Here is a 57153-nt window from a genome sequence, read left to right on the forward strand (position 1 = left end):
ATGTCGCCATGTCGTGCGTTAGGACGGGTTTGTGCTTCATGCACTGGCTTTTAGCACACTGTTGAGTTCTCAAGAAACGGACGCGTTCACCGTCCCCCCCGAACCGTTTTACCGGCCGGAATTCCGGGGCGTTTCGTTTCGTTCATTTCGTTGTGTCTTTATTCTTTCAGACCCGCTTTTTCGTGTCAAACCGATCCGACCGGATCGCATTTTCTTCGATAAAGCCTGTCCGAGGAATTTCAGACCGCCCCGTCTCCGGAGCAACCCTTCCAACTTACTCCAACATCCGGGCCTTGTCGAACCGGCACCCTGCGCGACGCATGCGTCATGCAGGGAAAGTGGATCATTGGAAGGGGTCCCGAGGCCTTGGCGATCTTCGCCGACCCCCTCGGGCCTGTGAACTCTATGTAAGGCCTCCGTCGCCGTCAAATCGACGATCACCCGGCGGTCGAAGAGGTGATCGGCGCGGTGATCAAAACAGGGAACGCATCAAAGACCACCCCACAAGGCCGCTTCTCTTCCCATATGGGTAGAGATCCAATATGACGGAGCAAAGACGGATTCCCCGGGCTCTCGTCGTGCTGCTCTGCGCGGCGGGCGCGGTGGTCACACTTGCCGGAGTACGGGAAGCCGGGTCGATCATCGGGCCCGTTCTGCTCGCACTGGTGCTCGTTCTGGCGGTCGCCCCTGTCAGGGCAAGACTGGAAAGGCGGGGCGCGCCCGGCTGGACGCTCGTCGCGGCTCCCCTGGCTCTCGTACTGCTCCTGCTGTTGAGCATGGTCGCGGTCCTCGCTCTCTCCGCCGCGCAGCTGACGACCCTCGCCTCCACCTACGGGCAGCAGTTCGACCAGTTCGTCGTCCAGGTACAGCAGTTCGCGGCGCGACTGGGCATCGGCAACCAGCAGGTGAACCAAGTGATCAGAACCCTCGACCCGGGAAAGGTCTTCGGGATCATCAGCGGCTTCGCCTCCGGACTGCTGGGGGTCTTCTCCAGCCTGGTGATCATCGTCATCGTGGTGCTGGCGATGTGCCTGGACGCCCGGGCCATCTCCTCCGTCCTGTCGTCCCGCCTGGCTCGGGAACACTCCGAACTCGTCACGGCGCTCGGCCACTTCGCGCACAACACCCGCCGTTATCTGGTCGTCTCCACGGTCTTCGGGCTTGTCTGCTCGGTGTTGGACGTCATCGCGCTGTGGGTGCTCGATGTCCCGCTTCCGATTCTGTGGGGTGTGCTGGCGCTGTTCACCAACTACGTCCCCAACGTCGGCTTCGTCATCGGCTTGATCCCGCCGGCGCTCCTCGGCCTGCTGCAGGGCGGTCCCAAGACCATGGTCCTGGTGATCGTCTGCTACATCGCGATCAACTTCGTGGTCCAGTCACTCGTCCAGCCCAAATTCCTCGGGGACGCGGTCGGCCTGTCCACGACGGTGACCATGATGTCCCTGCTGCTGTGGGCGTTCGTGCTGGGCCCGCTCGGAGCGTTGCTCGCCATTCCGCTGAGCCTGCTGGCCCGCGCCCTGCTGGTGGACAGCGACCCCGAGGGGCGGTGGGTCGCGGCGCTCATCTCGGGGAAAGTCGTCGAGGACGGCCGGGACCGAAAACCCGCGAGGCCGTCCTAGCCTGGAGGCATGTACCGCGAGTGGGCCCCGGATCCGGCGATCGCCGGGCGGGTGACCTGTGTCTGGACGAGCCTCGCCGTCTCGGCGGCCACGCAGCTTGTGGTTCCCGACGGCTGTGTCGACCTGATCTGGGGGCCGGACGGCCCGCACGTCGCCGGGCCGGACACCGGGCCGATGCCGGTGCGGATGCGCCGGGGTGACCGTTACACGGGGGTCCGTTTCCGGCCTGGCTCGGTGGGCGAGGTGTTCGGCGTTCCGGTCGAGGCGCTGCGTGACGCCAGGGTGCCGCTCGACGAGCTGGGGGTGTTGCCGGACCTGACGCTCCGCACCATGCAGGAGACGCTGGCCGTACGGTTGCGCGAGGTTCCTGAGCCCGATCCGGCGGCGCCGGCCATCGCCGAGGCGCTGCGGACGGGCAGGACCGTCGCCCAGGCGGCTTGGGAGCTCGGTCTCGGGGAGCGGCAGCTGCATCGGCGGTCGCTGCGCGCCTTCGGGTACGGGCCGAAGACGCTGCAGCGGGTGGTGCGTTTCCAGCGGGCGTTGCGGCTGGCCAGGCGCGGGACGGCGCTGGCCGAGGTCGCGCTGGCCAGTGGGTACGCCGACCAGTCCCACATGGCCAACGAGGTCAGGCGGCTGGCCGGGGTGTCCCTGGGCGGGCTGCTCAGCCGGTGACCCGTTCTCCGGGCGGTGTGGGCGGAGCGTCCAGCCTGATACCGAAATGGTCGCGGTAGGCGGCCAGGATCTCGGCGTCGGTGGTCAGGGTGGTCTCCTCGCGCTCGTCCCCCACGGTGCGGACGAGCTGCCTGTCGTTGAGCGTGAGACGCCCGTCCTCGGTGAGGAGGGAGCACACGAGCGAACGGGTGAAGTGGGACTTGGGTGAGGTCTGCTGCCACCAGCAGGTCGCCTCGTAGTCGGCCAGGACGCGTGGCCGCCGTTCCAGGCGATATTGGGGCACGCCGTTCTGCAACACGTCGATGTCCCCCTCCTCTGCCTCGACCAGCCGGAAGACCCCGCCCTGGTCAGCCTGGTCGGTGCGCAGGTCGAGCCGGAGGGGACGGTTGACGAACCTGCCGAACCCGACGTCGACGAGCCACGGCTCCGGGGTGTCGACGCGTAGCGCCATGTGGTCGAAGGGCGGGCCGAGCGAACCTCCGGAGAAGACCCTGGCCGCCAGCATGGTCACCCGGTAGCCCAGCGAGCGGAGCAGTACGGCGAAGGCACCGTTGAGCTCGTAGCAGAAGCCGCCCCTGCGGCGGCCGACGATCTTGTCGATCAGGGCCTGTTCGCTGAGCGTGACGGGTTCGCCGAGGTGGATGCTCAGGTTCTCGAACGGCACCGTCCGCAGGTGGCGCAGGTGCAGTTCGCCGAGAGCCTCGGCGTCCGGGCGCGGAGGGCGGGCGGCGCCGATCCGCGCCAGATATTCGTCCATGGGGGTGTTTCCCGTTCAGGCTGCGGCCGGGGCCGTGGGAGACAGGGGATCCGAGGCCTTGGAGACGCGGCGCGCCCAGGGCATGGCCATGACCAGGATCGGCAGCAGGACGATGGAGGCGCGGGACCAGATCGAGTGCATGGCCCACCAGGTGTCGGTGTCGAACTGGGTCAGGTAGAGGTAGCCGCAGCCCGCCCAGAGGGACACGCCGATGATGGCCGGCCAGGCGAAGCGGGTCGGGCGGGCGACCAGGAACGGCATGAACCACAGCAGGTACTGCGCGCCGAGCCTGGGCGTGGTGACCATGAAGGCGAGCAGCAGGGCGGTGGTGAGGTCGATCGGGTCGGCCCGGCGCCAGAGGAAGGCCACGACCAGCATGGTGAGGTAGATCAGCCGGGTGCCGAAGGTCGCGATCCCGGAGTGGAGGGTCCAGTCGCCACCGACGAGGATGGCGCTGTAACCCCACTCACCGACGATCGGCCTGACGTCTCCCATGACGCGGATGACCTCGGGAAGCTGATCCAGCGAGGTTCCGGCGAAGACGGGCAGGGTGGCCAGGAAGAAGATCGGTGGTACGGCCGTCGCCACGAACGCGGCCAGCCGGGAACGGAAGGTCGGCAGCAGCAGGAGCATCCCGGGGATCAGCCAGATCGGCCAGCTCTTCGCGCACAGGGCCAGTCCCATCAGCAGGCCGGCGATGATCGCCCTGCGCATGACGGCCGAGTCGCCGTCGCGGGGGGCGAGCGCCGTACGCACCGAACCACCGGGGGCGAGCGCGCCGCCCGGCGCGGTGAGGCTCCGTACGGCTCCGCCCAGCCCGAGGGCGGCGACGCGTTCGCGCGCCAGGGCGAACACGTCGATCCTGAGGCCGGGGCGCTCGGGGTCGCCGGGGCCGCGGGCGACCACGAAGGCGGCGACACCGAACAGCAGGGCGACGGGTTCGACCTGTCCGTGGATCGAGGCGACGAGGATGGCCAGCGGGTTGCAGGCGTACTGGAAGGCGCGCAGGGAGGCCTTGCCGCCGCCCGCGAGCTTGCCGACGAGCGGGATCAGCGCGATGTCGGCGACCACGGTGACGAGCCTGCCGCCGATCTCCCACGGGATGCCCAGCCATAGCAGCAGGCCGTACACGTAGGGGATGGTGGGCAGGAAGTGCCAGCCGCCCTCACTGCCGATCACGGGGTCCTGACGTCTGAGGATCGCCTCGCCCGCAGGCTTGAAGCTCTCCATGAAGTCGACCGGCTGCCATCTGCTCATCGCGGCCAGGACCATGATGAGCACCCGGAACACGATGCCCACCACGAGCACGAGGACGGGAGACGGGCGCCAATCTCGCCACTGGGCGACCAGAGCCAGCACGACACCTGTGACGAGGACAAACCCCGTGAGAATTGCGTAGTCCATGACGGTAACAGCCTGCCGGAACCGGTCGCCTCACGCCCACTCGGTCTCGAAAACGAGACCTGTCTCTCAGCTTACATCACTCAAAGCTCTACAATCGTTACAAATGGTAGCCCCTGGGGGTGAGTCCTGGTCGTTCGGCAAGTGGATCGCCGAACCGCCCAGGAGGGTGTGGGTGGCGCCGGCCCTGCTGTGCTCGGGGTGGGCTTCGTCGCGCAGAACCGGGTGCCCGTCAGGATCCGCTGGATGGTCTTCGGCGTGACCTGGCCGCTGTGGCCGGCCCTGCTCGTGATGCCGGTCGTCGGCGTGCTCATCGGGGTGCCGGCCCGTCGCCGGTCGGCGCGGCGGAGGTGAAGGCCTTCCTGGTGTAGAGCAGCGCGCCCAGCGCCGTCAGGGCGAGCAGGAGATAGCCGATCGTGTAGGCGTGGGCCACGGAGTAGACCACTCCCATGACCAGTGGCGGGAAGTAGCCGCCGAGACCACCCGCCGCGCCGACCAGGCCGGTGACCGTTCCCACCCTGGACGGCTCGACGAGTTTGGCGACCAGGGCGAAGACGCCACCCGTGCCGAGGCCGAGGAACAGGGCCGTCAGCACGAAGCACAGTCCGGCGGGGATCTCGGCGGGCGGTTCGAAGGCCAGCACGACCGCCATGATCGCGGTCCCGGCGAACGAGACCAGCAGCACCCTGGTCGCGCCGATCCGGTCGGACAGCGCGCCGCCGACCGGCCTGGCGAGGACCGCGGCCATCGAGAACCCCGCGTCGCGCAGGCCCGCTCCGGTCTGGGTGAAGCCGTAGACGACCTGCAGCAGGGTGGGCAGGTAGGTCGAGAAGGCGACGAAACCGCCGAAGCAGACGGCGTAGAGGAACGCGCACTGCCAGGTCGCCTTGATCCTGACGGCCTCGCGCATCCGGGGCAGCGCGGGCGCCGTCGCGGATCGCCATTCGGGTGAGTCCCGGCTGACCAGCAGCATCACGACGCCCATCACGGCCAGCAGCACGGCCATCAGCACGTGGGTCTGGGCCCTGCCGAGCCACTCGACCAGGCGGGGCGTCAGGAACGCCGAGACGGCGGTGCCGCCCATGCCCATGCCGAAGACCCCGGTGGCGAAGCCGCGCCGTTCCGGCCGGTACCAGGCGTTGACGAACGGGATGCCGACGGCGAAGGAGGTGCCGCCGAGGCCGAGCAGGAAGCCCCACAGCAGCAACCAGCCGTAGGAGTCGGACCAGCCGACCCCGAGCACCGGGACGATGGTCACGAAGCACACGACGGCGAACATGAGCCGCCCGCCGAGCTTGTCGGTGAGCACGCCGACCGGGATGCGGCCGAGCGAGCCGACCAGCACCGGGATCGCGACCAGCAGGGAGGTCTGGGGCGGCGACAGGCCGAGCTGCCTGGTGTAGCTCCCGGCGAGGGGCCCTATCAGGTTCCACGCCCAGAAGGTGATGGCGAAAGCGGTCGTTGCGAGCACCAGGTTGACGACCTGGCCCCGGCGAAGTTCGTTCGGCATGCGCACCCCCGACATCACAAATGGTAACCATCTGTGATGGATCACTCACAAGGGGTGCGACCCGCGAAAGGAAAGATGGACGGATTCCGGCCTGCGACCTTGGCCGGAATCCGTCCGCCGGGCGGAAACTCAGCAGCTAAGGTTGCCGCCCGGAGTCACACCGAGGATCTGAGTGAACCTCTGGTAGCTGTTGATCCTGCTCTGCACCTGGGAGGGGTTGCCTCCGTTGCACTCCAGGGCGCCGTTGATGCTGCGGATCGTCTCACCGAACCCGGCGCCGTTGACCATCGCGTTGTGCGGGGTCATCGTGCCGGGGCCGTTCTGGGTCATCCAGTACCAGATGCCGGTCTTCCAGGCCACGGCCGGGTCGTTCTGCACCAGGTTGGGGTTGCGCAGCAGGTCGATGCCCAGGGCGTCGCCGGCGGCCTTGTAGTTGAAGTTCCAGCTCAGCTGGATCGGGCCCCGGCCGTAGTAGGCGGCCTGGCCGGCGGGGCAGCCGTACGGCTGGCTGGCGTCGCAGTAGTGCGGGTAGTTCGAGGTGTTCTGCTCGACGACGTAGACCAGGCCGCCGGTCTCGTGGCTGACGTTGGCCAGGAACGCCGCCGCCTCCTGCTTCCTGACCGTGTCACTGCCGGTGCCCGCGAACGCCGGGTAGGCGCTCAGCGCGTTGACCAGGCCGTTGTAGGTGTAGAAGGGGTTGCGGCTCGGGAACATCTGGTTGAACTGCGCCTCGCTGACCACGAAGCCGCCCGGGTTCGGCGTCGTCGACGTCGGGGTGGGCGTGGGGGTCGGCGTGCCGGAGGGGCGGCAGACGTACGGCGACCAGTACCACGTGCTGATCACGGGGTCGTAGCCCGGGTTGTCGTGGGTTGCCTGGTAGTAACGGCCGTTGGTGTACCTGACGATGTCACCGGTGACGTAGTTCCTGCCCGCGACCCAGTCGGGGTGGTCACAGGTCGGGACGGTCGGGGTCGGCGTGGGGGTCGGCGTGCCGTTCCCGCACACCCCCTGGTCCGCCCACACGATGGCGACGCCCGGCGTCTCGTTCTGGGTCCACCACTTGGCCGACCAGTTGTGGCCGTTGTAGGAGGCGGTGTTGCCGCCCGTGTAGACCTTCGAGGAGTTCCAGGGGTCCGCGCAGGCGGCGGCGACCGCGGTGGAGGTGGTTGCGGTCGTTGAGGCGGTCGTTGAGGCGGTCGTTGAGGCGGAGGCCGCCGGGAGGACGACCGCCAGGGCGCCTGTCACCGCGGCCGCGGCGATGGACGCCATGATGCGTAGTCTCGTCACTTGCTCACTCCTTGGGGCGAAGTCCTTGGGTGGAGTCCTGCGCGGACTCCTGGGGGAGTCCCTGGGGTGATGTCCTGGGGCGGAGACACGGGGACCGGCAAAGACAATCGGCGCCGGAGGTCCGTCTCCCCCGGCGCCGATGGGAACCTCGCCGCCGGGGGTCCGTCTCCCCCGGCGGCGATGAACACCTCGCCTCCGAGGGTCCGTCTCCCTCGGTGACGATGTACACCTCGCCGTCGGAGGTCCGTCTCCTCCTCCGGCGATGGAGACCTCACCGCCGGGGGTCCGTCTCCCCCGGCGGCGAGGGGCCTGTCAACTCAGGGCGTCAAGGTAGGCCCTGTGGTTGCGGGAGAACTCGAAGTTGTTGTACTTGTCCCAGTTGATCGACCAGGTCATCAGACCCCGCAGGCCACGGTAGACACCCTTCGGCTTGTAGGAGCCGCAGTTGGTGCCCTTGCTCAGGCAGTCGAAGGCCTTCTGGACCTCGGCCACCGAGGTGTAGCCGTTGCCCGCGTACTGCGCGGCGGGCAGGCCGATGGCGACCTGCTCGGGGCGCAGGGCGGGGAAGACGTTGTTCGGGTTGCCCGCGATCGGGAAGCCCGCCAGCAGCATGTCGGTCATCGCGACGTGGAAGTCGGCGTTGCCCATCGTGTGGTACTGGTTGTCAAGACCGGTGATCGGCCCGGAGTTGTAGTCCTGGACGTGCAGCAGGGTCAGGTCGTTACGCAGCGCGTGGATGACCGGCAGGTAGGACCCGGCCCGCGGGTCGGCGGAGCCGCTCGCGCCGGGACCGTAGAACTGGTAGCCGAGCTGGACGAAGAACGTCTCCGGGGCCATGGTCAGCACGAAGTTGGCGCCGTACTTGGCCTTGAGGGTCTTCAGCGCGGAGATCAGGTTGACCACGACCGGGGTGGTCGGGGACGCGAGGTTGGTGTCACCGGCGTTGAGGTAGAGCGAGTGGCCCTCGAAGTCGACGTCGAGGCCGTCGAGGCCGTACTTGTCGATGATGGCGCTGACCGACTCGACGAACTTGTCACGCGCGGCCGTCGTGGTGAGCTGGACCTGGCCGTTCTGGCCGCCGATCGAGATCAGCACCTTCTTGCCCTGGGCCTGCTTGGCCTTGATCGCCGCGATGAAGTCGGCGTCGGACTCCACGCTGGGGCACTCGGCGACCGGGCAGCGCACGAAGCGGATGTCACCGGAGGTCACCGAGGTCGGCTCGCCGAAGGAGAGGTTGATGAAGTTCCACTCCTTGGGCACGTCGGCCATCCGCACGTAGCCGGAGCCGTTGGCGAAGGAGGCGTGCAGGTAGCCGACCAGCACCTTGTTCCCGGGCGGCGGGCTGTCGCCGACCGTGACCGAGACCTCGCCGGACTTGCTCGACTCACCGGCGGGGTTGAAGGCGCTGACCCGGTAGGCGTAGGTGCCCGCCGGAAGGGTCTCGCTGAAGCCCGTGGTCGTCGTCGTGCCGACCTTGGTGTTGCCCCGGTAGACGTTGTAGCCGGTCGGGTTGCCCGAGGCCGGGCTCCAGCTCAGCGTCACGGTGCCGCCGTTGGCCGTGGCGGTCAGGCCGGTCGGGGTTGCGGGCGGCGGCGGGGTGTCGTTGCCGACCGTGACCGAGACCGTGGCGGACCTGGCCGACTCGCCGGCCGAGTTGACCGCGCTCACCTGGTAGTTGTGGTTACCGGGCTGGGGGCTGTCCGCGTAGGTGGTCGTCGTGGCCGAGCCGACCTTGGCGCCGTCGCGGTAGACGTTGTAGCTCGTGGCGCCCTCTGAGGCGTTCCACTTCAGCGTGGCGGTGGTCACGCTGCCCGTACCGGTCAGGCCGGTGGGGGTGGCGGGCACCTGCGGGGTGTCGTTGCCGACCACCAGCGTGACCGACGCCGACTTGGCCGACTCGCCCACGGCGTTGACCGCGGTCACCTGGTAGACGTGGGAGCCCGCCGGGGCGCCCAGGTCGGTGTAGGTGGTCGTCGTGGCCGAGCCGACCTTGTTGCCGTCACGGTAGACGTTGTAGCTGGTGGCCCCCTCGGAGGCGGACCACTTCAGCGTGGCGGTGCTGGGGGTGCTGCTGCCGGTCACGTTTGTGGGAACGGCGGGCGCCCCGGCTCCGGGAGGGCCGTCCAGGACGATGTCGTCGGCCTGGTAGGCGCCCTGGCCGTACCAGCCGTTGACGTAGACCGTCACCGAGTTGGTCGAGGCGCCGGTGGTGAAGGTCCGGGTCAGCTGGGAGTAGGCCGACGGCGAGGACGTCCACGTGCTCTGGTCGGTCGTGCCCGTGCCGGTCACGCCGAGGAACACGTAGCCGCCGCGCACCCAGCCGGACAGGGTGTAGGAGGAGGACGGCTTGACGGGGACCGTCTGCTGGCAGCGCGCGGTGTCGGCGCCCTGCGGCGTGGCCTGCAGGGCCTTGGACCCGCCGTGCACCGGCGAGGAGACCGCCGTCGCGCCGGAGGAGGCCGTGCAGGTCCAGCCGGACAGGCCGTCCTCGAAGCCGGGGTTGTTCGCGATGTTGGCGGCGCTGGCGGGCGTCGCGGCGAGCATCGTGCCGCCGATCGCCAGTGCGGCCGCCGTGGCGAGCTTCCTGAGGTTCATCCGGTGAATCCCTTGAAGATTGTGGTGAACTCCCACGGCGACTGTGAGATGCCGCTGCAGGTGGGCGATACCTGACCGTTGGGGCAGCCGCCGTTGTCACGGCCGGCCGACCAGAAGCCGATGTAGGCCACGTGGTTGCTGTTGGCCCAGTTGAGCAGCGAGCGCGCGTCCGCCTGGGTGGTGGTCGATCCGGTGTCGTTCTTGCCGATCATCGGGGTGAGACCGAGCATCTTCTTGAGCTGCGCGTCGGTCTTGGCGGGCCAGACGCCCTTCATCTGGTTGAGGGTCGCCTGGGCGGCGCTGATCAGCGCGGCGCCCCAGTTGCCGCTGTAGCCGAAGTCCATCAGCATCGGGTTGACGATGAGGTTGAGACCCTTGGCGGCGGCGTCCTGCAGGATCGACACGGAGAACGGGTCGAGGCCGTAGTCCGCGCCCTGGATGCGCAGCGTGTAGCTGATCACGGTGCCGCGCTCGGTCTGGAGCTGCTTCAGCGCGGTGTTGACCTTGTTGACGTCGATGGAGGCCTCGACGTCGACGTCGAGGTGGTTGGTGCCGACGGTGTCGAGCACCTTCTTGTAGGCGGTGAGCAGCGCGGCGGAGGTGCCGCAGGTGTGCTCAAGGTAGGGACCCTGGGCGCCACCGGTGGCCACGATGACCTGGCCGCCCTTCGCCTGGAGCGCCTTGACGTCGTTGATGATGCGCGGCTCGTCGATCGGGATGGTGCCGCCCCAGGCCGGGTTGCAACCGGTGCTGTCGCCGAGGGCGAAGGCCAGGGTGTAGTTCTTCACCCCGGTGGCGTTGGACGCGCTGACCAGGGAGGGCGTCGGCATCGTGATGTCGATGTAGGGCGCGTAGCGGATCTCACCGGTCGGAGGGAGGGTGTCGTCGCTGGTCTTGCCGCTGACCGAGGGACCGTACGCGGAGCAGTTGTTCGATCCGTCGCACGCCCTGACCCGGAAGCCGTAGGTGGTGTTGGCGGTCAGGCCGGTCGCGGTGTGGCTCAGGTTCGCCCCCGCGCTGACCGGGGCCCCGTTGTCCCTGGAGACCTCGTAACGGTCGACCTTGCCCGAGTCGTCGGTCGAGGCCGACCACGCCAGGTTCAGCGAGTTGGCCGTGGGACCGCCCACGGTCAGGCCGGCCGGCACGCTCGGCGGGGTGGTGTCGGGGCCGCCGGTGGTGGTGCCGTTCACCACGGAGGTGTAGGCGGAGCAGTTGTCCGAGCCGTCACAGGCGCGGACCCGGAAGCCGTAGGTGGTGCTGGCGGTCAGGCCGGTCGCGGTGTGGCTCAGGTTCGCGCCGACGCTGACCGGCGTCCCGTTGTCCCGCGACACCTCGTAGCGGTCGACCTTGCCGGAGTTGTCGGTCGAGGCCGACCAACTCAGGCTGAGCGTGCTGTTGGTGGCGCCGCCGACGGCCAGGTTGCCGGGGACGGTCGGCGGGACGGTGTCCGGGGGCGGGGTGTCGTCACCGGGAGGGCCGTCCAGGACGATGTCGTCGGCCTGGTAGGCGCCCTGGCCGTACCAGCTGTTGACGTAGATCGTCACGGACTTGGTGGACGCGCCGGTGGTGAAGGTCCGGGTCAGCTGGGAGTAGGCCGACGGTGAGGACGTCCAGGTGTTCTGGTCGGTCGTGCCGGTGCCGGTCACGCCGAGGAACACGTAGCCGCCGCGCACCCAGCCCGACAGCGAGTAGGACGAGGACGGCTTGACGCTGACCGTCTGCTGGCAGCGCGCGGTGTCGGTGCCCTGCGGCGTGGCCTGCAGGGCCTTGGACCCGCCGTGCACCGGCGAGGAGACCGCTGTGGCCCCCGAGGTCCCCGAGCAGGTCCAGCCGGTCAGGCCGTTCTCGAAGCCGGGGTTGGTGGCGATGTTGGCGGCGTGGGCCGGCGTGGCGGCGAGCATCGTGCCCCCCACCGCCAGTGCGGCCACCGCGGCGAGCCTCCTGAGGTTCATCCGTTGTACCCGACGAAGATCTTGGCGAACTCGTAGGGCGTCTGGGGGATGTTGGTGCACTTGTACAGGGGGCCGTTGCAGGCGTTGCGGTCCCGCGTGCCCTCCCAGTACGAGAGCATCCCCAGGTGCTTGGACTTGGCGAAGGCGACGAGCTGGCGGGCGTCGGCCTGGTCGAAGACCCTGCCGTCGTCGTTCTTGCCGAGCATCGGGGTGACGCCGAGCATTCTCCACAGCTGGGCGTCGTTCTTGGCCGGGTAGAGGGTCTTGAGCTGGTTGAACGTGCTGTTGGCCGCCTGGATGGCCGCGTCACCGTAGTCGGCGTCACGGTAGTAGTCCATGGCCATGACGTTGACCAGGTCGAGGTTGACCCCGGCGTCCCTGGCCGACTTGACCACGTTGATGCCGCTCTCGACGAGGCCCTCGGGCAGCACCGGCAGGGTCAGCGAGATCTTGAGGTTGGGGTAGGTCTGCTGGAGCTTGGCCAGCGCCTGCGACCTGCGGTTGACGGAGGCGGTGTCCTGGGTGGCCGCGCCCTCGATGTCCAGGTCGATGTACTTCAGGCCGTAGGTGTCGACGACCATCTTGTACTCGTTGTAGAGCGCGGTGACGTCGGTGCAGGCCTGGGCGAGCTCGACGCCGCTGGCGCCGCCGAAGGAGATCTTCACGTCACCGCCGGCCGCCCTGATGGCGTCGATCTGGTCCTTGGCCCACCCGGAGCGCGGGTCGAAGGCGCCGAACCAGGTGGCCTTGCAGGTCCCGGCGCCGATGAAGGCGAGGGTGTAGTTCTTGACCCCGGAGGCCGTCACCATGTCGGACAGGACCGGCGTCGGCCAGGCGCCCATGTCGACGTAGGGGGCCATCCACAGGTTCCCGCCGGGCTGGACCGTCGGAGTCACGGTGGGAGTCACCGTCGGGGTCACGGTGGGCGTGACCGTCGGGGTCACCGTGGGGGTCACGGTGGGCGTGACGGTCGGCGTCGGCGTGGGGGTGGAACCGCCGTCGCAGGGGTTGCCGTTGAGCGTGCAGCCGGTCGGCGAGCCGGTGCCGGTGGAGACCCAGCCGAAGGTGGCGGTCGCGCCGGGCGCGAGCGTGCCGTTGTAGTCACGGTTCTTGAAGGTGTACTTGCTCCCGGACTGCGTCATGAGCGAGTCCCAGTAGGAGCCGACCCCGGTGCCCGAGGGCAGGTCCAGGACCACCGTCCAACCGTTGAGCGTGGTGGTACCGGTGTTCTTCACGGTGATCTGGCCGGTGTAACCGCCCGACCACTCCGATGCCTTGGTGAAGGTCGCGGTGTCCGCCTGGGCGGGCGCGTTGACAAGCAGTGTCGCTCCGCAGGCGAGCGCCGCGGCGACGGCGAGCGTCGACAGCCGCACTCGTGTTGATCGTTGGTTCATGACCTGCCTCATGGGACTTCTGGGGGGTGTGGGGGGTGTCATGGGGTGTCATGGGGGTACGGCCCGCGGCCCGGTGCACGGGGCCGCGGGCCGTACCGGCTAGAAGCCGGCGGTGATCTTGGTGAACTCCCAGTCGGCCTGCGCGACGCCGCTGCAGGTCTCCTGGACGCCGCCGCCGGGGCAGGGGCGGTCACGGTTGGTCGACCAGAAGGCCAGGCGGGTCAGACCCTTGGACTTGGCGTAGTCGGTGATCTGCTGCCAGGTCGCCGGGCTGGTCACCTCCTGCTGGTCGGACAGACCGTTCATGCCGGAGATGCCCATGTGAGCGTAGGCCTGCGCGTCGGTCCAGCCGTTGGCGGACTTCAGCGCGTTCTTCAGGCCCTCGGCCGCGTTGACCGTGCTCTGGTACATGTTCGCGCCGCCGTTGAAGTCGAACGGCATGATCGTGTAGTTGTCGATCGGCACGGCCAGCGCCTTGGCCTGGTTGATCAGGCGGATGCCGTGGCTGGTCGGGCCGGTGGTCGCGGTGCCGAAGGTCACGACGATCTTGACGTTCGGGTTGGCGGCCTTGACGATCTTGAGACCGTTGAGGATGCGGTCCTGGACGGTGTAGTTCTCGAACTCGTCGGTGTTCTCGATGTCGAAGTCGACCACGGCCGGGCCGACCGCGTCGATGACCTTCTGCACGGCGCCGGCGAAGGCCTGCGGGGTCGAGCAGTTCGGGCCGAGCTTGTTACCGCTCCAGCCACCGAAGGAGATCTGGACGTTGCCGCCCGCGGCCTTGACCGCGTTGATCGCGGCCTGGTCGGCGCCACCGGTCAGCGGACGCTGCCCGTCCCAGGCCGGGTTGCACCCGTTCTGGGCGAGGATGAAGGCCATCGTGAAGGACTTGATGCCGGTGGCGTTCATGACGGTGGTGACGCTGGGCGGGTTGCCCCAGCCCATGTAGAGGTACGGCGCGCCGGGCATCTTGGCCGGGTTCGGGTTGGTGCAGCCCGTGGTGGTGCCGGTGACGGCGGCGCTGGCGGCCGACTCGCCCTGAGAGTTGTAGGCCTTGACCGTGTAGGTGTGCGGCTCACAGGTGCCCAGGTTGGAGACCGTCGCCGAGGTGCCGGTCACGGTCGCCTTCACCGTGGAGCCCTCGTAAACGCGGTAGCCCGTCACCGTGCCCGAGGAAGCGCCCCACGACAGCGAGATGGAGGTGTCGGTGGTGCCGCTCACGGTCACGTTGGCCGGGGCGCCGGGGGTGCCGGTGGTGCAGCCGGTGGTGGTCGCGCTGACCGGGTCGGTCTTGGCACCCTCGCCCGCGCCGTTGTAGGCCGCGACGGTGTAGGTGTGCGCCTCACAGTCACCCAGGCCGGAGATCGTCACCGAGGTGCCGGTCACGGTCGCCTTCACCGTGGAACCCTCGTAGACGCGGTAACCGGTCACCGTGCCGGACGCCGTGCCCCACGACAGGGACACGCTCTTGGAGCCGCCGGTGGCCGTCACCGCGCCGGGCTTGCCGGGGGCGGTCTCGGTGCTGCCGCCGCCGCAGTCGGCGCCGTTGACCTTGCAGCCGGTCGGGGTCGCGTCACCGGGGGAGGCGATGAAGCCGAAGCTCACGCTGCTCCCGGCCGGGAGGCTGCCGTTCCAGCCGACGTTGCTGAGCGTGAAGTGGGTACCGCTCTTGGTCAGGCTGGCGTCCCAGGCGGAGCTGACGGTGCCGCCCGCGGGCAGGTCGAACTCGACCTTCCAGCTGCTCAGGGCGGCGCCGCTGTCGTTCTTGATCGTGTACTTGCCTTCGAAGGCCGAGCCCCAGCTTGAGGTCTTGGTGAAGGTCGCCGTCACCCCGGCCGCGTGGGCCGGGGAGGAGGCGAGCAGTACACCCGAGGCGGCGATGGCCGCCGCCACGAGAATACGAAGAGGACGCATGTTCCCTCCATGGGGAAGAGGTGCGAGAAGTGCGGTCTTACTTGGGGGGTGTCACTTCGTCGTGACCTAGGTAGGGCCCGCGCCCCGGGGGCGGAAGACGCGGGCCGTACCGGCTGTGTGCCCGTGGGGATGTTTCCCAGGGCCCCTAGGGGAGGGTGGCGAGGTGCGGCTTGACGGTCTTGGAGAAGTTCCAGTTGTTGCTGGCGTCCCAGTTGATCGACCAGGTCATCGCGCCCCTGATGCCGGGGTAGGCGTTCGGGGGAACGAAGGAGCCGCAGTTGGTCTTGGTGGCCAGGCAGGTCAGCGCCTGGTTCACCATGGAGGGCGCGACGATGCCGCCGCCCGCGGCGCCGGGGCCCGCGGGCAGGCCGAGCGCGACCTGGTCGGGGCGCAGACCGTTCTCAAGCTGGATGCAGGCCAGGGCGGTCATGAAGTTGACCGTGCCCTGCGAGTAGGCCGCCATCTTGTCGCAGCCGAGCATGGAGCCCGAGTTGTAGTACTGCGTGTGGACAACGGTGAGGATGTCCTTGATGTTCAGCGCGAGCTTGAAGTACTCGGCGCCCGGCGACTGCATGTCGATCGTCTGCGGCGCCATCGTGATGATCAGGTCGGAGCCGGCCTTGGCGCGCAGCGACCGCAGGGCCTGACCCATGTAGGTGGCGTTGAGGCCGTTCTCCAGGTCGATGTCGACGCCGTCGAAGCCGTAGTTCTGCATCAGGGCGTAGACGCTGTCGGCGAACCTGGTCGCCGCGGCCGAGCTGGCGACCTGGACGCGGCCCTTCTCACCGCCGACCGAGAGGATGACCTTCTGGCCGCGCGAGTGCACGGTCTGCACGTCGGCCTTGAACTGGGCGTCGGTGTAGCCGCCCAGGGAGGCCGACAGGCCCGGGTCGATGCCGAAGACGACCTCGCCCGCGGTGGAGCTGGCCTCGCCGAAGGAGACGGCGATCAGGTCGTACTCCTTCGGCACCGAGGAGAGCTTCAGCTCGACCGCGGGGTTGTCGAAGTTGTGCCAGTAGCCGGTGAGGAAGTGCTTGGGCAGCGGCGTGGTGGTGCAGCCCGTGGTGCTGGTGCTGGCCGGGTCGCTCTTGGCGCCCTCACCGTTGTCGTTGTAGGCCGCGACGGTGTAGGTGTGCGCCTCACAGTCACCCAGACCGGAGATCGTCGCCGAGGTACCGGTCACGGTCGCCTTCACCGTGGAACCCTCGTAAACCCGGTAACCGGTCACCGTACCGCTGGCCGCGCCCCACGACAGGGACACGCTCTTCGAGCCGCCGGTCGCCGTCACCGAGCCGGGCTTGCCGGGGGCGCCGGTGGTGCAGCCGGTGGTGCTCGCGCTCGCCGGGTCGCTCTTGGCACCCTCGCCCGCGCCGTTGTAGGCCGCGACGGTGTAGGTGTGCGCCTCACAGTCACCCAGGCCGGAGATCGTCGCCGAGGTACCGGTCACGGTCGCCTTCAGCGTCGAGCCCTCGTAAACCCGGTAACCGGTCACCGTACCGCTGGCCGCGCCCCACGACAGGGACACGCTCTTCGAGCCGCCGGTCGCCGTCACCGCGCCCGGCTTGCCCGGGGCGGTCTCGGTGCTGCCGCCACCGCAGTCGGCGCCGTTGAGCTTGCAGTTCAGCGGTACGGAGTTGGCGCCGCCCGGGGTGCCGAGGAAGCCGAAGCTCACGCTGCTGCCGCTGGGGACGCTGCCGTTCCAGCCGACGTTGCTGAAGGTGATGTGCTGGCCGTTCCTGGTCAGCGTGGCGTCCCAGAACGAGCCGACGCTGACACCGGCGGGCAGGTCGAACTCGACCTTCCAGCTGCTCATGGCGGTGCCGCTGTCGTTCTTGATCGTGTACTTGCCTTCGAAGCCCGACCCCCAGTCGCCGACCTTGACGAAGGTCGCGGTGGCCGAGGCGGCCTGTGCTGGGAGTGCGACCGCCGTCGCCGCCGCGGCGAGGGCCGCCGCGGCGACGAGCGATCCGGCTATGACGCGAAATCTCACGTTAACCTCATGCATTCGGTGGGGGGGTGGCCGTACGGCTCGCGCTCCTTTTTGGGGGGTGCTCCTCTGCAGGCGGCGAGGAGGCGGAGCGCAAGCCGTACGGCGGGTAGGGCGCGGTCCCGGGGCCGCAGGAAGGCCGGGTCCACGCCATGGTTCAGCGCAGGCCGTCGCCCGGCACGCCGAACGAAGAGGCGCCGTCGCTGGTCGTCTCTTGGTTCGCCGTACCGGTCGCGTGCCCGATCTTCCGGTGTTCACCGGTGATGACCGGCTGTACGCCGACCCGCGGAGTCCGGCCGACGGTGTGTTCGGCCCGTGCGGACGCGCGCGGATCGCCCGGGGTGTTCCGCGTGGCCGCGTCGTTACGGCTCACGCTGGTCGAAACGCTGGTCGAAACGCTGGTCAAGGCGATGATGGAGCCGAGATGCCGCCCGTGACCGGTGGGCGGCGTGTTCTCGCGCCGGGTTTGCCGGTGCGCGGGAACCGCGATGGTGACATCCTTGGGCGTGTGCCCGCCCCGTGGCCCCGACCACCGGCCGCAAGGCCGGACGAGGGTGGCGGTGGTGGTGCCACCTGGCGCGAACGCCCCGTGCGGGGAGCTTGCAGCCTCAGTCAGGACGAGTAAGGGAAGGGTACGCCACATGATCGCTCCCTTGACAGGGGAACCTGGGGGGTGGAGTCGTCCGAACGGCCGGACCTTCACATGGTGATGACTGCCGTCTTGGCGTTCTCGCAGCTCGCGATCGATCAAGGCGGTGGGGGGCGCACCATCGTCGTCTCGTCTCCTCATTTCTTTTAGGAAAGTTTCCTAAGAGTTGTCGCGATCGTAGCCTTGACAGAGATTTGCCACAAGGCCCAAAAGCTCAAGGATTCAACGATCCAGCTAGGCACGTTCCAAAATCTGCCCTCCTTTCCGCCTCCGCGCGCCGGTCACTCCTCGCCGAGCACCTGTGACAGCGGTTTGCGGGTGAGATCGGGAACCTCCGCGTCGTGGGCCGCGTAACCGACCGGGAACAGAATGTAAGGGCGCTCACTGCCGGGACGTCCGCAGATCTCGGTCAGGAACGCCATCGGGTTCGGGGTGTGGGTGAGCGTCGACAGACCCATCTCGTGCAGCGCGGCGATGAAGAACCCGCACGCGATGCCGACGCTCTCGTTGACGTAGTAGTGCTTGACCCGGGTGCCGTCGGGGCGGACGCCGTACTTCTCCGCGAAGCAGACCACCAGCCACGGCACCGTCTCCAGGTAGCCCTTGTCCGAGGTGGTCTCCAGGTGGGCCAGGGCCTCGCGCCACTCGGCGGTCAGCCGGCCGCCCTCGTAGTTCTGCCGCTCCTCGATCTCGGCGGCCTCCCTGATCCGCTTCCTGGTCTCCGGGTCGCCGACGACGATGAACTTCCAGGGCTGCTGGTGCGCCCCTGACGGCGCGGTGTTGGCGGCCCTGATCGCCAGCTCGACGCACTCGCGGGGCACGGGCTCGTCACTGAAGAAGCGCACGCTCCTGCGCCGGTCCATGTGCTCGTAGAACCTGCGGCCCCGTTCCACCATCTCGGCCTCGGGGTACCGCGTGGGCCGGTAAGGAATGAAAGGGTGGGAATGCTCGCGTGCCATTTCTCCTCCATCTTTGCCGTATATGCCATATATGCAGGCGTAGTGTGATTGGCAGTCCCAGACTGGGCAACACACCCGCCGTTTCACTGCCAGATCGTCAGTGAAGGGCACGGCGCGCACTTCGGAGGTGGACAGATTGGCAGCCCGGCGGAACGGCCTGGACGAGCTCGACCGCAAGGTGCTCCACCTGATCAGGGAACGCCCGAGGACCGGGCTGCTGGAGATCTCCCGCCTCCTCGGCGTCGCCAGGGGCACCGTCCAGGCCCGCCTCGACCGGATGGTCTCCGACGGGGTGATCACCGACTTCGGCCCCAACCTCTCCCCCCGCGCGCTGGGGTACCCGGTGCAGGCCTTCACCACGCTGGAGGTCGAGCAGGTCTCCAGGGCCGAGATCTCCGCCGCGCTCACCGCGATCCCCGAGGTCCTGGAGGCCCACATCGTCACCGGTCCCGGCGACGTCTGGTGCCGGATCGCGGGCCGCGACCACGAGCACATCCAGGAGGTCATCGACGAGACCCTCACGATCCCCGGCGTACGGCGCAGCAGCACGGTGATCACGTTGTCCACGGTCGTCCCGCACCGGGTCCAGCCCCTGGCCGACCGAGGCTGAGACACCGGTTCCCGGGAACAGCCGGACCCCGGCGGGCGATCCGGAGACGGGCATGCCGGCGGCGGAGGCGGACCGCCGAGCCGCCGACCGGGCCGAGGAGGCCGGGAAGGGCTGTGACAGGACGAACGGCGGGCCGTCGCGACGGCCCGCCGTACCGGACTCCGGTCTCAGGCGGCGCTGAACCCGCCGAACAGTGCCAGCGCAAGCCCGAGGGCGACGACCACGTTGACCAGGGTCGCGGCGGCGAAGACCCCGACCGGGCGCCAGCCCGCCTCCCGCAGCGAGGCGACCCTGAACTCCAGGCCGATGCTGACGAAGGCCAGGATCAGGAACCAGACCCGCAGGTCGTTCACCTCCCCGATGACCGCCTTGGCCTGCGTGACGGCGACCGTGCCCTGCCACCAGGTGGCGATCACCGAGGCGGCGACGAAGCCGAGCACGAACTTCGGGAAGCGCCGCCAGAACTCGCCGAGACCCGGCCCGCGCGTGCCGGGGCGCCGCTCGACCCGGAAGACGAAGTAGGCGGTAAGCCCGATGGTCACGACGCCGATCAGGGCGTTCTGGGTGACCTTGACGATGCTCGCCACCGCGAGCGCGTTGTCACCGACGATCGCGCCCGCCGCCGTCACCGCCGCGGTGGTGTCGATGTTGCCGCCGATCCACGCCCCGGCGACCTCGTCGCTGAGCCCGAACACGCCCGCGAGCCAGGGCAGGACGAAGATCGAGGGCAGCGCGAAGGCGATCACCAGACTCGCGCTGTAGGCCAGTTGCTCACGCCTGGCCTGTACGGCTCCCGCCGCGGCGATGGCCGCGCTCACCCCGCAGATCGAGACCGCGGCCGACAGCAGCGCGCGCAGCCGTTCCTCAAGGCCCAGCCTGCCGCCGAGCCACCAGGTGAACAGGAACACCGAGGTGATCAGCACGATCGCCTGGACGATCGCGGGACCGGCGGCCGTGACGATCACCCTGAGGTTGATCGAGGCGCCCAGCAGGACCAGGCCCGTCTTGATGAAGAACTCGGTCCTGAAGCCGCCGGACAGGCGCTCTCGCACCCCGGCCAGGGTGAGCACGGCGTTGCCGGCCAGCCCGATGACGATCGCGTAGACCGGGTACTCGACGGTGGCCGCGATGTTCCCGAGCGGGGTCCCCTTGAGCAGCTCGGGGACGTTCTGGTCCAGATAGCGGGTCGCCGCGGCCAGCAGCAGCACGACCAGGACGCCCGACAGCGCCCATCCGGCGCCGCCCTGACGCCGGGACACGACGTTCGTCTCCTCGATGCTCATCAGGGCACCAGCCCTACGGGGATCACGCCGACGAGGACCAGTGCCAGCAGCACCAGGCCCACGATCGTGGCCGCCCAGTCCTCGTTGACCGCCGTGCGGCCCTCGCTCTCCACCGCGGTCTCCGCGGGGGTCTCCACAGGGGGATCGGTCTCGCTCATCTCACGACCTCACTCGTCGTCCGACGTCACCCCCGAGTCATTTCCATGGTAATTCGATAGGGATTAAAGGTAAAGCGGTACGACGCGTGGCGGTAGCGTGTGACGGATCACGCAACGTCCCCCTGGAGCACGACCATGTTCTTCGGCATAACCGACATATGGACTTATGTCCTCGGCGCCTTCTTCATCATCCTGTTGCCCGGCCCGAACTCGCTCTACGTGCTCACCACCGCCGCGCAGCGCGGCGTACGCCAGGGATACCGCGCGGCCGCCGGGGTGTTCATCGGCGACAGCGTCCTGATGGTGCTCGCCTCGGCCGGGGTCGCCTCACTGCTGAAGTCGACGCCGATCCTCTTCAACGTCGTCAAGTACGCCGGCGCGGCCTACCTGGCGTGGATCGGCTTCCAGATGCTGCGCGGAGCCTGGCGCTCCTGGCGGACGTCACAGGACGCCCAGGCGGCTCAGGCGGCCCAGGGAGCGCAGGCCGGGCGGACGACGCAGGCCGCGTCCCGGCGCGGTGGGGAGAACCCCCTGCGCAAGGCCCTCGTGATCAGCCTGATGAACCCGAAGGCGATCCTGTTCTTCATCTCCTTCTTCATCCAGTTCGTCGACCCGGCCTACGGCATGCCCGCGCTGTCGTTCCTGATCCTGGGCGTCATCTGCCAGGTGTTCAGCATGCTCTACCTGTCTCTGCTGATCTTCGGTGGAACGTTCCTCGCCGCCCAGTTCAGGACGCGCCGCAAGCTGGCCGCCGGGCTGACCACCGGGGTCGGCGCGCTCTTCCTCGGCTTCGGCGCGAAGCTGGCCACGGCCTCCATGGGCTGACGCCTCCCCGGCCCCGGCGGGACGGCTCGGGCACTCACCCGGCTCGGATACGGTGAATCGCCGTCCGGCACGGGAGTCTCCGTCCCCCGATCCGAGACGTCCGGCGGCCGTCCCCTGGGGAGCGTCATGAGCCATCCGCCCGTCGTCCTGCCCCGCCTCACCGCCCTGGTCCGGCAGGCCGTGCCCAAGCTCCTCGAAGGGGTGGTCGCCCCCCTGGCCGTCTTCTACGCCGCGCTGGCCGTGCTCGGGCTCAACGGGGCCCTGATCGCGGCGGTGAGCTGGGTCTACGCGGGGGTCGGCTGGCGCCTGGTCCGGCGGGTCAGGGTGCCGGGGACGATGGTGCTGGCCGCCATCGCGATCACCGTGCGGGCGCTGCTCGGGCTGTGGAGCGGAAGCGCGGTGGTCTACTTCCTCCAGCCGGAACTGGGCACCATCTGCATCAGCGTGGCCTTCCTCGCCTCGGTGCGGCTGAACCGGCCACTGGCGCAGAAGCTCACCCTCGACTACATCCACCTGCCCTCCGCGGTGCTCAGGCACGAGCGGGTGCGGCGGTTCTTCGCCCGGATCACCCTGCTGTGGGCCTTCGTGCTGCTGGCCAACTCCTCGGTGAGCATCTGGCTCCTGCTGCACGAGTCGATCGGCACCTACCTGCTGGTCCGCACCGGCGTCGTCGCGCTGATCAGCGGTCTCGCCGCGGCCGTCTCCGTCTACGCCTTCCGCCGCGTCCTGCGCCGCCTGCACCACGACCCGGCCCCCGCCTGAGCCTTTCCCTCCCCGCCGGGGAAACCGTCCTCGTCTGAGCCACGAAGACAGGGGCAGGGAGGACCTCATGGACATCGCGGAAAATCCGAAACGCTGGCTCGTGCTGCCCGTCTTCATCCTCGCCCTCGCCCTGGTCGCCGCGGCCGGGGCGCTGGCGGCGGGAGACGCGGGCGGTGAGTACCTCATGCTCGACCGCCCCGCGTGGGCACCGCCGCGGTGGCTGTTCGGTCCCGCGTGGACGGTGCTCTACGTCATGATCGCGCTGTCGGGCTGGCTGGCCTGGTCGGCGCGCGGCCTGACCCCCGCGCTCGGCGTCTACGCCGTCCAGCTCGTCCTCAACGCGCTCTGGACCCCGCTGTTCTTCGGCGCCCACCTGTACGGCGTCGCCTTCGCCGAGATCGTGGTGCTCTGGGGGACGATCGTGGCCACCGTCGTCATGTTCCGGCCGATCAGCCGCCCCGCCGCCTGGCTGCTGGTGCCGTACGCGCTGTGGGTCACCTACGCGGGCGCGCTGAACCTGGCCGTCTGGCTGATGAACTGACCCCGCCGCGCGGGATCTCCTGCCGGAACAGGAGGGCGCATGACGAAAGTAGGGGGTCACCACGACCGAACGCGGGATGTGCCGACCGCCCTCTGCTTCCTAGGGTCGAGATGACGCGCCCCTGAGGGGCCCTCAGGGGGCGCTCCCCGAAAGCTCGGGGACTCCCCCTGATGCCCGACATGCGGGCCGCCCGGCACCGTGCTGTGTGCGGTTCCCGATACCTACAGGAGTGCGGCTGTGACACAGGCCATCCTCGACGCCGTCCACCAGGCGATGTCCTCGCCGTGGATCTATCTGGCGCTGTTCGCGCTGGCCATGCTCGACGGCTTCTTTCCCGTGGTCCCCGCGGAGACGGCCGTCATCACGGCCGGTGTCTTCGCCGCCTCGACCGGCGCACCCAGCCTGTGGCTGGTGATCGTGGTCGCGGCACTCGGAGCGTTCGCGGGCGACCACATCTCGTACGCCATCGGACGCACGACCAACAGCCGTCTGAGGGGCGGAAGGCGCAGCGGCAAGGCGATCGCCTGGGCGGAACGGGCCCTGGCCGAACGCGGCGGGCTGGTCCTGGTCGTGGCCCGTTACATCCCCGCGGGCCGGACCGCGTGCACCCTCACCATGGGCGCCGTCGCCTACCCCCGGCGCTCCTTCGCCCTCTTCGACGCCCTGGCCGCCGTGTCCTGGGCGATCTACTCGGGGCTGATCGGCTTCGTGGGCGGCGCCGCCTTCGAGAACGACCCGATCAAGGGGCTGCTGCTCGGCCTCGGCATCGCCCTGTCGATCACGGCGGTGGTCGAGGTGGTCCGCTTCACCCGGCGGCGCCGTACGGCCGAGCGGCACGAGCGGACCGCGGCCGGGGTCCGCGACTGACCCCTACCTCCTTTCCCCCGCGCCCGCGGGGAGGGAACTCCGTCACCTCGGAGAAGGCCGTCGCTCCGGCCACGAGGCCCTGACGGCCCCCGAGCCCGACCCCGGGGAATTCCCCGGGGAGTCAGGGAGAACCCCGATGGTTCCGGGGTCCGTGCCGCGAGACGCTGCCACTGGTTCACCGGAAGACCCCAACCGGTCGCCTCCTTGAGGTGTCTCGGCCATCTCGCCATGTCTTCATCTGCAGTGGAAGGAGTGCGCATGACCGTGTTGGCCGTCGGCCTGGCGTTGCTGGGATCGCTGTTCTTCGCGCTCGGAGCCGCGTTGCAGCAGCACGAGGCGGCCGGTGCGGAACGACCCACGATCGGCCGTCTGTTCCGGCGCCCGCGATGGCTGCTCGGCGGGCTGTCCATCGGGGTCGGGACCGGCCTGCACGTCCTCGCCCTGAGGTACGGCCCGCTCACCGTCGTCCAGCCGATGGGCGTGGCCAGCCTGCTGTTCGCCCTGCCCTGCGCCGCCGCCCTCGGCGGTCGCAGACCCACGTCCCGTGAACTGTCCGCCGCCGCGGTGATCGCCGTCGGGCTCGGCGGCCTGGTGCTGGTCGTGCCCCAGGGCACCGGAGACCCCCACCTGAGCACGACGGGGGTGGTGGCCCTGCTCGCGGGGGCGGCCATCACCGCCCTGGCCCTGTGGGCGGCCTCCCGGCGGACCTCTCCGGCGGGACGGGCCGGGCTGCTCGCCATGGCCGCGGGCGTGCTCTACGGGGCGACCGCCACCCTCACCAGGGTCCTGGTCTACGGCGACTGGGACCTCTGGCTGGTGCTCGCCGTACCGCTGCCCTGCCTGGTCGCGCTGGTCCTGCTGCAGCACGCCTACGCCGCCGGCCACTTCGGCGTCGCCTTCGCCGCGCTCCAGGTGGCGGACCCGCTCACCGCCGTCGTCTTCGGAGCCCTGCTGCTCGGTGAACCGCTGCCGACCGGCGCGGTGAGCACGCTGACCGCGCTCGCCGCCGCCTGCCTCACCGCTGCGGGCACGGTCGCGCTGGCCCGCACGACCCCGCTGTCCCCCAACGTCCGATTAGATCGATGAAGGAGTATCGATGGTCACCTCAGCCGCCCCGATCCTCGCCCCGTCCCCCCTTCCCCAGAGGCCGAGACGGGTTCTGATCGCCACCGACACCTACCCGCCGGACGTCAACGGCACCTCCTACTTCACCCACCGCCTGGCCTGTGGCCTGGCCGGGCGGGACAACGAGGTCCACGTGATCTGCTGCTCCGACGAGGGCCCGGCCAGGACCGAGTCCCTCGACGGGGTGACCGTGCACCGGCTGCGCTCGGCCCCGCTGCTGGTCCACCCGACCATGCGCGTCTCCCTCCCCTCCAGGCTCGACCGGCTGGTACGGCACATCGCCCCCGACGTGCTCCACGTCCAGGGACACTTCGTGGTCGGCAGGGCCGCGATCTCGGCGGCCAGGCGCGGCGGCGTCCCGGTGGTCGCGACCAACCACTTCATGCCCGACAACCTCTTCCAGTTCGCGCACGTCCCCGGGCCGTTGCGGGAGCAGGTCGCCCGGCTGGCCTGGCGCGACTTCAACCGGATCTTCTCCCGTGTCGACCGGGTCACCACGCCGACCAGGATCGCCGCCGGGCTGCTCACCGACCGGGGCTTCACCCGCTCGGTCGAGGCCGTCTCCTGCGGCATCGACCTCGCCCGCTTCCACCCGCACGCCGAGCCCAGGGCGTGGGCGCGCAAGGCCTTCGACCTGCCCGACCGGGACACGGTGCTGTTCGTGGGGCGCCTGGACGAGGAGAAGCGGCTTGAGGACCTCGTCCGCGCGCTGCCGTACGTCCTCAACGAGACCGACGCGCAGATCGCGCTGGTCGGCACCGGCGGGCAGCGGGCGGCGCTGGAACGGCTGGCGCACCGGATCGGGGTCGGCGACCGGGTGATCTTCCTCGGTTTCGTGCCGGACGAGACGATCCCGCAGGTGTACGCCGCGGCGGACGTGTTCGCGATGCCCAGTGTCGCGGAGCTGCAGAGCATCGCGACGCTTGAGGCCATGGCGACGGGCCTGCCGGTCGTCGCCGCCGACGCGATGGCCCTGCCCCACCTCGTACGGCCCGGCGAGAACGGCCACCTGTTCGCCCCCGGCGACGTGCGGGGGCTGGCCAAGCACCTGGGCGACCTGCTGCGCAGCCCGCAGGCTCGCGCCTCCATGGGCGCCGTGAGCCGCTCGATCGCGCTGACCCACGACCACCAGGCCTCCCTGGCCAGGTTCGAGGCGATCTATCAGGAGGTGGCGCGGTGAGCGCGGGCGCCCTGGGCAGGGGCGCCGTCGGCACGGGAAAGGAAAGCGAAGGAACCGTGAAAGAGGAGAACGCGGGCGCACGCGCCGTGTGGCGCTGGCCGGGGGTCGCGGCGGCGCTGCTGGCCGTCGCCGCGACGCTCTACGCGCACGTGGCCGCGGGCCAGGTCGATCCGATGACGACGTTGATCAGCGACTACGCGCTGCTGGGCGCCAGTGCCCCGGCGATGGTCCTCGGCACGATCGCGCTCGCCGTCGGCTCGGTCTGGGTCTCCTACGGCCTGGCCCGGGTGGACCCGGCGCGCAGCGCCGCCGCCCGGGTGCTGTTCCTGGCCGGGGCCGTCGGCCTGCTGCTGACCGCGGCCTTCACCACGGACACCGCCGCCGGGACCCTCTCGGCGGGCGGGGAGATCCACCGCTGGTCGGCGGCCGTGGTCTTCACCGCGCTGCCCTGCGCGGGCTGGCTGCTCGGCAGGAGGTTCAGGAACCCGCTGCTCTCGGTCGTCAGCGCGCTCTCGGTGGTGCTCCTGGCCGCCTTCCTGGCCGCCCACCCGGGCTCGCTGGTCTCCTCCCTCATCGACGGCCCCGGCTACTACGGCCTGCTCCAGCGCCTGCTGGTGCTGAGCGACGCCCTGGTCGTCCTCCTCGCCTCCCTCGGCCTGGGCGGCAGAGGTGAGACATCTCGCGTACCGACCCTCGGGGTACCTACGCTAACGTAGGTTACGGTTCCGTAGTCTGTGAGGGAGAAGACCGCAATGCGCGAGTTCAGCCAGACCGAGCTGTTGCTTGAGCTTGAGCCCGTCGTCGCCGGGGAGCTGGACCGGCATCACAAGGTGGCGAAGGAGTGGTTCCCCCACGAATACGTCCCGTGGTCCGAGGGCAGGGACTTCGACGGCGTGCTCGGCGGCGAGGCCTGGGTCGAGAACGACTCGAAACTGCCCGAAGAGGCGCGCGTCTCCCTCATCGTCAACCTGCTGACCGAGGACAACCTCCCCAGCTACCACTACGAGATCGCCACCGCCTTCGGCCGCGACGCCGCCTGGGGCACCTGGGTGCACCGGTGGACCGCGGAGGAGGCCCGGCACGGCGCCGCCCTGCGTGACTATCTGACGGTCACCCGCGCGGTCGACCCGGTCGCCCTCGAACGCGCCCGCATGTTCCACATGGAGGAGGGGTTCACCAACTCCTACGAGGGAGTGCTCCACTCACTGGCCTACGTCTCCTTCCAGGAGCTGGCCACCCGGATCTCGCACCGCAACACCGGCAGGGCCTCCGGCGAGCCGAACTGCGAGCGGCTGCTGGCCAGGATCGCCGCCGACGAGAACCTGCACATGCTCTTCTACCGGAACCTTCTCGACGCCGCCTTCAAGCTGGCCCCGAGCCAGACGATGCGCGCCGTCACCGACGTGGTGACCACCTTCCAGATGCCGGGGACCGGCATCGAGGGCTTCAGCCGCAAGGCGATGATCATCGCCAACGCCGGGATCTACGACCTGCGCCTGCACATCGACGACGTCCTCATGCCGGTGCTGCGGCAGTGGGCCGTCTTCGACATGAAGGACCTCGACGGCGAGGGCGAGAAGGCCCGGGAGGAGCTCGCCGAGTTCCTCGCCCGTCTGGAGGTCTCCGCCTCCCGCTTCGTCGAGCGCCGCGAGGCCCGCCGCGCCCGCGAGGCCGCCCGCTCCTGAACCTTCTCGCGCCTTCCGCCGGGGGCTCGGGAAGCGGCCCCCGGCGGAAGGACGCGCGGATCAGGACTTCGCCAGGTCCGCGAGCGGGACCCCGGGGTCGGCGAGCCGCTCGGCGTCCACGGCGACGCCCGAGCGGATCAGGTTCTGCACCGGGCCGATGCCGTCGTCCCACAGGTTGACGTGCATGCCCGCCACGACGCGGCCCCCGCTGAGCCAGAAGGCGTAGAAGGCCTGTTCCTCCCGCTCTCCCCTGACGACGACGGAGTCGTAGCCGCCCGGCTCGAACCAGCCGGAGAACTCCATGCCCACGTCGTACTGGTCGCTGAAGAAGTAGGGCGGCCTGTCGTAGACGACCTCCTGGCCCAGCATGGACCTGCCCGCGGCGAGGCCGCCGTTGAGCGCGTTGGCCCAGTGCTCGACGCGGACGCGGGTGCCGTACAGGGGGTTGAAGGCGTTGGCCACGTCACCGGCGGCGTAGACGTCGGGGTCCTCCGTGCGCAGCGCGGCGTCGACCAGGACTCCGTTGTCCACCGGCAGACCGGACAGTACGGCCAGCTCGGCGTTGGGCCGCACGCCCACGCCGACGATCACGACGTCGGCCGGGACCTCCGCCCCGTCGTCGGTCGCGACGGCCCTGACGCGCCCGTCACCGAGGACACCGGTCACCTGACGGCCGAGCCTCAGGTCGACCCCGTGCCGCCGGTGCAGGTCGGCGAAGAAACCGCCCATCTCCGGCCCGAACGCGGCCTGCAGCGGCACCGGGCGCGGCTCGACGACGGTCACCTCGCAGCCGTACTCGCGGGCCGCCGCCGCCGTCTCAAGGCCGATCCAGCCCGCGCCGACGACGACGACCCGGCCGCCGCCCTTGATCGCGTCACGGAGCCGCTGTGAGTCTCCGAGGTCACGCAGGTAGTGCAGGCCCTCAAGGTCGGCGCCGGGCACGTCGAGGCGGCGCGGGGAGGCGCCGGTCGCGAGCAGCAGCTTGTCGTAGCCGATCTGCCCTCCGCCGTCCAGCTCCAGCCTGCGCGCGCCCCGGTCGAGGTCGGTCACCTGGCTGCCGGACACCAGTTCCACGGAGTGCTCGCGGTACCAGGCCTCGTCGTGGACGTAGACCTTGGCCTGGTCCTCCTTGCCCAGGAGATAACCCTTCGACAGCGGAGGACGTTCGTAGGGCAGTTCGGACTCGGCGCCGACAAGGGTGATCCTGCCGTCGAAGCCCTCCTCCCGCAGGGACTGGGCGGCCTTCGCGCCTGCGAGGCCCGCCCCAACGATGACGTACGTCTGCTCGGTGGTCATGCTCCTCTTCTTATCGGATTACCGCCCCGCTATCGATCAGTTGGCGTGATCCGTCTCCACGGCGGCGTCCCCCCTTATTTCATCACTTGTTGACTTTCTGGTCGCACCGACCTACGTTTACGGGAGAAAGACACTGATCACCGCCCGTGGCCTTGTGGAGGCTCGCCGATGTCCGCCAGCCCGTTGATCCTGCCGTTCTCCGACATCGGAGCGGAGGCGCTCCCCCTGGCCGGCGGCAAGGCCGTCAACCTCGGCGTGCTCACCAGGGCCGGTTTCCCCGTCCCGCCCGGGGTCTGCCTCACCACACGGGCCTACCGCGCGGCCACCGAGGGGGCGGGTCTCGGCGACGTGCTCGACGCGCTGGCCACGACCCCCGCCGGGGACGTCACGGCCCTGAACGAACTGGCCGCCAGGGCCCGCGCCCTCGTGCTCGCCGCCCCGGTGCCCCCCGAGGTCGCCGAGGCCGTACGGCACGGCGTGCGCGGTCCCGGCGGTCCCTCCGGCCCGGTCGCCGTGCGCTCCTCGGCGACCGCCGAGGACCTGCCGCACGCCAGCTTCGCCGGGCAGCAGGACACCTACCTCAACGTGGTGGGCGAGGAGGCCGTGCTCGACGCGGTCAGGCGCTGCTGGGCCTCACTGTGGACCGACAGGGCGGTCGCCTACCGGGCGGCCAACGGCGTCGACCACCGGTCCGTCCTGCTGGCCGTCGTGATCCAGGAGATGGTCTCCTCCGAGGTCGCCGGGGTGATGTTCACCGCCAACCCCGTCACCGGCAGGCGGCACGAGGCGGTGATCGACGCCAGTCCCGGGCTCGGCGAGGCCGTGGTCTCCGGCTCCGTCAACCCCGACCACTTCGTGGTGGACGTCGCGACCGGCCGGATCACCGGGCGGCGCCCCGGCGACAAGCTGCTGGCCGTACGGCCGCTGCCCGGGGGAGGCGTCGAGCATGTCGGCCTCGGGGACGGGACGGGGTCGGCCTGCGTCACCGACGACCAGGTCAGGGCGCTGGCCGCGCTGGGCGGGCGGGTCGAGGAACACTACGGGAGCCCGCAGGACACCGAGTGGGCCATCGACGCCGACGGCTCGCTGTGGCTGACCCAGTCTCGCCCGATCACCACCCTCTTCCCCGTCCCCGAGAGCGCCGCGGCGCGGGCGGAGGGCGGCCCCCGGATCTACTTCTCCTTCAGCGTCGCGCAGGGCGTCTACGCGCCGTTCACCCCGATGGGCGTCTCGGCCTTCCGGCTGATCTCCTCCTCGATCTCGGCGCTGGCGGGGAATCCGGTGGCCGACGTGACCGCCGGGGCCCCGCAGCTGACCGAGGCGGCCGGGCGGCTGTTCCTCGACGTCACCGGCGTCATGCGCGGACGGGCCGGTCGTGCGGTCGTGCCGCGCCTGCTGGACGTGATGGAGGCCAGGTCGGCGGTGGTGCTGCGCGGCCTGTTCGACGACCCCCGTTTCGGGGTGACCCGGCGCTCCGTGCTGCCCGCGCTGCGGCGGGTGCTGCGGATCGCGCGCCGCTTCCGCGTCCCCTCCAACGTCGTGCGGGCCGTGCTGAACCCCGGGGCCACGCGGGGGCGGGTCGAACGCCTCAGGTCACGGCTGCGGGCCGAGCTGGCGCCGCTGCCGGAGAGCGCCACCCCGCTTGAGCGGCTCGACCGGGTCGAGCGGACGCTGAGCGCGCGGACCGTTCCCCTGCTTCCCCACGTCGTGCCCGGCCCCATCGCCGGGTTCGCCATGCTGGGCCTGGCCGCCCGTCTCCTGGGCGGGCGGGCCCGGCCCGGGGAGCTGACGACCGTGCTGCGCGGGCTGCCGCACAACGTCACCACCGAGATGGACCTGGCCCTGTGGCGGCTGGCGGGCCGGATCAGGCGGGACGCCGACGCCGCCGCCCTGCTGCTCACCGTCCCCGCCGCCGACCTGGCCCGGCGCTTCCACGACGGGACGCTGCCGCGGACGGTCCAGCGGGAGCTGCGGGAGTTCCTCGCGGTCTACGGCGTCCGCGCGGTCGCCGAGATCGACCTGGGGGTGCCCCGCTGGTCGGAGGACCCCACGCACGTCCTGGGCGTGCTGGCCAACTACCTGCGCCTGGACGACCTCTCCCAGGCTCCCGACGAGGTGTTCGCCAGGGGCGCCGCGGAGGCGGCCGTCATGATCAGGACACTCGCCGCCCGGGCCGGTGGCCTCCGCGGGCCGCTCGTCCGCTTCGCCCTCGGCAGGGCGCGGGCCCTGGCCGGGCTGCGTGAGCTGCCCAAGTTCCTCGTGGTGACCGTGCTGGCCGCGATGCGCGCCGAACTGGCCGCCGTCGGGGCCGAACTGGCCTCCCGCGGCGTCCTCGACTCCCCCGGCGACGTCTTCTTCCTGACGATCGGCGAGGTCAGGGCCCTGCTGTCTGCCCCGCCCGCCGACCCCGCCGGTTCCCGGGCGCTCGTCGCGGAACGGCGCGCCCAGGCGGACCGGGAACGGCTGCGCAGGCACCTGCCCAGGGTCGTGCTGTCCGACGGCACCGAACCCGAGGCCGTCGCCACGGCGGAGCCGGTCGACGGCGCGCTGACCGGGACCCCCGCCTCGGCGGGGACGGTGACCGGGACGGCCAGGGTCGTCCTCGACCCCGTCGGGGCCCACCTCGAACCCGGGGAGATCCTGGTCTGCCCCTCGACCGACCCCGGCTGGACGCCGCTGTTCCTCACCGCGGGCGGCCTGGTCATGGAGATGGGCGGGGCCAACTCACACGGCGCCGTGGTGGCCAGGGAGTACGGCATCCCCGCCGTCGTCGGCGTCGCCCACGCGACCGAGCACGTCGTCACCGGCCTGCGGATCACGGTCGACGGCACCTCGGGAACGGTGACCACGACCTGAGGCGACCTGAGGCTCATCCGCGCAGCACCTCCGCACACCACCCGAGGCCCGTCACGGCCCGGTCGACCAGCGCCTGGTCGGCGAACTCGTCCGTGCCGAGCAGGCCGAGCAGGGCGAAGGTGTCGGCGGCGTAGGCGGCGATCGTCCGCTCATCGGCCGGTTCGCCCCCGGCCTGGCCGTACCCCGCGAGCAGCGGACCCTCCAGCAGGCCGTAGGCCCTCATCCGGCCGAGTTCGGCGGCGGGGTCGCCCATCGTGCAGTTGGACAGGTCGAGCACCGCGACGAGGTCGTCCCCGTGGAAGCACAGGTTCTCCCTGCGCAGGTCCATGTGGAGCAGCCGCAGCGGCGCCCGCCCGGCCCGCTCCCCGGCCACCGTCGTGGCCGCCTCGACGAGCGCCCGGTGCCCGTCGAGGGGGACGCGGGCGGCCAGCGCGCCCACCCGGATCTCGATGCGCCTGGCCATCGCCTCCGGGGCGCAGTCGGCGCCCAGTCCCGCGCGCCGGGACGCCGGGACGTCCGCCGTGTGGACGCGCGCCAGGACCTCACCGAGGCGGCGCAGCCGCGTTTCGCCGAGTTCGGCCGCTCCGTCGTCGGGGACGAGGTCCAGGAGCATCCACGACCGCTCCCCCTCACCCCGGGCTCGCCGCCACCCCCTGAGACCGGCGACGGGCACGCCCGCCCGGGCGAGAACCCCGTGCGCCAGGACCTCGCGTTCGAGGACGGCCCCGAAGTCGACCGTCCCGTCGTAGGCCGTCGGGGTGACCTCCCGCAGCGGCACCCTGAGCACGAACCGCCGTTCGCCGTCCGCCTCGACGAGCAGCGCGGCGTAGTCGGCGCCCCGGCGCCAGGGCGAGATCAAACACCCCGGCGGCAGCCGGTCGGCCAGCTGCCGGGCCATCCGCCCGGCGAGCCGTTCCTCGTCGGGAATCTCCAGACCGCGCAACACGACATCCCCCCTGTCCCCGTTCCCCGCCCGATTGTAAGAATCGGCTCGGTGGGTCGCCTCGGGAAAGGACCGTCACGTGTCCCGTGATCGGATCGCCGTGCTCGGCGAGTGTGTCGCCGACGCCTTCGTCACCGGTACGGCGCCGGGAGGCGGGCTCGCCCTGCGGGTCCTGCCCGGCGGCGGTCCCGCCAACACCGCCGTGGCCCTGGCCCGTCTCGGCACGCCCGTCCGCTTCCTCGGGCGGATCTCCCGTGATCCCTTCGGAGAGCTGTTCCGCGCCCACCTGGACGCCTCCGGCGTCGATCTGACCGGCTGCGTGAGCGCGCAGGAGCCCAGCGTCCTGGCCGTCGCCACCCTGGACGAGGCGGGACGGGCGGCCTACTCCTTCCACGCCGAGGGAGCGGCCGACTGGCGGTGGAGTGCGGCGGAGCTGACCGGCGAGCGGGTCGGCGACGCCGTCTGCCTGCACACCGGCTCCCTCGCCCTGGTCCACGACCCCGGGGCGGGGCGGATCGAGGAGTTGCTCGCGCGGGCCGCCGCCGGGGCGACCGTCTCGATCGACCCCAACGTACGCCCCGGCGTCGTCCCCCTTGACCGCTACCGGGAGGCGATGCCCCGCTGGTGCGCGCTGGCCGACGTCGTCAAGCTGAGCCTCGACGACCTGGAGCTGATCCGCCCCGGTGAGACGGCCGAGCGCGCCTGCGACGCCTGGCACGCCGCGGGTGCCCGGCTGGTCGTGGTGACCCTCGGTCCCGGGGGCGCGCTCGTCTCCCTGGACGGCCTGCGCGTGAGGGTGCCCGCGCCCGCCGTACGGGTCGTGGACACCGTCGGGGCCGGTGACTCCTTCACCGCCGCGTTCCTGCACCGGCTGCGCGCGGACGGCCTGCTCGGCGGGCGGCTCGACGCCCTCGACCTGGACGCGGCCGGGCGGGCGGCGGCCTTCGCGGCCGGGGCCGCCGCCCGCACCTGCTCGGTTCCCGGAGCCGACCCTCCGTGGGCCGGTGACCTGTGAGCCCCGCTAGCTCCTCGGTCCCGTGGAGAGGGCCTCGGCCCGTTCGCGCCCGCCCGGCAGCAGGCGGGCGAACCACTCCGAACGGCTGGCGATCAGCGGCCCGAACAGCGCGAGGATGAGCACGTATCCGGCGATGAACGGCGCGAGCCTGCCGTCGAGCCCGGCGGCCACGGCCATGGTCGCCAGGACCAGGGCGAACTCCCCTCGGGAGAGCACGGTCAGTGAGATGTTCACCGCCTGTGTCGCGCCGAAGGAGTTCATCCTGGCGGCCAGTGCCCCCGCCGCCACGTTGAACACCAGGGTGAGCACGACCGCGATGGCGACGGGCCAGGCGACGGAGAGCATGTCCCCGGGCTCGATGGACAGGCCGAACGCGAAGAAGAACAGGGCCGCGAAGGCGTCCCTGAGCGGATGGACGAGCTGGCGGATGCGCGGCGCGGCCTTGGTCGAGCTGAGGATCAGGCCGATCATGAAGGCCCCGATGGCGTCGGAGACGCCGAGTTCCTCCGCGACGCCCGCGGTGAGGATCGCCAGTCCGGTGAACATCACCACGAGCAGCTCGTCGTCCTTGGTGGTCACGAGCCTGTCGACCAACCGGGTGCCCCACCTGGCCAGCGCGGTCAGCGCGATCAGGAAGGCGAAGGCCTTGCCGAAGGAGAGCGCGGCGGCGGCGAAGGAGTCGGCACCGCTGAGCACCGGCTGCAACACCGCCAGGTAGAGGGCGAGGAAGATGTCCTCGACCACGATGATTCCCAGGATGAGGCGGCTCTCCGGGTTGCCGATCCGCCCGAGGTCGACGAGCAGTTTGGTCGCGATGGCCGAGGAGGAGATCCCGACCACCCCGGCCAGGACCAGCGCCTCCCTCGTCCCCCAGCCGAGGGCGAACCCGAAGATCAGGCCTCCCCCGACGTTGAGCAGGATGTAGACGGTCCCGGCGAGCGCCAGCCTGCTGCCGCCCGCGATGAGACTGTCGAGGGAGAACTCCAGGCCGAGGTAGAACAGCAGGAAGATCAGGCCGAGCGTGGCGATGACCTTCAGGTCGGCCGGGTTCTCCACGAGGGCGAGCCCGGGGGTGTGCGGCCCGAAGATGATGCCCGCGAGCATGAACAGGGGGATCGTCGGCAGTCCGATCCGGCCGCCGAGCCTGGCGATGATCCCGGCGGCGAGGAAGGAGCCGCCGAGGGCGATGAGAGCGTCACCCAGTGCCACGGTGGCCTCCTTCCGGCCTGATTCCGGGCATGGTGAAAGCGCATTCGTAGAACATGAAAAAACCTCCGTCGGACGATCTCGATCTGGTGCGTCAGAGATCGCCGGACGGAGGCGCCCGGGGTTCGGACGGGCCGTGTACAGCCCGCGTGACGACGGTGACGGGCGGCCGGGGGCGCAGCCACACCACCCGTGCCGGACCGGCGTGCCGGATCGTGGGCGGAGGCAGGCTGTGCCCCGCCTTGTACGGCGAGGCCGGGGGCAGGATCGCGCCGCTCGCCAGGGCCACGGCGACGCCGGGTTCGTGGCGTAGCCCGTGGTGCGCCTGGAGCGGCGCGTGGATGACGGTGAGCAGAACGAACAGAAGGGAGGCGACCGTACCGACGACCCTCTTCTGCAAACCGGACCCTAACCCTGAGGCGAATTGTCCGTTATTTTATCATCTGTCACCGTCGTTTCCCGGGCCGGGCGCCACGACATCAGATACGCCCGCTGCCAGAGGATTTCGAGCGGCCCCCGCTCGAAGCGGCGCAGCCACAGCGTGGCCAGCGTCATGAACACCGCGCAGATGGCCGCCCAGGCGGCGACCGTCCACCACGGCCGCAGTCCCTCGAACCGCGTGGCCAGGCCGAGCCCCCAGCCGTAGCAGAGCACCGCCCCCGCCAGGTTCTGGAAGACGTAACAGCTCAGCGCCGTCCTGCCGACGGCCGTCAGCCCCCGGCGCATCCGGCCCTGAACGTCCCCCGCCCCGAGCGCGACCGTCGTCACCAGCCCCAGCAGGCCGAGCGCGACCAGCGGCGGCAGCAGGTAGCGGTCGACCAGGAACCAGCCCTCTCCGGAGAAGGCCGTCAGCAGGTTCAGCGGCGCGCCGACGCCGAGCCCGAGGACCATCAGCCTGCGCCGCAGGACGGCGCCGCGTTCCGAGTCCTCGAAGACCCCCGCCCGCACCAGGCGGGAGCCGAGCAGGAACAGCACGACGCCCAGCGGGACGATGAACACGGCCTCGAAGCGGTAGGTGCCCATGTTGACGATCCTGGCGGTGACCTGGTCGAGGTAGCCGCCCTCGGCGAACCGTCTCGACGGCGCGGCCCCTGAGGAAAGATCGGCGACGCCGTACAGGAGGGCGAGGGTGATCAGGCCGATCACGGCGGCGAACACCGTCCCCGTCACGATCATCCAGGCCCTGACCACCCGGTCGCTCCTGCCGATGAGGAAGGCCACCAGGACCGAGACCACGGCGTAGCCCATGAGCACGTCGAACTCGAAGATCAGCACGTAGTGGAGCAGTCCCTCGACGAACAGCAGCGCCGCCCGCCACAGGTACCGGCCGGGCCAGGTGACGCCACGCCGTACGGCCGAGCGGTACTGCAGCTCCATGCCCACCCCGAACAGCAGGCTGAGCAGGGCCAGGAACTTGCCGTTGGCCAGGAAGTGCAGGAAGGTCTCGGCCGCCCCGCTCCCGGAGAGGGCGTCCATGACCCCGGCCGGCCCCAGGGGGTCGGTGAAGATCCAGATGTTGGTGCCGAGCGTGCCCATGATGGCGATGCCCCTGAGCACGTCGAGCACGTCGATGCGTCGCGTCGTCACCCTTCAACGATCGCCGTCCCCGGCCCGCGGGACATCGTCGCGCGGACCCATCCGTCGGCTACATCGATCTATGTAGCCTCTCCCCCGCTGGGGCGATCTCTAGACCGACAAATCCAGATATGTCGCCTTCAGAGGTGTTCGGCGAGGAACTCCGCCGTGGCCTCGACCGCCCGGGTGACGCAGGGCTCGACGTCGTAGAGGTCGGTGTGCCGCCGGGCGTCCACCCAGACGAGCCGCTTGGGCCCCTCCATCCGCCGGTAGACCTCCTCGGCTCCCTCCGGGGAGCTCATCCGGTCGATCACCCCGTGCACGACCAGGCCCGGCGTCGGGGCCAGGAAGTCGGCGCCGGTCATGTCGTCCACGGTGAGCAGCTCACCCAGGGAGGCCCTGGTGACCAGGTTGCGCCAGTGCGGGCAGGCGCCCCGCCCCGTGCCGTAGTAGTCGAACGGCTCCGGCCCCGGCATGGCCGCCTCGCCCTCCTGCGCCACGGCGGGCAGGTACTCCACCTCCCCGCCCCGGTCCTGACGCTCCATGACCTCGGCGTGGCGGGCCAGCGCCTCCCGGTAACCCGCCCCCATCGTGGCGCGCGTGCCGTACGGATTGCCGTAGGACCCCGCGATGCCCGCGAAGGCCCCGACCCGGGGGTCGAGGGCGGCGAACCTGAGCGCGTAGCCCGCGCCGAGGCAGATCCCGACCGCTCCGATCCGGCCGCCGTCCGCCTCGGGACGCGAGCGCAGCAGCGAGACCGCGGCCCGCAGGTCACGCAGCTTGCCCTGCGGATCCTCGTGCCCGCGCGGCGTGCCGCCCGACTCGCCCCAGTTGCGGTGGTCGAAGGCCAGCGTCACGTAGCCGGCCCCGGTCAGCGCCTCGGCGTAGCGGCCGGCGACCTGGCCGCGTGTCCCGGTGAACGGCCCGGTCAGCACCAGCGCCGGACGCGGCCCCGGCCCCTCGGGCACGCGCAGGTCACCGACGAGTGTGATCCCGTCGGCCTCGAACTCAACCCTCTCGCTCATGCCCCCAGACTGTACGGCTCCGCGAACGTCCCCGGCCCTCGGCCGTACGCGCCGAGAGCCGGGGACGACGGCTAGGAGTCGAACCCGAGACCCATCTTGTCCAGGGTGCGCAGCCAGAGGTTGCGACGGCCCTGGTGGAGGTCGGCCTGGGCGATCGACCAGCGGGTCATCTGGATCCCGGCGGAGCGGACCGGCTCCGGCGGGAACGGCAGCGGCTTCTCCCTGACCATCCGCAGCTCGGTCCGCTCGGTCGATTCGCCGCCGAGCAGGTCGAGCATGACGTTCGCCCCGAACCTGGTCGCGCCGACCCCCATGCCGGTGTATCCGGCGGCGTAGGCCAGGCGTCCGCCGTGCGCGGTTCCGTAGAAGGCGCTGAAACGGCTGCAGGTGTCGATGACGCCGCCCCACCGGTGGGTGAAGCGCAGCCCCGACAGCTGCGGGAAGGTCGTGAAGAAGTGCTCGGCCAGTTTGACGAAGGTCTCGTCGCGCTGTTCGTACTCCGGCTTGATCCTCCCGCCGTTGTAGTAGACCGCGTCGTAGCCGCCCCAGAGGATGCGGTTGTCCGAGGTCAGCCGGTAGTAGTGGAACTGGTTGGCCGAGTCTCCGACGCCCTGCCGGTTGTGCCAGCCGACCGAGGCCAGCTGCTCCTCCGACAGGGGCTCGGTCATCAGCGCGTAGTCGTAGACCGGCACCAGGAAGTGCTTCAGCCTGCGCAGCAGCGGCTGGAACACTCCGGTGCCGAGCGCCACCTTCTCGGCCCTGACCGTGCCGTGCGGGGTGAGCAGCTCCATGTGCGTCCCGGTGTCCCGCATGTGCCTGACCGGCGTGCGCTCGTGGACGCGCACGCCCAGTGAGAGACAGGCCTGCCTGAGGCCCCAGGCCAGCCGGGCGGGGTCGAGCATGGCGCAGCCGTCACGCTCCCAGTGGCCTCCCACGTAGGTGGGCGAGTTCACCTCCGCCCTGACCTGGTCCTGGTCGAGGACGTCGAAACGGACACCCAGCTCCCTGGCGACCTCGACGCTCTGGTGCATCTCCGCGAGCTGCCACGGCTCGGTGGCCACGTGCAGCTCCCCGGTCCGCTCGTAGCCGCAGTCGATGCCGTACCTGGCGACCGTCTCGCCGAGCTCGTCGAGGTTGGTCAGTCCCATGTGTTCGAGGAGGGCGATCTCCTCCGGCCAGCGCTCAAGGCCGTTGGCGATGCCGTGGGTGAGCGTCGCCATGGCGAATCCGCCGTTACGACCGGACGCCGCCCAGCCGATCTTCTTTCCCTCCAGCAGGACGACGTCCAGCGACGGGTCCCGCTCCTTGGCCATCAGGGCCGTCCACAGCCCCGAGAAGCCACCGCCGACCACCGCGAGCCCGGCGGTCGTGTTTCCGAAGAGCCGCGGCAGCGGCTCGGGTTTCGCCGGACTGTCGAGCCAGTACGGCTTGCGCTCCGCGTCAGCAAGAGCCTTCAGCGGATCCACAAATCTCACTTCCCTACGGTGAGTCAAAGAGTCTTTGTGTGTGTCGCGGGGCCTTGGGGGCCACGCGCGGGTTCCCCCCGCCTGAGTCCGATCTCGCCTCCCTGTTCTCTGTCGAGGATCCTGATGCACCTGAGCCCGTGCCACCGGCGGCGGCACGGGCTCAGGCGACGGTCAAGTGCGGCGGCGGGCGGTCACCGTGTTGACCACGGCGATCACGACGCCTACCGCGAATATAAGCGTTCCCAGGATGTTGACCTGCGGCGGGATGCCGATCCTGGTGGCCCCCCAGATCCACAGCGGGAAGGTCTCCATGGCCCCGCTGGTGAACTGGGTGATCACGAAGTCGTCGATGGACAGCGCGAAGGCCAGCAGCGCGCCGGAGACGACGCCGGGCAGGATCATCGGGAACGTCACCCGCCAGAAGGTGGTCCAGGTGGAGGCGCCCAGGTCCCTGGCCGCCTCCTCGACCGACCTGTCGAGCCCGATCACCCTGGCCCGCACGGTGATGGCCACGAACGACAGCGAGAACAGCACGTGCGCCACGACCACGGTCCAGAACCCGGTGTCCACCCCGGCGCTGACGAACAGCGACAGCAGCGAGGCGCCCATGACGAGCTCGGGTGAGGCGATCGCGGCGAACAGCACCAGGTTGGTCGCGCCCTGCCCGCGGAAACGGTGACGGCCGAGCGCCAGCCCCATGAGGGTGCCGATCACCGTGGTGATCAGCGTGGCGAGCAGGGCCACCTGCAGTGAGTTGCCCACGGCCCCGATCAGCTCGGGATAGTCGCCCAGCCTGCCCCACCACCTGAGCGTGAAGCCCTGCCAGGTGACGTTCGACTTGCTCGCGGTGTCGTTGAACCCGAAGACGATCATGACCACGATCGGCAGGAACAGCCAGGCGATGACCAGCCAGACGTAGCCCCACAGCAGCCGCTCGCCGAACCTGACCCTAGGTCTGGTGATCTCCGGTGCGCTCATCGGGCCGCCGCCTCCAGCACGTTCTCGGTGCCCAGCGCCCTGGCGTAGGCGAAGATGCCGACCAGCATCACCGCCATCAGCGTGAACGACAGCGCCGCCGCGGTCGGATAGTCGGCGTTGACGAGATACTCGGTCTGGATGATGTTGCCGATCATCGTGTTGGCCGGGCCGCCGAGGATCCCGGCGTTGACGTAGTCGGCGGTCATCGGGACGAACGTCATCAGCACCCCGGCGAAGACCCCGGGCAGCGAGAGCGGCAGCACGACCTTCGTGAAGGCCTGGCTCCTGGCCGCGTAGAGGTCCTGGGCCGCCTCGACCACCCGGGGGTCGATCCGTTCGAGCGCCACGTAGATCGGCAGGATCATGAACGGCAGGTAGTTGTAGACCAGGCCGCCGATCACCGCGACCGTGGTCTGCAGGACGTGGAAGTCCTGGGCCACCAGGCCCATCGCCTTCAACGGCGACAGCAGCAGGCCGTCGTCGGCCAGCAGGAACTTCCACGAGACCGTGCGCAGCACGAACGACACGAAGAACGGCAGCAGCACCAGCAGCAGGTAGGTGGACTTGCGGGAACCGCCCCTGAAGGCGATCCAGTACGCCACCGGATAGGCCATCGCGATGGAGACGGCCGTGCCCACGAGGCCGTACCCGACCGAGCGCAGGAACTGCGTCTGGTAGCGCGTCAGGGCGTCGCCGTACACGGAGAAGTCGAAGGTCTGCACGAAGCCGTTCAGGATGTCGCCCTCCTGGGTGGAGACCGAGGCCATGAAGACCATCGGCACCACCAGGAAGATCAGTAACCACAGACCGCCCGGCAGGATGAGCAGGTAGGGGGTGAGGCGCTTCACCGGGGCTCTCCGTCAGCCCTGGGTGATCGGCTGGAAGATGGACTCGAAGGTCTTCTCCTTGGCCCCGTCGAGGGTCACGTAGGAACGCAGCCTGGCCATGTCGGCGTCCGAGGGGTAGATCATCGGGCTGTTCGCCAGCTGTTCGAGCGCCGCCTTGTCCTCACCGGACTGCTTGGCCGCGTCGGCGAGGACCAGGTCCTTGGTCGCCGGGACCGGCGTGATGTAGTTGATGGCCTCGACCAGGGTCGTCGCGATCTTGGGCTGGTAGACGTAGTCCATGTACGTCAGCGCGTCCACCGGGTTCTGCGCGGTCCTGGGGATGCACATGTTGTCGGTCCAGATCGTGCCGCCCTCCTGGGGGACCACGAACTTGAGGTCCTTGCCCTCGGCGACCTGCTGGAAGATGTCGCCCGACCAGGCCATGGTGATCCACACGTCGCCCCTGGCGAGCGCGTCCACGTAGTCGTTCTCGTAGTACTTGCGCACCAGCCCCGCGTCGCGCTGCGCCTGGAGCCGCTCGGCCGCCTTGCGCCAGTCGGCCTCCGTCGAGGTGTCGGGGTCGATGCCCAGGGAGAACAGCCCGACGTTGGCGATCTCCTCGCTGTCGGTCATCATGCCGACCTTGCCCTTGTACTTGGGGTTCCAGAGGTCCTCGACGCTCTTGACCTCGTCGACGTACTTGGGGTTGTAGGCGATGCCGGTCAGCCCGACCGTCCACGGGATCGTGTGGGCGTTGCCCGGGTCCCACGTCGGGTTCTTGACCTTCTGCGCGGCGTTGGCGGCGAAGTTGGGCAGCTTGGAGTGGTCCAGCGGGGCCAGGTAGTCGAGCTGGATGGCCCGGCCGAGGTGGATGCCGTTGGTCAGCACCATCAGGTCGTGGCCGATGTCGTTGCCCGCGGCGAGCAGCGGCTGGATCTTGCCGAAGAAGGACGGGATCTCCTGGATGACCTCCTTGTAGGAGACCTTGATCCCGGTGTCGGCGGTGAACATCTCCAGCGACGGGTACCTCTTGCCGTCCTTGTCGATGTACAGCGGCCAGTTGGCGAACCGCATCGTCCCGTTGCGCTTCTTACCGGTCCAGAAGTCGGCGACCGCGTCCTTCTTCGGTGTGGTCACGGGCTTCTTGCCCTGGATGCCGCAACCGGCCAGGGCGAGCCCGGCGGCCGAGAGCCCGGCCAGACGCAGGGCGTCGCGGCGGGTGACCGAGCGGTTTTGCGTCAGGCCCCGCAGCAGGGCGGGGTTGGAGCGGGGGTCCATGGCTGTGGTCAACGTCAACTTCCGATCACGTACGAGTGGCGTGCCTGCCACGACAACCAGACGGCCTCGCCACGCTCGGCCGTGCTCGTGCTGTCGAGCGCGTTCTGCTGGAAGACGGTGATCTCGGCGCCGTCGGCGAGGCGCACCGTGTAGCTGTTGTAGAGCCCCAGGTAGACGACCTCGGAGACGGTGCCGCGCACCGCGCTGAGGTCGCCCTCCGGCTCCCCGGCGGAGATCGTGATCTTCTCCGGGCGCACGGTGACCGCGACGCGGTCCCCCGTGACGTGGGCGTCCCCCTCGACCAGGACGCGCCCTCCGTGTCCCGCCCGCAGGACGGCCCGCCCGGCGCCCGTCTCCTCGACGACGCCGTCGAGGAGGTTGGAGGTGCCGATGAAGCCGGCGACGAATGCGGTGGCCGGACGCTCGTAGATCTCGCGGGGCGGGGCGAGCTGCTCGACCAGGCCGTCGTTCATGACGGCGATGCGGTCGCTCATGGTGAGCGCCTCGCTCTGGTCGTGGGTGACGTAGACGAAGGTGATGCCGACCTCGCGCTGGATGCGCTTGAGCTCGATCTGCATGGCCTGGCGGAGCTTAAGGTCCAGGGCGCCGAGCGGCTCGTCGAGCAGGAGCGCGCGGGGGTTGTTGACCAGGGCGCGGGCCAGGGCGACGCGCTGCTGCTGGCCGCCGGACATCTCCCTGGGGCGGCGCTTCTCCCGCCCGGTGAGGTCGACGATCTCCAGCATCTCCCCGACGCGCCGTTTGATCTCGGCCTCGGCGACCTTCCTGCGCCGCAGGCCGAAGGCGACGTTCTCCCAGACGTTCATGTGCGGGAACAGCGCGTAGGACTGGAAGACCATGTTCACGTCGCGCCTGTTCGGCGGGACCCCGGTGACGTCCTGGCCGTGCAGCCTGACCGTGCCGCGCGAGGGGTCCTCGAACCCGGCGATCATCCGCATGGTCGTCGTCTTGCCGCAGCCCGAGGGCCCCAGGAGGGAGAAGAACTCGCCTCCGGCGATGCTCAGTGTGACCCCTTTGACCGCCTGGACGACCTCACCCTGGGCGAGGTACTCCTTGACGACTCCGGAGAGCTCGATGGCGGGCACCTGGGGGGAGGAGGGGGCGGCCGCAACCGCCCCCTCCTCTTCTGAGCCCGCCTGGATTTCGGTCATACCAGGCTTAATCTCTCTGTCTGCGGCTACTCGCCGATGTAGTGCATGACGTGCTTTACGCGAAGGTAGTCGTGAAGGCCGAAAACCGACAGGTCCTTACCGTATCCGGAGTGCTTGAACCCTCCGTGCGGCATCTCCGAGACGAACGGGATGTGGGTGTTGACCCACACGACGCCGAAGTCCAGCCTCCTGGAGACCCGCATCGCCCGGCCGTGGTCGGAGGTCCAGACCGAGCTGGACAGGCCGTACCTGACACCGTTGGCCTTGGCGACCGCGTCGGCCTCGTCGGAGAAGGTCTGCACCGTGATGACCGGGCCGAAGACCTCGTTCTGCACCATCTCGTCGTCCTGGCGCAGGCCGTCGACGACGGTCGGGGCGAAGAAGTAGCCCCGCTCGCCGACCCGCTCGCCGCCGGTCAGCACCTTGGCGTGCCCGGGGACGCGCTCAAGGAAGCCCGCGACCCGCTCCAGCTGGGCGGCGTTGTTGAGCGGGCCGTACAGGGCGTCCTCGACGGACAGGTCACCGGTGACGGTCGCGGCCGCGGCCTCGGTGAGCGCGGCGACGAAGGCGTCGTGGGCGTCCTCCTGGACCAGCACCCGGCAGGCCGCGGTGCAGTCCTGACCCGCGTTGTACAGCCCGGCGGTCGCGATGGCCTCGGCGGCCGCCTTGAGGTCCTTGACGTCGTCGAAGACCACCACGGGGGCCTTGCCACCCAGTTCGAGGTGGACGCGCTTGAGGTCGTCGGCCGCCGACCTGGCCACGGCCATGCCCGCGCCGACGGAGCCGGTGATCGCGACCATCTGGGCCGACGGGTGGCCGACGACCAGCGCGCCGGTCTCGCGGTCGCCGACGACGACGTTGAAGACGCCCTTCGGCAGGATCTCACCGATGATCTCGGCGAGCTTGACGGTGGAGACCGGGGTGGTGTCGGAGGGCTTGAGCACCACGGTGTTACCCGCGGCGAGCGCGGGGGCGATCTTCCACACCGCCATCATCAGCGGGTAGTTCCACGGCGTGACCTGGCCGACGACGCCGATCGGCTCGTGCCTGATCACGGAGGTGTGGTCGGCGAGGAACTCACCCGACGTCGGCCCCTCAAGCGTGCGCGCGGCGCCCGCGAAGAACCGGAAGTGGTCGGCGGCCACCGGGGTCTCGTCCTCGGCCATGCGGGCGAGCGGCTTGCCGGTGTTGCGGCACTCGGCCTCGTTCAGCTCATCCGCCCTGGCCTCGATCGCGTCGGCGACCTTCAGCAGCAGACCGGCGCGCTCACCCGGGGTGGTCTGGCTCCACGACTCGAAGGCGGCGGTCGCGGCGGCGTAGGCGGCGTCGACGTCCTCGGCTCCGGAGACCGGGGCCTGAAGATAGGCTTCCCCGGTGCAGGGGTCGATGACGTCGGAGAACCTGCCGCTTCTGGCGTCCACGAGCTCACCGTCGACGTAGTTGCGCAGCCGGGCGGATTCACGGTTCTCAACCGGGGTGGTCACCGTTGACCTCCTAGTTCTTTCGAGCTGAGTCGTCGAGACTCTTACAGAGGAGAAGACCCTCGACAAGGGATTTCGTTGTTAAGATATCAAATTGCTACGAAATCGCTTGACAGAGACGTAATAACTGACACGATGTCGCACCAGAGCCGCGAGAACACCGGCGACACACACGCATCAGGACGTCTCAGGGAGCGCGCATGACGACCCCGTCCAAGGCACGCCGCGAGAACGACGCCAGACCCGGCACCGTCGTCCTCGACGAGATCTCAAAGAAGATCATCGAGCAGTTACAGGCGGACGGGCGCAAGCCGTACGCGGCGATCGGCAAGGCGGTCGGCCTGTCCGAGGCCGCGGTGCGCCAGCGGGTCCAGCGCCTGATCGACGGCGGTGTCATGCAGATCGTCGCGGTCACCGACCCGCTGACCCTCGGCTTCTCCCGCCAGGCCCTGATCGGCATCAAGTGCGAGGGCGACCTGGAGGCGGTGGCCCAGGAGCTGTCCCTCATCGCCGAGCTCGACTACGTCGTGCTGACCGCGGGCGCGATGGACATCATGGTCGAGGCGGTCTGCGAGAGCGACCAGCACCTGCTGGAGATCCTGGGCAAGATCCGCGCCATTCCCGCGGTCCGCGGCACGGAGACGTTCGTCTTCCTCAAGCTCCACAAGCAGACCTACTCCTGGGGCACCCGCTGACCCCTTGGAGCGTTTCTCGGGAAGCCCACTACCCTTCTGGGACATTCCTTGGGGGACCCACCGGCCTCCTGGGGCGGCACGCTTTCTGTTAACTTTATTTCCTAATTGCTAGCGTTTCCCCCGCGACCACACGCGCGCCTCAGCGACGGAAACGGGTGATCACGAAAGTGGTACCAGGCATGCGGCTCTCCAAGGTGTTCTTCAGATACTCGCGACGCGGTCCGTGGGTGCTGCGGGACATCGACCTCACGCTACGGCCCGGCTCCGTCATCGAGGTCACCGGCAAGAACGGAGCCGGCAAGTCCACCCTGCTGCGCCTGCTGGCCGGGATCGTCCCGCCCTCCAAGGGCACCGTCGCCCAACGGCCCCGCGTCGTCGGCTACGCCCCCGACGTCTTCCCCATCGGCCAGCCGTTCACCGTCACCGCCTACCTGACCCACATGGCCGAGATCCGGGGGGTCTCCCCCGCCGCCATAGGACGCCTCGCCGACCGGCTTGAGGCGACCCACCTGCTCGAACAGCCGCTCGGCGACCTGTCGAAGGGCAGCGCCCAGAAGATCGGGCTCATCCAGTCGCTGCTGGACCCGCCGGACCTGCTCATCCTGGACGAGCCCTTCGCCGGGCTCGACGCGCACACCCGGGGCGAACTGCCCGCCATGATCGGCGAGATCGCCGCGAACGGCGGGACGGTCGTGGTGAGCGACCACCAGAACCAGCTGGAGAACTTCCCCGGCGCCGACCACTGGCTTGTCGCGGGCGGTACGGTGACCACCCAGGCGGGAGAGCGCCCCAAGCAGGTCGTGATCGAGGTGCTCGTCGACGCCGCGGAGGCCGACGAGGTCGAGCAGAAGCTCCACGCCGACGGCTACACGACCAGGCGGGCCCTGTGACCCCCTCCGCGTCACGCCTTCCCGGCGTCAGGCAGATCACTCCCTACGGCGCCCTCCCCCATCCGAAGGCGGCCGCAACGCCCAGGAAGGCCAGATGATCCCCCTCGTCCGTTTCAAGCTGGCCGCCTACACCCGGTCGCACCGCCTGCTCCAGCCGGTGATCGCCCTGTTCGCGATGCTGGCGATCTTCTACTCGTCGCCGGGACCCGCCCTTGAGGGCTACAGCGACTCGGCCGCGCTGCTCATCGTCGTCTTCGCCTGGGCCGCCAGGAGCCTGCTCGACACCGAACCGCCGACCCAGCGGCTGATCTCGATGACGGCGGCGGGAAACCCCGGCCGGGAGGTCACCTCCGGCCTGGTCGCCGCCTTCGCCGTCAACCTCGGCCTGGCGGCGGTCGCGATCGTGGCCCCCCTGATCATCCGCTTCGGCGTCCTGCCCGCGCCGGGCGACCTGGCGCGCGGCGTCGGGCTCCACCTGCTCGGGGTGTGCGTCGGCACAGCGCTCGGCGCGCTCGCCAGCGCCCCGATCCTGCCCTCCCCCGCCACCTCCCTGGTGGCCCTGTTCGGCGGCTACACGGCCATGCTGCTGCTCAGCCTCACCCCGATCGGGTCCTTCCTGGTGCCGATCATGCCGTGGATGCGGGCGACCAACTCGGGCAGGCTCGACGAGGTCCTGCTCCCGATAGCCACCGCGACACTCCTGTGGTCCGCGGCGGGCGTGCTGGCCTACCTCAGACTGCGCCGCTCCCGCCCCTGACGGACGCCGCCCTTGGCCCGTGTCAAGGCGTGACGGCGAGGACCGGGTGCGGCGGGGGGGCGCCGGGTGCGGGGACGGGCCGGTACGGCGGGCGGCGGCCGGGGGGCCGGCCGTAGGGCCTGGGGGGTTGCCTGGACTGTTCGGGGGCTACTCGGCGGCGGCGAGCTGGCCGCAGGCACCGTCGATCTCGCGGCCCCTGGTGTCGCGGACCGTCACCGGGACGCCGTGGAACTCCAGGCGGCGGACGAAGGCCTGCTCGTCCTCCGGGCGGGAGGCGGTCCACTTCGAGCCCGGGGTGGGGTTGAGCGGGATCAGGTTGACGTGCACGAGCTTGTTCCTGACCAGCTTGCCGAGCAGGTCGGCCCGCCACTTCTGGTCGTTGATGTCCTTGATCAGGGCGTACTCGATCGAGACCCGGCGCTTGGTCCTGGCCGCGTACTTCCAGGCGGCGTCGAGGACCTCGGCCACCTTCCAGCGGGTGTTGATCGGCACCAGGGTGTCGCGCAGTTCGTCGTCCGGGGCGTGCAGCGACAGCGCCAGCGTCACCGGCAGCCCCTCCTCGGCGAGCTTGCCGATCGCCGGGACCAGGCCGACGGTCGAGACCGTGACCCCGCGCGCCGAGATGCCCAGCCCCGAGGGGGCGGGCTCGACCAGCCTGCGCACGGCCCCGATCACGGCCTTGTAGTTGGCCAGCGGCTCGCCCATGCCCATGAAGACGACGTTGCTGATCCGGCCCGGCCCTCCTGGGACCTCGCCGGAGGCGAGAGCCCTGGCTCCCGCGACCACCTGCTCGACGATCTCGGCGGTGGACATGTTGCGGGTCAGGCCCGCCTGGCCCGTCGCGCAGAACGGGCAGTTCATCCCGCAGCCCGCCTGAGAGGAGACACAGATGGTCGTCCGGTCCGGGTAGCGCATCAGGACGGACTCGACCAGCGCGCCGTCGAACAGCCGCCACAGCGTCTTACGGGTCGTGCCCCTGTCGGTCGTCAGCTCCCTGACCGAGGTCAGCAGCTTCGGGAACAGCGCGGTGGCGAGCTTCTCCCTGGCCGCGGCGGGCAGGTCCGTCATGAGGGCCGGGTCGCCGTTGAGCTTCTCGAAGTAGTGCCGGGAGAGCTGGTCCGCGCGGAACGCCTTCTCACCGAGCTCCGTGACCGCGGCCTTGCGCTCGGCCATGGTCAGATCGGCCAGGTGACGGGCGGGCTTCGCCCTGCGGGGCGCCACGAAGGTGAGCTGGCCGGGGGCGGGAGTCCGGCTCTGGCTCTGGCTGGCAGTGGACACGGTGCAAAGCCTTCTCTCGACGGTTACGCGAATACTTCGGAAGCGGTGCTCGCCCCTGATCTAGAGTCCGGAGGTATGGCGACAATCCGCTCCACGGGCGAGCGGGGAGACGACGTCGAGGTCGTGTTCACCGACGTCAATCCCTACGGGAGCCGCACCCTGGTGGTCGAACGCGACGAGACCTCCTCGGTAGCTTACCTGCGCGGGCCTCACGGCACGGTTCACGGAGCGGTGTGGCTGGCCAACCACGGCCGCGCCCCCGAGGCCTTCGACCCGTCCCGTCCCGAATCCGGGCTTCCCCCCGTGGCGCCCAGGGCGAACACCGGGCACCCCGACGGCAGGGCACCGCTGGGCAGGTTGCGGGCGCTGTGGTTCGAGGAGGGCGACGGCGTCGCCCTGTACGAGAACGACGAGTTGCTGGCGGTCATTCCTGGCTGGGCCGACATGAGCCGCGGCATGCCGGGCTACTCCTTCGACGCCGTCGGAGAGTTCCCGTTCGCCTGGTCGCTTGAGGAGGCCCTGGAGGGGCTGGCCCCCAGGCTGGCCAGGGCCCGCGCCTACTGGGACTGGCGGACGGGTGAGGGAGCCTGGGCGACCTTCCAGCAGTTCGTGATGGGCCACCTGGACAGGACGGTGGGCACGGCGGGCAGGTTCTGGGACGCCGGAGGCGACCGGCTGCCGACGGTCGGCATCACGGAACGGCCCCCCGAGGGTCAACGCGAGTACACCGTCCTGTCCACGGTCGGAATGAGCTGCCAGCCGATGCCGACCGTCGAGCAGTACGTCGAACGGCCCCAGGCCCGCACCAGGATCGAACTCGCCGTCGCCACCCCCGGCGACCCGCGTGAGGCCGCCAGGCTCTTCCTGTGGCTTGCCCAGTACCCCTGGCACTCGGTCACCTGGCTGGGACACGGCCACACCGCCAGGTGGTACCACCGCCCCGAGACGTTTCCGCTCGGCTCCCCCTATGGGGGCGTCATCATGCTGAGCGGCCTGCCCGGCCTGCCCGACCTGTCGGGTTTCGCCTTCGGCGGGGACGACGTCGAGTGGCTGTGGCTGGTCCCGATCACCGCCGAGGAGCTCGACCTGGTCGGCGAGGAGGGCCACCGGGCGCTCCTGCCCCGCCTCTCCTCCGCCCGGATCACCGGGACCTGAGGCTCACACCAGCAGCGTCAGCAGCGCCCAGATCGGGATCAACGCGGCCAGCAGCGAGTCGAGGCGGTCCATCAGGCCACCGTGACCGGGCAGGACGCTGCCCATGTCCTTGACGCCGAGGTCCCGCTTGATCACCGACTCGACGAGGTCTCCCAGCGTGGCGAAGGCGACCGCGACCGCGCCGATCAGCACGCCCTTCCACACGGCGTCGCCGAGCAGCCACGCGACCAGCCAGCCGCCGACGGCCATGCAGGCCAGTGCGGAGCCTGCCAGCCCCTCCCAGGTCTTCTTCGGGCTGATCCGCGGCGACATCTTGTGCCTGCCGAACAGGATGCCCGCGAAGTAGCCGCCGATGTCGCTGGCGGCCGTGGTCGCGACGAAGACGACCACCCGGTCCGGCCCCTGGTCATCGGCGAGCAGAAGCCCGACGAACCCGGCCAGCAACGACGGGTAGACGGTCACCAGCAGGGTCGCGGAGATGTCGCGGACGTAGCCCTCCGTGCCCTGGAACATCCGCCAGATCATCAGCACGAGCACGGTCATCGCGAAGGCGCCGACGAGCCACGCGGGCCCGTCCCTGCCGCCCCAGTAGGCGCCGCAGACCATGATGGCCATCCCGGCCAGAACCGGGACCACCGGGACGTTGATGTCCCTGGCCGCGAACGACTTGACGAGCTCCGTCACGCCGATGCCCACCGCCGCGATCACCACGGCGAGGAAGAGCCACTCGACGAAATAGAGGGAGGCGATGATGACCGCTCCCAGACCGGCACCCACCGCGATCGCGACGGGGAGATTCCGGCCGGTACGGCTACCGCCCGTCGCAGGTTCCACGAGGCCCTACTCTCATGCGAAAAATCCTTGTCCCGCGCGGAAGGCCGGGCGGGACAAGGATCACAGGCTCAGACTTCGAGCAGCTCGGCTTCCTTGTGCTTGAGCAGCTCGTCGATCTTGGCGACGTGCCTCTGGGTGAGGTCGTCGAGCTCCTTCTCGGCGCGACGCACCTCGTCCTCGCCCGCGTCGCCGTCCTTGACCATCTTGTCGAGGGTCTCCTTGGCGTGACGGCGGATGTTGCGGACGGACACCCGGGACTGCTCCGCCTTGGTGCGGGCGACCTTGATGTACTCCTTGCGGCGCTCCTCGGAGAGCTCGGGGAAGGCCACCCGGATGACCTGACCGTCGTTGCCCGGGTTGACGCCGAGGTCGGAGTTGCGGATCGCCTTCTCGATCGCCGCCATCGAGCCCTTGTCGAAGGGCTGGATCACGACCATACGGGCCTCGGGGACGTGGAACGAGGCCAGCTGCTGAATGGGCGTGAGGGCGCCGTAGTACTCAGCGCTGATCTTGTTGAACATCGACGGGGTGACCCGGCCCGTGCGGATGCCGGCGAAGTCGTCCTTCGCCACGGCCACGGCCTTCTCCATCTTTTCTTCGGCTTCGAAGAGAGTTTCGTCAATCACAGCGGCTCCTGCCTTCTCGGTCACTCACCATTCCACACCCGCTTCGCGGAACGCCGTACCATCCGGAGGGGTCCCTCCATATGGCCGGTGCCGCCTTCCGCTCCGCTCACCGCGGTCAGGCTCGCTCCCCGTCTTCCGGGTCACCGACCCGACTCACTCACTTCACGGGAGACTCCTACGTCGCCCACCGCTCCGCTCGCTCCGTCAGGCTCGTTCCCTACCTCCAGGTCACTCACCCGACTCACTCACTTCACGGGAGACTCCTACGTCGCCCACCGCTCCGCTCGCTCCGTCAGGCTCGTTCCCTATTTCCCTGCCGGGCTCACCAGCGTGCCGATCTTCTCACCGCGTACGGCCCGCAGGATGTTGCCCTCGCCCATGAGGTCGAAGACCACGATGGGCAGGCCGTTGTCCATGCAGAGGCTGATGGCGGTGGCGTCCATGACACCGAGACCGCGGGTCAGCACCTCACCATATTCGAGGTGGTCGAACCTGACGGCGTCGGGGTTCTTCCTGGGGTCGGCGTCGTAGACGCCGTCCACCTGGGTTCCCTTGAGCAGTGCCTGGGCGCCGACCTCAAGCGCGCGCTGGGCGGCGCAGGTGTCGGTCGAGAAGAACGGCGAGCCGAGCCCGGCCCCGAAGATCACCACGCGCCCCTTCTCCAGGTGGCGGATGGCGCGACGGGGCAGGAAGGGCTCGGCGACCTGCTGCATGGTGATCGCCGTCTGAACGCGGGTGTCGATGCCGCGCTTCTCCAGGAAGTCCTGGAGGGCCAGGCAGTTGATGACCGTGCCGAGCATGCCCATGTAGTCGGCCCTGGCCCGGTCCATGCCGCGCTCGGACATCGCCGCACCGCGGAACATGTTGCCGCCGCCGACCACGACCGAGACCTGGACGCCCTCGCGGACCGCCTCGGCGATCGAGTCGGCCAGCTGCCCGACGACGCGGGGGTCGATGCCCAGCGGCTCGCCCCCGGCGAACGCCTCACCGGAGAGCTTCAACATGACGCGTTTCCAGCGAAGCGGGCCCGCGTACGACGAAACCGCCGACGTAGCGGGGTCTGATTTCTCCTGCACGGCGGCGGCCTCCTCGTTGTTCTAACGCTCTGGTGAGAGAAGCTGGGTCAAGCCTAAGCCTGGCCCACCTTGTAGCGGACGAAGGCCTGGACCTGAACGCCGTTCTCGGTGGCGAACTTGCCGACGGACTTCTTGTTGTCCTTGACGAAAGCCTGCTCAAGCAGGGTGAAGTCCTTGTACCAGCCGTTGATGCGGCCGTCGACGATCTTGCCGATGGCGGCCTCGGGCTTGCCCTCCTCGCGGGTCATCTCCTCGAAGAGCGCGCGCTCCTTCTCGATGACGTCCGCGGGGACCGCGGCGGAGTCGAGGTACTTCGGAGCCATCGCGGCGGCGTGCTGCGCGATGTCCTTGGCGACCTCGGCGTTGGCCGTGTCGAGCTGGACCAGCACGCCGACCGCCGGGGGCAGCTGCGGGTCGGTCTTGTGCATGTAGGCGCCGATGAAGCCGCCCTCAAGGACCGCGAACCTACGGATCTCGATCTTCTCGCCGAGCGCGGCGTTGGCCTCGTCCAGCTGCTCCTTGACGGACTTGCCACCGAGCTCGGAGTCGAGCAGGGCGGGCACGTCGGCCGGCTTGGTGGCCAGGATGTGCTCGACGACCTGGGCCGCGAGCTCCTGGAAGCGCTCGCCCTTGGCGACGAAGTCGGTCTCGCAGTTGAGCTCGAGCAGCGCGGCGGAGGAGTCGCCGTCCTGCTTGAGGGCGATCAGGCCGTTGGAGGCGGTGCGGGCCTCGCGCTTGCCGACGTCCTTGGCGCCCTTGAGACGCAGGAGCTCGACGGCGCGGTCGAAGTCGCCCTCGGACTCCTCAAGAGCCTTCTTGCAGTCCATCATGCCGGCGGCGGTCAGCTCACGAAGCCGCTTGACGTCGGCCATGTTCACGGAAGCCATTGTCTTCTTCCTCGTGGGAATCGTCGTGGATCGGGTGGGTGCCCCGCGCTGGCGCACCCACCCGTGAAAGAGCCTTGCGGGTCGTACGGCCGGGCCGTACGAGGTGGGCCTAGGCCTGCTTGTCGGCGTCCTCGGCGGCGGCCTCGGCCTCAGCCTCGGTGGCCTCGGCGGTCTCGGTGACCTCAGCGGCCGGGGCGGCCTCGGTCGCGGCGGTGGCCTCGGCGCCCGCGAGCAGCTCCTGCTCCCACTCGGCCAGCGGCTCGGCGCCACCGGCGACGGCCGGCTTGTCGTCACCGCGGTTGGCGCCCGCGCGGGCCATGAGGCCGGCGGCGACGGCGTCGGCGACGACGCGGGTCAGCAGACCGACGGCGCGGATGGCGTCGTCGTTACCCGGGATCGGGTAGTCGACCTCGTCCGGGTCGCAGTTGGTGTCGAGGATCGCGACGACCGGGATGTTGAGCTTGCGGGCCTCGCTGATCCCGATGTGCTCCTTCTTGGTGTCCACGACCCACACCGCGCTGGGCACGCGGGACATGTCACGGATACCGCCGAGGGTGCGCTCCAGCTTCTCCTTCTCACGGCGGCGCATGAGGAGCTCCTTCTTGGTGAGCCCCGAGCCCGCGACGTTGTCGAAGTCGAGCTCCTCAAGCTCCTTCAGACGCTGGAGCCTCTTGTGCACGGTGGAGAAGTTGGTGAGCATGCCACCCAGCCAGCGCTGGTTGACGTACGGCATGCCGACGCGGGCGGCCTGCTCGGCGATGGCCTCCTGCGCCTGCTTCTTCGTGCCGATGAACATGATCGTGCCGCCGTGCGCGACGGTCTCCTTGACGAAGTCGTAGGCCCTGTCGATGTAGGACAGCGACTTCTGCAGGTCGATGATGTAGATGCCGTTGCGCTCGGTGAAGATGAAGCGCTTCATCTTCGGGTTCCAGCGACGGGTCTGGTGACCGAAGTGGACGCCGCTCTCAAGCAGCTGCCGCATGGTGACGACGGGGGTGGACATGTGATTGTCCTCCAGGTCGGAGCACCCATCTCTGGGCGCTGTTCTCGGTTGACGCGACGGTCCGCGACCGTCGCCCTGATGCTCCGAACCGCCTCCAGCCGGGTTCTCACCCGGACCGATGGATGTGGTTCCTGATGGGGCATGCGAAGTCGGCCCGTGAGACACAGGCCATCGAAAATTGTACCCTCAGCCGGGCATCCCGCTGACCTCGGCGCGTCGGCGGCCCCTCACGCGTCGCGGGGAAGGCCGTGCGGCCGCCGTACGGCCCTGGGGAAGAGGTTGACCTGTGCCTCGGCGACCCTGGCGTCCGCGGGGGCCTCGTCCCGGCTGCGCGCGGTGAGCCGGTAGGGGGCGAGCAGCTCGTCGATCCGCCGGTTGAGATCCCCCAGCTCCTCCGAGTCGACCAGCAGGATCGTGCGGGAGAACGCCGTCGCCTCAAGCCAGTGCCTGGGCTCCCGGTCCAGTGCCGCCAGCGCGCGGGCGGCCTCCTCGGCGGCCTGGTCGCGCATGACCTTGATCAGCAGGTCCTTGGCCGTTCGCACCTCGGGACCGTCCTCCGGCTTCCGGGTGACGGACATCCTCTTGGAGGAGCTGCGCCAGAGCCGTTCCCTGCCGTCGCCCCTGGGCGGCGCGTCCTCGGCGAAGCCGTACTTGGCGAGCATGCGCAGGTGGTAGCTGGCCGCGCTCGGGGTGATCCCGACGACCTCGGCGACCTCGGTCGCGGTGGCGGGCCCCTCGACCTGGAGCCGGTTCAGGATCGCCAGCCGCGCGGGGTGGGCGAGGGCGCGCATCGCCACGGGATCGGTGAGCGGCTCACGTTCCTGGGTCATGTGCAAACCGTACCCACCCTTCGATGTGAAGGATTGCCTTCACAATTATGAAGTACTACCTTCATAGTTGTGAAGCATTCCCTTCACACCTGCTCCCCGAAGGTGGTCCTCCGTGCTCCAGACCGTTCCGCTGCGCGCCCAACGCGACTACCGGTTGCTGCTGTCCTCCCGCGCCGTCTCCGAGATCGGCACCGAGATCTCCAAGCTGGCCGTGCCGCTGACCGCCGCCGCCCTGCTCGGCGCCTCCCCGATCCAGATGGGCCTGCTCACCGCCGCCTCCTCGCTGCCCTCCCTGATGTTCGGGCTGCAGGCGGGGGCCCTCGCCGACCGGCTCAGGAGGCACAGGCCGGTCATGGTCGCCTGCGAGGCGGCCTCCGCGATGGCCATGGCCACGATCCCTCTCGCCTGGTTCGCCGGGCTGCTGACGGTGCCGTGGCTGATCGCTGCGGCGTTCGTCGTCGGCACCGGCACCACGCTCTTCCGCGCGGCGAACTTCCCCCACCTGGCCGTGGTGGTCGACGAGAGGCAGCGGACCGAGGCGCTCGCGGGCCTGCACTCGGTCTTCTCCCTCGCCTCCGTCTGCGGCCCCGGCCTCGCCGGACTACTCGTCCAGTTGTTCACCGCGCCGTTCGCGATCGTCGCCGACGCGTTCTCCTTCCTGGCCTCGGCGTTCCTCGTCCGGTCGATCAGGACCCCCGAGGATCACACTCCGGCTCCCCCGCGCGGTCTGTGGGCCGAGATCAACGAGGGTCTGCGAACGGTCACCGGCAACCCCGTGCTCAGAACGCTCTGCGGCTGCGGGGTCGTCATCAACTTCTTCGGGGCCGCCTACACGGCGGTGTTCGTGATCTACGCGCTCGCCGAGCTTCACCTGCCCGCGGGGCTGATCGGCCTGCTCACCGCCAGCTTCGGTGTCGGCGGCCTGGCGGCCACGGCCCTCATCCCGCGCCTGACCGCGAAGTACGGCGAGCACCAGGTGATCGCGTACGCCGTCATCGTCTTCCCGCTCGACTACGTGATCACGGCGACCGCCTCGGGGCCGACGTGGGCCGCCTTCCTGGCCCTGGCCGCCGGCGGGCTGGTCAGCGGCGCGGCCGTCATCGCCTTCTCCGTCTGCTTCGGCGCCGTGGTCCTGCGGGAGACCCCCGCCAGCCTGCGGGGCCGGGTCAACGCGACCAACACCTTCGCCGTCCAGGGCGTGCTGGCCCTCGGCGGCATCGCGGGCGGCCTGCTCGGTCAAGTGCTCGGGCTGCGCCCCGTCCTGTGGATCGGCGCGGCCGGGGTCGCGCTCACGATCCCGTGGATCTGGCTCTCCCCCCTCGGCCGTTCCTCCGCACCGCGAACACGATGACCCCGGTGACCAGCCAGACGAGCCCGGCGACCTTGGCGAGCGGAGCGGCCAGGATGATGATCCAGATCGCGACGAGGCCGCCCGCGACCGGCACGACCAGGTGCCGCCACAGGTCACGGCTCCCCCGGCGAACCCTGAAGTATCCGATCACCGAGCCGTGCAGCATCGTGAACGCCGCCAACGCTCCGATGTCCACGACCGAGACCAGCACGTCAAGACCGTCCGGCCTGCTCGCCGCCCAGACCGAGACGACCAGCGTCACCGCCCCCGCGCTGAGCAGCGCCGCCCGTGGCGTCCCGGAGCCCGCATCGACCGTCGAGAGCGCCCGGGGCAGGCCGCCGTCCCTGGCCATGCCGTACAGCAGCCGCCCGGCCGCGGCCACCGCGGTCATCGCGGCGAACGCGGGACCGACCGCCTTGGCCACCTTCATCAGGCCCGCCAGCCAGGGGGCGACCGACCGCTCGACCACGTCGTAGAAGGCCGTGCCCTGCGTGGCGGGGTCCGCGGCCAGCTCCGCCGGGCTCATCGGGGCCAGCAGGCCGGCCAGGAAGGTCTGCAGCACGAACAGCGTCCCCGCGACCCCCAGGCAGAGCAGCACCGCCCTGCCGACCTGGCGCGAGTCACCGGTCGTCTCCTCCGCGAACGAGGCGATGGCGTCGAACCCCAGGAAGGACAGCACCGCGACCGAGACGGCCCCGATCACCAGGGTGGTCGTGGTCCCGCCGACTCCGGTGAACGGCGACGCCCACGGCCTGACCGGTCCCTCGGCGACCAGCACGGCCACGGCCGTCACCACGAAGATCGCCAGCACCACGATCTCGGCCAGCAGCACGACCAGGCCGACCCGGGCGGCCAGCCGTACTCCCGAGACGTTGAGCGCGGTGGTCACGGCGAAGGCCAGCGCGGTGAAGGCCCAGGCGGGGA

General features: G+C 70.0%; 52 protein-coding genes (1 of these 52 only partly in view). 19 read left to right on the forward strand and 33 right to left on the reverse strand.

Going from position 1 to position 57153, the window contains the following annotated elements; all coding sequences use genetic code 11:
- Positions 1–542: 542 nt before the first annotated feature.
- Complete coding sequence (locus ABZ463_RS16775; RefSeq protein ID WP_352009470.1) at positions 543–1619, forward strand: AI-2E family transporter; 1077 nt, start codon at positions 543–545, stop codon at positions 1617–1619.
- Between the two features lie 9 nt (positions 1620–1628).
- On the forward strand, positions 1629–2291 hold the full coding sequence (locus ABZ463_RS16780; RefSeq protein ID WP_362776860.1) for a helix-turn-helix transcriptional regulator: 663 nt from the start codon (positions 1629–1631) through the stop codon (positions 2289–2291).
- On the opposite strand, the gene ABZ463_RS16785 is transcribed toward ABZ463_RS16780, so the two are convergent.
- Both ABZ463_RS16785 and ABZ463_RS16790 read right to left on the reverse strand, forming a co-directional pair.
- A complete protein-coding gene (locus ABZ463_RS16785; protein WP_352009472.1) occupies positions 2281–3048 on the reverse strand; it encodes an arylamine N-acetyltransferase in 768 nt (255 codons plus the stop codon). The genes ABZ463_RS16780 and ABZ463_RS16785 overlap by 11 nt on opposite strands.
- Positions 3049–3063: 15 nt before the next feature.
- The gene (locus ABZ463_RS16790) at positions 3064–4452 is read right to left on the reverse strand and encodes a hypothetical protein (protein ID WP_362776863.1); all 1389 of its coding nucleotides are present in this window, start codon (positions 4450–4452) and stop codon (positions 3064–3066) included.
- Between the two features lie 141 nt (positions 4453–4593).
- On the opposite strand from ABZ463_RS16790, the gene ABZ463_RS16795 reads away from it, so the two are divergent.
- The gene (locus ABZ463_RS16795) at positions 4594–4803 is read left to right on the forward strand and encodes a DUF1049 domain-containing protein (protein ID WP_362776865.1); all 210 of its coding nucleotides are present in this window, start codon (positions 4594–4596) and stop codon (positions 4801–4803) included.
- Here ABZ463_RS16795 and ABZ463_RS16800 read toward each other — a convergent pair.
- The 9 genes from ABZ463_RS16800 to ABZ463_RS16840 all read right to left on the reverse strand — a co-directional run bounded on the left by ABZ463_RS16800 (position 4760) and on the right by ABZ463_RS16840 (position 18696).
- Positions 4760–5959 (reverse strand): MFS transporter, encoded by a 1200-nt coding sequence (locus tag ABZ463_RS16800; protein WP_362776867.1) that lies wholly within the window; start codon positions 5957–5959, stop codon positions 4760–4762. The genes ABZ463_RS16795 and ABZ463_RS16800 overlap by 44 nt on opposite strands.
- 129 nt (positions 5960–6088) lie before the next feature.
- Entirely contained in the window at positions 6089–7246 is a 1158-nt protein-coding gene (locus ABZ463_RS16805; protein ID WP_362776869.1) for a glycoside hydrolase family 19 protein, read from the reverse strand.
- Positions 7247–7558: 312 nt separating this feature from the next.
- Positions 7559–9841 (reverse strand): glycosyl hydrolase family 18 protein, encoded by a 2283-nt coding sequence (locus tag ABZ463_RS16810; protein WP_362776871.1) that lies wholly within the window; start codon positions 9839–9841, stop codon positions 7559–7561.
- Positions 9838–11793, reverse strand: a complete 1956-nt coding sequence (locus ABZ463_RS16815; RefSeq protein WP_362776874.1) for a fibronectin type III domain-containing protein — start codon at positions 11791–11793, stop codon at positions 9838–9840. The genes ABZ463_RS16810 and ABZ463_RS16815 overlap by 4 nt, the downstream gene beginning before the upstream one ends.
- The gene (locus ABZ463_RS16820) at positions 11790–13187 is read right to left on the reverse strand and encodes a cellulose binding domain-containing protein (RefSeq protein WP_352009479.1); all 1398 of its coding nucleotides are present in this window, start codon (positions 13185–13187) and stop codon (positions 11790–11792) included. The genes ABZ463_RS16815 and ABZ463_RS16820 overlap by 4 nt, the downstream gene beginning before the upstream one ends.
- Positions 13188–13286: 99 nt before the next feature.
- On the reverse strand, positions 13287–15101 hold the full coding sequence (locus ABZ463_RS16825) for a cellulose binding domain-containing protein (RefSeq protein WP_362776878.1): 1815 nt from the start codon (positions 15099–15101) through the stop codon (positions 13287–13289).
- A 145-nt stretch (positions 15102–15246) separates the two neighbouring features.
- Entirely contained in the window at positions 15247–17091 is a 1845-nt protein-coding gene (locus tag ABZ463_RS16830; protein ID WP_352009481.1) for a cellulose binding domain-containing protein, read from the reverse strand.
- 154 nt (positions 17092–17245) lie between these two features.
- Complete coding sequence (locus ABZ463_RS16835) at positions 17246–17731, reverse strand: hypothetical protein (RefSeq protein ID WP_352009482.1); 486 nt, start codon at positions 17729–17731, stop codon at positions 17246–17248.
- A gap of 287 nt (positions 17732–18018) precedes the next feature.
- Positions 18019–18696 carry a nitroreductase family protein gene (locus ABZ463_RS16840; protein ID WP_352009483.1) on the reverse strand — a complete coding sequence of 226 codons (678 nt, stop codon included), beginning with the start codon at positions 18694–18696 and terminating at the stop codon, positions 18019–18021.
- Between the two features lie 127 nt (positions 18697–18823).
- Between ABZ463_RS16840 and ABZ463_RS16845 the strand changes: the two genes are divergently transcribed.
- Positions 18824–19306 (forward strand): Lrp/AsnC family transcriptional regulator, encoded by a 483-nt coding sequence (locus ABZ463_RS16845; protein WP_352009484.1) that lies wholly within the window; start codon positions 18824–18826, stop codon positions 19304–19306.
- Positions 19307–19473: 167 nt separating this feature from the next.
- On the opposite strand, the gene ABZ463_RS16850 is transcribed toward ABZ463_RS16845, so the two are convergent.
- Positions 19474–20589 (reverse strand): putative sulfate exporter family transporter, encoded by a 1116-nt coding sequence (locus ABZ463_RS16850; protein ID WP_362776882.1) that lies wholly within the window; start codon positions 20587–20589, stop codon positions 19474–19476.
- Positions 20589–20747 carry a hypothetical protein gene (locus ABZ463_RS16855; RefSeq protein WP_352009486.1) on the reverse strand — a complete coding sequence of 53 codons (159 nt, stop codon included), beginning with the start codon at positions 20745–20747 and terminating at the stop codon, positions 20589–20591. Before ABZ463_RS16855 ends, ABZ463_RS16850 begins: the two co-directional genes overlap by 1 nt.
- A gap of 135 nt (positions 20748–20882) precedes the next feature.
- On the opposite strand from ABZ463_RS16855, the gene leuE reads away from it, so the two are divergent.
- From leuE to ABZ463_RS16895, 8 genes are all read left to right on the forward strand, one after another.
- Positions 20883–21572 (forward strand): leucine efflux protein LeuE, encoded by a 690-nt coding sequence (leuE, locus tag ABZ463_RS16860; RefSeq protein ID WP_352009487.1) that lies wholly within the window; start codon positions 20883–20885, stop codon positions 21570–21572.
- A gap of 126 nt (positions 21573–21698) precedes the next feature.
- A complete protein-coding gene (locus ABZ463_RS16865; protein WP_352009488.1) occupies positions 21699–22334 on the forward strand; it encodes a VC0807 family protein in 636 nt (211 codons plus the stop codon).
- Between the two features lie 67 nt (positions 22335–22401).
- Complete coding sequence (locus ABZ463_RS16870) at positions 22402–22875, forward strand: TspO/MBR family protein (protein WP_352009489.1); 474 nt, start codon at positions 22402–22404, stop codon at positions 22873–22875.
- Positions 22876–23112: 237 nt separating this feature from the next.
- Entirely contained in the window at positions 23113–23742 is a 630-nt protein-coding gene (locus ABZ463_RS16875) for a DedA family protein (protein WP_352009490.1), read from the forward strand.
- Between the two features lie 258 nt (positions 23743–24000).
- Positions 24001–24828 (forward strand): DMT family transporter, encoded by an 828-nt coding sequence (locus ABZ463_RS16880; RefSeq protein ID WP_352009491.1) that lies wholly within the window; start codon positions 24001–24003, stop codon positions 24826–24828.
- A gap of 10 nt (positions 24829–24838) precedes the next feature.
- Positions 24839–26047 carry a glycosyltransferase gene (locus ABZ463_RS16885; RefSeq protein WP_362776886.1) on the forward strand — a complete coding sequence of 403 codons (1209 nt, stop codon included), beginning with the start codon at positions 24839–24841 and terminating at the stop codon, positions 26045–26047.
- Positions 26044–26763 (forward strand): DUF998 domain-containing protein, encoded by a 720-nt coding sequence (locus ABZ463_RS16890; protein ID WP_352009493.1) that lies wholly within the window; start codon positions 26044–26046, stop codon positions 26761–26763. The genes ABZ463_RS16885 and ABZ463_RS16890 overlap by 4 nt, the downstream gene beginning before the upstream one ends.
- Before the next feature lie 36 nt (positions 26764–26799).
- Entirely contained in the window at positions 26800–27732 is a 933-nt protein-coding gene (locus ABZ463_RS16895) for an acyl-ACP desaturase (RefSeq protein ID WP_362776889.1), read from the forward strand.
- A gap of 60 nt (positions 27733–27792) precedes the next feature.
- Here the strand turns inward: ABZ463_RS16895 and ABZ463_RS16900 are convergent, their stop codons facing one another.
- Positions 27793–29028 carry an FAD-dependent oxidoreductase gene (locus tag ABZ463_RS16900; RefSeq protein WP_362776892.1) on the reverse strand — a complete coding sequence of 412 codons (1236 nt, stop codon included), beginning with the start codon at positions 29026–29028 and terminating at the stop codon, positions 27793–27795.
- A gap of 168 nt (positions 29029–29196) precedes the next feature.
- Here ABZ463_RS16900 and ABZ463_RS16905 point away from each other — a divergent pair, with 168 nt between their 5' ends.
- Positions 29197–31884: a PEP/pyruvate-binding domain-containing protein gene (locus ABZ463_RS16905; RefSeq protein WP_362776895.1), complete on the forward strand. Its 2688-nt coding sequence runs from the start codon at positions 29197–29199 to the stop codon at positions 31882–31884.
- Between the two features lie 13 nt (positions 31885–31897).
- Here ABZ463_RS16905 and ABZ463_RS16910 read toward each other — a convergent pair whose 3' ends face one another.
- Positions 31898–32830: a phosphotransferase gene (locus tag ABZ463_RS16910; RefSeq protein WP_362776897.1), complete on the reverse strand. Its 933-nt coding sequence runs from the start codon at positions 32828–32830 to the stop codon at positions 31898–31900.
- A 76-nt stretch (positions 32831–32906) separates the two neighbouring features.
- Here ABZ463_RS16910 and ABZ463_RS16915 point away from each other — a divergent pair, with 76 nt between their 5' ends.
- Entirely contained in the window at positions 32907–33842 is a 936-nt protein-coding gene (locus tag ABZ463_RS16915) for a carbohydrate kinase (RefSeq protein ID WP_362776899.1), read from the forward strand.
- 6 nt (positions 33843–33848) lie between these two features.
- Here ABZ463_RS16915 and ABZ463_RS16920 read toward each other — a convergent pair whose 3' ends face one another.
- The 10 genes from ABZ463_RS16920 to ABZ463_RS16965 all read right to left on the reverse strand — a co-directional run bounded on the left by ABZ463_RS16920 (position 33849) and on the right by ABZ463_RS16965 (position 44850).
- Complete coding sequence (locus tag ABZ463_RS16920) at positions 33849–35051, reverse strand: cation:proton antiporter (protein WP_362776901.1); 1203 nt, start codon at positions 35049–35051, stop codon at positions 33849–33851.
- 91 nt (positions 35052–35142) lie between these two features.
- Positions 35143–35448, reverse strand: a complete 306-nt coding sequence (locus ABZ463_RS16925; protein ID WP_352009500.1) for a hypothetical protein — start codon at positions 35446–35448, stop codon at positions 35143–35145.
- 8 nt (positions 35449–35456) lie between these two features.
- A complete protein-coding gene (locus ABZ463_RS16930; protein WP_362776904.1) occupies positions 35457–36635 on the reverse strand; it encodes a DUF418 domain-containing protein in 1179 nt (392 codons plus the stop codon).
- A gap of 128 nt (positions 36636–36763) precedes the next feature.
- Positions 36764–37648: an alpha/beta hydrolase gene (locus ABZ463_RS16935; protein ID WP_362776907.1), complete on the reverse strand. Its 885-nt coding sequence runs from the start codon at positions 37646–37648 to the stop codon at positions 36764–36766.
- Positions 37649–37719: 71 nt separating this feature from the next.
- The gene (locus ABZ463_RS16940) at positions 37720–39114 is read right to left on the reverse strand and encodes an FAD-dependent oxidoreductase (RefSeq protein ID WP_352010155.1); all 1395 of its coding nucleotides are present in this window, start codon (positions 39112–39114) and stop codon (positions 37720–37722) included.
- Positions 39115–39285: 171 nt separating this feature from the next.
- Positions 39286–40092, reverse strand: a complete 807-nt coding sequence (locus ABZ463_RS16945; RefSeq protein ID WP_352009503.1) for an ABC transporter permease — start codon at positions 40090–40092, stop codon at positions 39286–39288.
- Positions 40089–40940: an ABC transporter permease gene (locus ABZ463_RS16950; protein ID WP_352009504.1), complete on the reverse strand. Its 852-nt coding sequence runs from the start codon at positions 40938–40940 to the stop codon at positions 40089–40091. The genes ABZ463_RS16945 and ABZ463_RS16950 overlap by 4 nt, the downstream gene beginning before the upstream one ends.
- A 12-nt stretch (positions 40941–40952) precedes the next feature.
- Complete coding sequence (locus tag ABZ463_RS16955) at positions 40953–42197, reverse strand: spermidine/putrescine ABC transporter substrate-binding protein (RefSeq protein ID WP_352010156.1); 1245 nt, start codon at positions 42195–42197, stop codon at positions 40953–40955.
- A gap of 14 nt (positions 42198–42211) precedes the next feature.
- Positions 42212–43366 carry an ABC transporter ATP-binding protein gene (locus ABZ463_RS16960; RefSeq protein WP_352009505.1) on the reverse strand — a complete coding sequence of 385 codons (1155 nt, stop codon included), beginning with the start codon at positions 43364–43366 and terminating at the stop codon, positions 42212–42214.
- A 26-nt stretch (positions 43367–43392) separates the two neighbouring features.
- Entirely contained in the window at positions 43393–44850 is a 1458-nt protein-coding gene (locus tag ABZ463_RS16965) for a gamma-aminobutyraldehyde dehydrogenase (RefSeq protein ID WP_352009506.1), read from the reverse strand.
- Positions 44851–45047: 197 nt separating this feature from the next.
- Between ABZ463_RS16965 and ABZ463_RS16970 the strand changes: the two genes are divergently transcribed.
- The 3 genes from ABZ463_RS16970 (at position 45048) to ABZ463_RS16980 (ending at position 47189) form a co-directional block, all read left to right on the forward strand.
- Positions 45048–45542, forward strand: coding sequence for an Lrp/AsnC family transcriptional regulator (locus ABZ463_RS16970; protein ID WP_352009507.1), 495 nt, complete (start codon positions 45048–45050; stop codon positions 45540–45542).
- 179 nt (positions 45543–45721) lie between these two features.
- The gene (locus tag ABZ463_RS16975; protein ID WP_352009508.1) at positions 45722–46432 is read left to right on the forward strand and encodes an ATP-binding cassette domain-containing protein; all 711 of its coding nucleotides are present in this window, start codon (positions 45722–45724) and stop codon (positions 46430–46432) included.
- 94 nt (positions 46433–46526) lie between these two features.
- Positions 46527–47189: a hypothetical protein gene (locus ABZ463_RS16980; RefSeq protein ID WP_352009509.1), complete on the forward strand. Its 663-nt coding sequence runs from the start codon at positions 46527–46529 to the stop codon at positions 47187–47189.
- A gap of 147 nt (positions 47190–47336) precedes the next feature.
- Here the strand turns inward: ABZ463_RS16980 and rlmN are convergent, their stop codons facing one another.
- Positions 47337–48467 (reverse strand): 23S rRNA (adenine(2503)-C(2))-methyltransferase RlmN, encoded by a 1131-nt coding sequence (gene rlmN / locus ABZ463_RS16985; RefSeq protein WP_362776912.1) that lies wholly within the window; start codon positions 48465–48467, stop codon positions 47337–47339.
- A 75-nt stretch (positions 48468–48542) separates the two neighbouring features.
- Here rlmN and ABZ463_RS16990 point away from each other — a divergent pair, with 75 nt between their 5' ends.
- Positions 48543–49622 carry a suppressor of fused domain protein gene (locus ABZ463_RS16990; RefSeq protein WP_352009511.1) on the forward strand — a complete coding sequence of 360 codons (1080 nt, stop codon included), beginning with the start codon at positions 48543–48545 and terminating at the stop codon, positions 49620–49622.
- 3 nt (positions 49623–49625) lie between these two features.
- Here ABZ463_RS16990 and ABZ463_RS16995 read toward each other — a convergent pair whose 3' ends face one another.
- From ABZ463_RS16995 to ABZ463_RS17020, 6 genes are all read right to left on the reverse strand, one after another.
- A complete protein-coding gene (locus tag ABZ463_RS16995; protein WP_352009512.1) occupies positions 49626–50456 on the reverse strand; it encodes a phosphatidate cytidylyltransferase in 831 nt (276 codons plus the stop codon).
- Positions 50457–50524: 68 nt separating this feature from the next.
- A complete protein-coding gene (gene frr / locus ABZ463_RS17000) occupies positions 50525–51082 on the reverse strand; it encodes a ribosome recycling factor (protein WP_352009513.1) in 558 nt (185 codons plus the stop codon).
- 305 nt (positions 51083–51387) lie between these two features.
- Positions 51388–52158, reverse strand: a complete 771-nt coding sequence (gene pyrH, locus ABZ463_RS17005; RefSeq protein ID WP_352009514.1) for a UMP kinase — start codon at positions 52156–52158, stop codon at positions 51388–51390.
- Between the two features lie 53 nt (positions 52159–52211).
- On the reverse strand, positions 52212–53045 hold the full coding sequence (tsf, locus tag ABZ463_RS17010; protein WP_352009515.1) for a translation elongation factor Ts: 834 nt from the start codon (positions 53043–53045) through the stop codon (positions 52212–52214).
- 109 nt (positions 53046–53154) lie between these two features.
- Positions 53155–54048 carry a 30S ribosomal protein S2 gene (rpsB, locus tag ABZ463_RS17015; protein WP_362776917.1) on the reverse strand — a complete coding sequence of 298 codons (894 nt, stop codon included), beginning with the start codon at positions 54046–54048 and terminating at the stop codon, positions 53155–53157.
- A gap of 227 nt (positions 54049–54275) precedes the next feature.
- Entirely contained in the window at positions 54276–54878 is a 603-nt protein-coding gene (locus ABZ463_RS17020) for a winged helix-turn-helix domain-containing protein (protein WP_352009517.1), read from the reverse strand.
- Positions 54879–54990: 112 nt separating this feature from the next.
- Here ABZ463_RS17020 and ABZ463_RS17025 point away from each other — a divergent pair, with 112 nt between their 5' ends.
- Positions 54991–56229 (forward strand): MFS transporter, encoded by a 1239-nt coding sequence (locus ABZ463_RS17025; RefSeq protein ID WP_362776920.1) that lies wholly within the window; start codon positions 54991–54993, stop codon positions 56227–56229.
- Here the strand turns inward: ABZ463_RS17025 and ABZ463_RS17030 are convergent.
- Positions 56168–57153 carry the 3' portion of an APC family permease gene (locus ABZ463_RS17030; protein WP_362776923.1) on the reverse strand. It continues 361 nt past the right edge of the window, so 986 of the gene's 1347 nt are visible here — the last part of the coding sequence; its start codon lies beyond the right edge, outside the window; the stop codon is at positions 56168–56170. The genes ABZ463_RS17025 and ABZ463_RS17030 overlap by 62 nt on opposite strands.

The organism is Streptosporangium sp. NPDC020145 (assembly GCF_040631275.1).
GTDB lineage: Bacteria > Actinomycetota > Actinomycetes > Streptosporangiales > Streptosporangiaceae > Streptosporangium.

Coding starts and splice junctions, on each gene's coding strand:
- ABZ463_RS16775 (WP_352009470.1), top strand. CDS start 543: ATGACGGAGCAAAGACGGATTCCCCGGGCTCTCGTCGTGCTGCTCTGC.
- ABZ463_RS16780 (WP_362776860.1), top strand. CDS start 1,629: ATGTACCGCGAGTGGGCCCCGGATCCGGCGATCGCCGGGCGGGTGACC.
- ABZ463_RS16785 (WP_352009472.1), bottom strand. CDS start 3,048: ATGGACGAATATCTGGCGCGGATCGGCGCCGCCCGCCCTCCGCGCCCG.
- ABZ463_RS16790 (WP_362776863.1), bottom strand. CDS start 4,452: ATGGACTACGCAATTCTCACGGGGTTTGTCCTCGTCACAGGTGTCGTG.
- ABZ463_RS16800 (WP_362776867.1), bottom strand. CDS start 5,959: ATGCCGAACGAACTTCGCCGGGGCCAGGTCGTCAACCTGGTGCTCGCA.
- ABZ463_RS16810 (WP_362776871.1), bottom strand. CDS start 9,841: ATGAACCTCAGGAAGCTCGCCACGGCGGCCGCACTGGCGATCGGCGGC.
- ABZ463_RS16815 (WP_362776874.1), bottom strand. CDS start 11,793: ATGAACCTCAGGAGGCTCGCCGCGGTGGCCGCACTGGCGGTGGGGGGC.
- ABZ463_RS16820 (WP_352009479.1), bottom strand. CDS start 13,187: ATGAACCAACGATCAACACGAGTGCGGCTGTCGACGCTCGCCGTCGCC.
- ABZ463_RS16825 (WP_362776878.1), bottom strand. CDS start 15,101: ATGCGTCCTCTTCGTATTCTCGTGGCGGCGGCCATCGCCGCCTCGGGT.
- ABZ463_RS16835 (WP_352009482.1), bottom strand. CDS start 17,731: ATGTGGCGTACCCTTCCCTTACTCGTCCTGACTGAGGCTGCAAGCTCC.
- ABZ463_RS16840 (WP_352009483.1), bottom strand. CDS start 18,696: ATGGCACGCGAGCATTCCCACCCTTTCATTCCTTACCGGCCCACGCGG.
- ABZ463_RS16850 (WP_362776882.1), bottom strand. CDS start 20,589: ATGAGCATCGAGGAGACGAACGTCGTGTCCCGGCGTCAGGGCGGCGCC.
- ABZ463_RS16855 (WP_352009486.1), bottom strand. CDS start 20,747: ATGAGCGAGACCGATCCCCCTGTGGAGACCCCCGCGGAGACCGCGGTG.
- leuE (WP_352009487.1), top strand. CDS start 20,883: ATGTTCTTCGGCATAACCGACATATGGACTTATGTCCTCGGCGCCTTC.
- ABZ463_RS16865 (WP_352009488.1), top strand. CDS start 21,699: ATGAGCCATCCGCCCGTCGTCCTGCCCCGCCTCACCGCCCTGGTCCGG.
- ABZ463_RS16870 (WP_352009489.1), top strand. CDS start 22,402: ATGGACATCGCGGAAAATCCGAAACGCTGGCTCGTGCTGCCCGTCTTC.
- ABZ463_RS16880 (WP_352009491.1), top strand. CDS start 24,001: ATGACCGTGTTGGCCGTCGGCCTGGCGTTGCTGGGATCGCTGTTCTTC.
- ABZ463_RS16885 (WP_362776886.1), top strand. CDS start 24,839: ATGGTCACCTCAGCCGCCCCGATCCTCGCCCCGTCCCCCCTTCCCCAG.
- ABZ463_RS16895 (WP_362776889.1), top strand. CDS start 26,800: ATGCGCGAGTTCAGCCAGACCGAGCTGTTGCTTGAGCTTGAGCCCGTC.
- ABZ463_RS16900 (WP_362776892.1), bottom strand. CDS start 29,028: ATGACCACCGAGCAGACGTACGTCATCGTTGGGGCGGGCCTCGCAGGC.
- ABZ463_RS16905 (WP_362776895.1), top strand. CDS start 29,197: ATGTCCGCCAGCCCGTTGATCCTGCCGTTCTCCGACATCGGAGCGGAG.
- ABZ463_RS16935 (WP_362776907.1), bottom strand. CDS start 37,648: ATGAGCGAGAGGGTTGAGTTCGAGGCCGACGGGATCACACTCGTCGGT.
- ABZ463_RS16945 (WP_352009503.1), bottom strand. CDS start 40,092: ATGAGCGCACCGGAGATCACCAGACCTAGGGTCAGGTTCGGCGAGCGG.
- ABZ463_RS16955 (WP_352010156.1), bottom strand. CDS start 42,197: ATGGACCCCCGCTCCAACCCCGCCCTGCTGCGGGGCCTGACGCAAAAC.
- ABZ463_RS16960 (WP_352009505.1), bottom strand. CDS start 43,366: ATGACCGAAATCCAGGCGGGCTCAGAAGAGGAGGGGGCGGTTGCGGCC.
- ABZ463_RS16970 (WP_352009507.1), top strand. CDS start 45,048: ATGACGACCCCGTCCAAGGCACGCCGCGAGAACGACGCCAGACCCGGC.
- ABZ463_RS16975 (WP_352009508.1), top strand. CDS start 45,722: ATGCGGCTCTCCAAGGTGTTCTTCAGATACTCGCGACGCGGTCCGTGG.
- ABZ463_RS16980 (WP_352009509.1), top strand. CDS start 46,527: ATGATCCCCCTCGTCCGTTTCAAGCTGGCCGCCTACACCCGGTCGCAC.
- ABZ463_RS16990 (WP_352009511.1), top strand. CDS start 48,543: ATGGCGACAATCCGCTCCACGGGCGAGCGGGGAGACGACGTCGAGGTC.
- tsf (WP_352009515.1), bottom strand. CDS start 53,045: ATGGCTTCCGTGAACATGGCCGACGTCAAGCGGCTTCGTGAGCTGACC.
- rpsB (WP_362776917.1), bottom strand. CDS start 54,048: ATGTCCACCCCCGTCGTCACCATGCGGCAGCTGCTTGAGAGCGGCGTC.
- ABZ463_RS17020 (WP_352009517.1), bottom strand. CDS start 54,878: ATGACCCAGGAACGTGAGCCGCTCACCGATCCCGTGGCGATGCGCGCC.